This window comes from Alicyclobacillus sp. CIJ1, from assembly GCF_057538885.1.
This window is the reverse complement of sequence record NZ_BAAJPH010000102.1, coordinates 114,346-159,417: the sequence shown is the minus strand read 5'-3', so window position 1 is coordinate 159,417 and position 45,072 is coordinate 114,346. Positions and strand designations below refer to the sequence as shown.

Here is a 45,072-nt window from a genome sequence, read left to right as displayed (position 1 = left end):
GAGCATGGAGCGAAGCAGGTCTGGTGACCATAGCGGAGGGGCAACACCCGTACCCATCCCGAACACGGACGTGAAGACCTCCAGCGCCGAGAATACTGGGAGGGAAGCCTCCTGGGAAGGTAGGTCGTTGCCAGGCGAGAGATGTATGCGGGTGTGGCGGAATTGGCAGACGCACCAGATTTAGGTTCTGGCGGGCGACCGTGGGGGTTCGAGTCCCTCCACCCGCATTGAAGATATGTGTGGGTTCGGAGTGGTCCGAGCCCTTTGTTTATGTCCAGTTGCAGTGATTCTACGACAGACTGATGTCGAGTTGAGCATACGGAAGCCACTTGGTAGCTCCGCCTTCGGCGGGCTTTTTTCATATGTGGACTTGGTGAGCTAAGAACTGGACAGAGACCGGCCAAACTTGATTATAATAAGGACACGACTCCGAATACCATGGATTGCCGATGACGTACGAAAGGTGGGGTTGTCCATGCCTGTTACAATATACGACGTTGCAAGAGAAGCAAAAGTGTCCATGGCTACCGTGTCTCGCGTGATCAACGGGACGGCCGTGGTCAAAGAGGATACGAAAAAGCGGGTATTGGAGGCAATTGCAAAACTGGGCTACCGGCCGAACGCGGTGGCGCGGGGTCTTGCGAGCAAGCGGACGCGCACGATTGGCGTGATCGTGCCGGACGTTTCGGCGGCTTTTGTCGCAGAGATGGTTCGCGGGATCGAGGACATCGCGAACATGTATGATTACAACATTCTGTTGGTGAACTCGGACGCTCAGGTCGATCGCGAGGTTAGTTTGATTGGGACAATGTGGGAAAAACAGGTGGATGGAATCTTGTACATGACGAATGTTCTTACGTCACGTGAGATCGACGCGTTTGAGGAGGCGCAGATTCCTGTCGTGCTGTGCGCGACAGAGGATCCAGAGCGCCGGATTCCGTCGGTGAATATCGACAACTATCGTTCGGGGCGGGATGCGGTGAACTTCTTGCTCCAAAAGGGTTGTCGGCGAATCGGCTTTATCACCATGGACGAAGGATATTCGGTCGTGGCGGATCGGCGGTTGCAGGGTGCCCAGAATCGGATGCGCGGACAGGAGCTTCACGTCATTCGGACGGGGCGCGGCCGCTACGAGACGTCTCTTCCCGTGATCCGCGCGTACTTCGAGGAGCACGATTTGGATGGTGTCGTTGCGGCTTCGGACGAGTTGGGGCTGGCCGCGATTCATGCTGTGCAAGACATGGGGAAATCGGTGCCTGAGGACGTGAAGGTGATCGCGTTTGATAACACACGTCTCGCTGTGATGGTGCGCCCTGAGATGACCGTGATTGCGCAGCCGATGTATGATTTCGGCGCAGTCTCCATGCGATTGCTCACCAAGCTCTTACAGGATGAGCCGGTGGACAACTACACCGTGATTCTGCAGCACAACATCGTGGAGCGAGCGTCCACGTGATGGCTGTTTGAGTGGGAGACGTGGGGTGTTCCAGCAACTGCGCGGGGACACATTCGGAATGATGGCGCACGCCATGACATGGGGAACAAATGAGGTATAATATAATTTATCACACGCCCTTTCACTCGGCCTTTGGCGATAAGGAGGGAACGCCGATGCGAGTCGAGCGAATTGCCCGAGACAAGGTGCGGATTTTCATCAGCTATGACGATCTCGAGGAACGCGGGATCGATCGCGATGAAATTTGGCACAATGGGAAAAAGGTGCAGGATCTTTTTTGGGATATGATGGAGACCGCTTATATGGAAGTCGGATTTGATATCGCGGGTCCGATTTCCGTGGAGGCGTTCACGATGCCGACAGAGGGCGTGGTGGTCATTGTCACGCGTATCCCGTCCATGCCTGGGGCTGGCCATGACGACGGGGATTATGGAGACGAAGAGGAAACGTACTTCGAGCGAGATCACGGATTTTCGCCGCGGTCAACGCCGACCCACATGGTGATGGCGTTCCGCGATTTGGATAACCTCTTGGACGCGTGCAAGACGTTGCGCCAGTATCCCATCCATACATCGCTCTATCATCACGAAGGCGCTTATCAGTTGGTGATCCATGGCGACCTCAGACCTGATCAGTGGGAAGAAGTATTTTCCATTCTGGTGGAGTATGGTGAGATGAGTCGGGTGACGCCATGGGTGCTCGGAGAGTACGGCAAGGTGATTTTTGCGGATCACGCCGTGGAACAGCTCCTCCGGAACTTTCCGACGTGAGGGTTCCGCCTATCCGAGAGTAACTAGATCATTCTAGTTACTCTGTTTTTTGTGCCCAACTACGATCTCGGCTGCTTTTCGGAACGCGGGTGGGCGTGTATACTAGGGCTGTCTTCATTCGATTCCATGTTGTCGACAACCGGGAAAAGGTGGTACACACTGTGGCAGATTCTGTGGCGTCTGCGGACAAGCGTCACCAGGGTGCGTCCATGCTTCAGGATACGCAGGACATCGTCCGGCAGGCACTCGACGTCCTAGGATATGGGCCGGAGGCCTTTGATCTCCTGAAACTGCCCATGCGCGTGTTGACGGTGAGATTCCCTGTGCGCATGGACGACGGGACCGTACGGGTGTTTACCGGCTACCGCGTTCAGCACAATGACGCTATCGGGCCCACGAAGGGCGGCATACGGCTGCATCCAGACATTACACTTGAGGAGATGGAAGCGCTCGCCATCTGGATGTCGATTCGGTGTGGCATCGCAGAACTGCCCTTCGGGGGCGCAAAGGGCGGCATTGTGTGCGATCCGCGCGACATGTCCTTCTCGGAGATCGAACGCGTGAGCAGGAGTTATGTGCGCGCGGTGAGTCAGATTGTGGGGCCGGCGAAGGATGTCCCCACGCCTGATGCGTTCAGCAATTCGCAGAACATGGCGTGGATGTTGGACGAGTACTCCCACATTCGCGAGTCAGACAGTCCTGGCTTCATCACAGGGAAGCCCGTGATTTTGGGGGGGACGCGCGGCCGAGATGGCGCTGCGGCGCGCGGCGTCGCACTGACGCTGGAGGAAGCGGTGAGGCAGAGGCAACAGACCCTCGAAGGGCAGCGCGTCATCGTCCAGGGTTTTGGAGGTATCGGGAGCTACCTGGCGAAGTACTTGAGTGACCGGGGAGCTCGCATTGTCGGCGTGGGTGACGCGTATGGCGCCCTGTACCGCGAGGCGGGTCTGGACGTGGACGAGTTGCTGGAGCGAAGGGACTCGTTTGGAACGGTGACGCGGTTGTACCGCGATGTGCTGACCAACCGCGAGCTTCTAGAACATCCGTGCGACATCCTGGTGCTGGCCGCCTCAGGCGCTGTGATCACGGCGGAATTAGCTGCGAAAGTCAAGGCATCGCTGGTGGTTGAGGCGGCTAACGTGTCGACGCCGCAAGATGCCCTTGAGATCCTGACGGAGCGCGAGATTCTGGTGATTCCAGACGTGCTTTCGTTTGCCGGGGACGTGATCGTCTCGTACTTTGAATGGGTTCAGAACAACCAGGGATATTACTGGGGTGAGCCTGAAGTCCAAGCGAAGTTGGACGATCGCGTCCGGCAGTCGTTCGACCGCGTGTATCAAGTCGCAGTTCGGTATGGAGTGAATATGCGGCTGGCCGCCTATATCGTCGGCGTTCAGCGGTTGGCGGAGGCGAGCCGCTGGCGCGGATGGATATAAAGCGGGATGAAGTGGAGGAGGGATCGCTATGCGCGCAGAGTCGTCGTTGTCGGCTCAGGAATCGACACCTGCTGCCCATCGGATTAAGGTGATGATCCGCTGCAGGAAGTGTGGCGAGACGTTCATTCTGCGAGGCACGCGCGACTCAAAAGGCAATATTGAGACGGGATTCAAACGATGCCTGTGCGATAACGACAAAGACTTTGATATCGAGGTCATTGGCTGAGGACGTTGGACGGAATGCGATGTGCCCGGGGCGAACCCGGGCATATTTTTTTTGCGTGTCTACAGACTACGGGGTGTCGCCGGTGCGAGCTTCTGCGAAAGGAGGCTGACGAATGAGCAGGGCGAAACGCGCAATCTCGGCATGGGCACTCATCCTCTCCGCGTGGATGGCCGCCGAGCCGTTCCTTGCAACGCCCTCAATTCAAGCGTTCACGGCGCGCAATCTCATTTACGGCAGCACGGGATACGACGTCGACGAACTGCAAGGGCGTCTCCATCTGCTGGGCTACTACTGGGGGCGCATTGATGGCATCTTCGGTTGGAAGACCTATTGGGCTGTCCGTACCTTTCAGTACAATTTTGGACTTCCGGTGACCGGCGAGGTCGACATGCGAACCAAGATCATGCTGGTGAAGGCGACGCCCAATTGGAGCTACAAGATGGACTTTCCCAGTGCTTCTTCGGGTTCGACGTCCTCTGGCGCCGCACGGCCCGCGACCAGTTCCAGTGACGGCACGCTGATTTCTGGGGACGGTTTCACCCATGGGATGGACAACCTGAGTGCGAGCGACCTCAATCTCATGGCCCATGTGGTCTACGGCGAGGCTCGCGGGGAACCGTTTGAGGGCCAAGTGGCTGTTGCAGCGGTGATCTTGAACCGTTTACATGACCCGAAGTTTCCCAAGTCCATTCCGGCCATCGTGTATCAGCCAGGCGCATTTGACTGCGTGAATGATGGCCAGATCAACCTTCAGCCCAATCGAGAGGCGATGCAGGCGGTGATTGATGCGGTCAACGGATGGGATCCCACACATGGCGCTCTCTACTACTTCAATCCTGCCAAGACGTCGAACGCCTGGATGTGGGCGCAACCGGAGCTTGTCATGATAGGTCACCACATTTTCACAGCCTGATGAGGGGGTGAATCTCATGCGCAAATGGACGTGGTGGGCCGAGGCGGCGGCGGCCGTGATCGCGGTAGGCGGCGCGGCCTTTGCATGGGGCGATCACGAGCGAAGCCGGGCGCAGGCGATGTCAGCCGTGGTGGATGCTGGGTATTCGGGTGCTTTGCGAGCGGCGGTCGCAGACCTCGATGCGCTGCGCGCAGCGCTCGCCTCGGCTTCGATTGTGGCAGACCCTGAATCCTTCCGTCGTCATCTGGCAGACGTGGAGAAATACGCATACGGGGCGCAGTTGGACATGGCGCGAATTCCCGACGGCGGGCCCGATCACCGGGTGAATCAGGAGCTGCATCAGATCGACTACGACGCCGCACATTGGATGACAACAGATGCCGATCCGCACAACGTGTCCGTACAGAATGCTTTGCGGCATGCGTATCAAACGGTAGGGCGCTTGGAGACGCAGCTCGAGCCCATTGCGTGGCATGCAGGGCCTGTCCTTGACGGAAGAACAGGCACCGAACTTGCGCCTTCTGTGCGCAATGCGCTTGCCCGAGTCCAGGCGAGTGTCGTGCCACCGAGCGCTGCGCCGAAGCCCACCCCGGCCTCAGCGAGCAAGGATGCGGCGCCTTGGATTCGGAGGGCCGAGCAGGTGGCGGGCGGGCGCGTGGACCAGGCGAAGGTCAGTGATATTCGCGATCCGCGCAACGGTTCGTATATCCTGGTGACCGGCTCCGTCAAGGGACGGCCTGTGCGCATCGAGTTTGCAAAAACGGGAACGCTCGCCAGTTACCGCTTGACGCGCCCGATTGGTGAGCCTCGAGTGGATCTGGCAGATGCAGCTGGCGTCGCTTCTCGTTGGTTGAAGCGGGTTGGATTGTCGAACATGGTGCGGACTTACGCCAGTCAAGTGGACGGCATTGCCAGGTTTACCTATCAACCTGTCGTCCAAGGTGTCCCGGCACTGGATGCGAGTTGCAGGGTCGTTGTGGCGCTGGACGACGGCCAGGTGATTGGATTTTACGATCGCGGCAAGTGGCCTCCAAAGACTCTTCCGCCTGCTCCCCATCCGCTGTCTGAGAACGCTCTTCGCGCGCGCCTCGGTCCACAGTTTCACGTTCAGGACGAGCGCCGCGTTTTGGCAGAGGATCCGAACGGGCGATGGGTTCAAGCCGTCGCGTTTGACGGCACCCTCGGCGGCAGCGACGAGCCCTACCGCGTGGTTCTCGACGTCTCTACGGGGCACGAGTTGAGCATCGAACGCTTGACATAATTCGAGGCTTTTGGCGCAATCGAGCCTTTCTGCCGATGTTTCCCCGCAACCTCCCTTTCTGCGTGTATAATAAGGCAGGAGATTGGAAGGGATGGGGAACGGTATGCCGATAGTGCCACCGATAGGGGCCCCGTTGCGCGTCCGCGTCGTGGGAGACAGCTCTGAGAACAGTTATAAGTCGCGCGTTGCAGACCTCGATGACGAATTTCTGTATGCGGACGTTCCCGTCCACCAGGGAACTGGGCGAGAGATGGAGGTCCATGTCGATACGACGTGGATGATCGAATACGCCGCTTCGGAGAACGATGTCTACCAATATCGCTCTCGCGTCTTGGGGCTGTCGTACATTCCGACGCCGGCTGTACGCTTGGTCCACCCGCTCAGGGGCTCGGACTTAGTGCGCATTCAGCGCCGGGAATATTTTCGCGTTTCTTTGGACGCGCAGGTTAAACTCACCTGTTTGCGCACCGGAGAGAGTTATCTCGTTCAGGCTATTGACATTAGCGGCGGGGGACTGGCAGTTCGCGCGAAGGATGCCGTCGATATCGTCTACCGGGATCGGGTCCATGTCGATGTGACCCTGCCGTATACGGGATACCGGCTGCAGGCCCTTTGTCAGGTGGTGCGTATAGAAGCGGAAGGGACGGGCCGCACCCTATCGATGCAGTTCGTGGATATCCCAGAGCGCGTGCGCGATCAGGTGGTCCGCTACACCTTCATGCGACAGCGCGCGCTGAGGAGAAGATAGATTCATAGCGCGTCCCGCGGCGCATACGTTTAGCTGTGGAGGGATGTCCATGGCGATTCAACGGATGCGCCGCATGCTGGACGATATCTTGGTTCCTGTCGCGCTCGGGACCCTGACCACGCTCGTGCTGGCTCAGTTGGCCATGCAGATGCCGCGGGTGAGGGAGCGGGTAGAAGCCATGGCGCGATCTCGGCCGGTCATGGCCATGCAAACGGGGACACCGCCGGGGCTTCAGGGGGCGACCGGAAGCATCATCCTGACGGCGGACAGTGTGGAACGGGCGGCGAATGTGATTGTCTTCCGAAACGGCGTCTCGCTTGGGCCGTTTACGACGAACGAGATGCAGATTCTCGTTCACGCAGGTGATGTGATCTCGTTTCGCGACGCGACGCCCCAGGGCCCGCCGGTCACGCTGTATGTTCGAGACGGCTCGAATGACATGCTCTATCCGGTGACGGGAGAGACCATCACACTCGGCGGTGGCACGGCGACCGCTTCACTCGAGCCCGTGGCCTTTTTTTGAACGTTAACCGCATTGCCGAGCCTTTTCCGGTTGTGTTACCATCGAGAAAATGAGTGATCGAACCGGAAGGAGGTTTCGACGTGGCACCTGTGACCATCGCCATCGACGGACCTGCGGGCGCCGGGAAGAGCACGGTTGCGAAGCGGGTCGCGGAGCGGCTGAATCTGATGTATGTCGACACAGGCGCCATGTATCGTGCCGTCGCGTATCTCTGCGCACAAGAGGGGATTGATGTCCACTCTGAGCGCGCTGTCGAAGCCGTTCTCGACGCTCACCGCGTCTCGTTTGAAGAGGGGGAAGATCGCACGCTGCAGGTACTCATCGACGGGGTGAACGTCACGTCCAGACTCCGCGCCCCGGAGGTCAGTGCGTTGGTCTCCACGGTTGCCGCGCACCCTCGGGTGCGCCAATTGTTGACCGAATGGCAGCGCGCGTTCGCCGAGCGCCATTCCGTTGTGATGGACGGGCGAGACATCGGAACGGTGGTTCTGCCTCACGCCACGGTGAAGGTGTTTCTCACAGCCGCGCCGGAGGAACGAGCGCGCAGGCGCCAGGAAGAGTACCGGCGCATGGGCTATGAAGTGTCGCTTGACGAGATGGTCAAAAACGTAATCGAGCGGGATCGCAAGGATTCCGAACGGGCCGTCGCTCCGCTTCGCATGGCCGAGGACGCGGTGCGGATCGATTCCACGGACAAGAGCATTGAATCCGTAGTCGAGGAGATCGTGCAGTTGGTGGAGAATGCGCATGTCCGGTGAAGGCAGCGATTTGCCCCGTACGCCCTTTTACCGCTTCGCCCGGGCGGTCGTTACCGCGTTTTTTCGTACGTGCTTTCGCATTCGTGTGGAGGGTCTGGAGAGGCTCCCGCGTGAGGGAGGCGTCATCATTGCGTCGAATCATCTTTCGAATTTCGATCCTCCCCTTCTAGGGATTCTGGTCCCGCGATACATACGGTTCATGGGCAAGGCCGAACTGTTTCGCATCCCTGTGCTTCGGCGCATCTTCCTCTCGCTTGGAGGTTTTCCCATCGAGCGTGGCCGCGTGGATCGGCGCGCTATCCGCACGGCGATTGATGTACTGCAAAGCGGAACTTGCCTTGTGATGTTTCCTGAAGGGCACCGGTCGCGAACGGGCAAACTCGGACCGCTACAACCCGGAATCGCCTCTATCGCTAGAAAAGCGGGCGCGGTGATTCAGCCTGTGGGTATCCGAGGACGGTATCGCTTGTTCGGGCGCATCGAGGTGAAGTTTGGACATCCCATCGATGTGCGGGAAGAGCCGGACGAGCAGATCATGCGAAGTCTTCGAGACCAGTTGCTTTGGCTGACCGGCGGTCAGGAAGAATCGAGCTGAAGGGCGAGCGTTCTCCTCAGCGTTTTCCTTGTGGCGCAACTGTGTTACAGTAAGCGTATGAAAAGTTGGTGCCGCAATTCCAAAACAGCGTTTGCGGCTTGTCCAATTTGGTATGCTATAGGTACCCTTTGTGGAAGGTCAACGTGGGCTTGGCGTCGCGATGGCGCATGCGAAGAAACGCCGACTCCTGTCGCGCGTTGCCATCATAAAGTGACCAATGAAACGGGAGGCCATTGACATGTCAGAGGATTTGCGTGAAATGTTGACCGATGCGGCGGTTCGCGAGGGGGACGTGGTGACCGGCGAAGTGACGGCCGTGGATGATCACGGTGTGACCGTCGCGCTGCCTCACGGTTATGAGGGGCATATATCGCCGCAGGAGTTGTCGGCGGTGCCGGGAACGCATCCGAGTGATGTCGTGAGCGTGGGCAGCACGGTGACGGCGCAAGTGCTGAAGGTCGACATGGAATCCGGCCATGTGACGCTTTCAAAGCGGCGCGCTGAACAGGCGTCCGCGTGGGAGCGAATGCAGCAATTGCTGGAAAGTGGAGAGCCGATTGAGGTGGAGATTCGGGACGTCGTCAAGGGCGGCCTCGTGGCAGACGTCGGCGTCCGCGCGTTTATTCCGGCGTCGTTGGTGGATCGCCACTTCGTCGAAAACCTCGAGCAGTTTAAGGGGCAGAAGCTCCGCGCCAAAGTGATTGAGGTCGATCCGCAGAAGAACAAGCTGATCCTCTCGCGGCGCGCCGTGTTGGAGGAAGAAAGCGAGGCGCGGGCAAGGAAGCTGTTCGAAGAGTTGAAGCCGGGCGACGTCATTGAGGGAACGGTGCAGCGGTTGACCGACTTCGGCGCGTTTGTCGATGTGGGCGGCGCCGACGGGCTGGTCCACATCTCCGAACTGTCGTTTTCCCACGTCAACCATCCATCCGAAGTGGTGCGCGAGGGCGATCGCGTCAAGGTTCGCGTGCTGCGCGTAGATCCCGAGGCCGGTCGCATTTCGCTGTCCATTAAGGCGGCGCTGCCGGAGCCCTGGGAAACGTACGCTCACGAGTTTCAACCGGGAGACGTCGTCCAAGGCGTGGTGCGCCGAGTGGTGGATTTCGGTGCATTTGTCGAGCTCCGCCCCGGCTTGGAAGGGCTGGTTCACGTTTCTCAGATCTCGAACGAGCACGTCGATAAGCCCTCCGATGTCCTTCAGCCTGGCCAAGAGGTGACAGTCCGCGTGCTGAGCGTGGATCCGGAGCGCAAACGCATTTCGCTGTCCATGCGGGATTCGTCTCAGCCGCGAGGCGGCCAAGGGCGAGGGGGGCGGCGAGATCGCAGGCCGACTGAGCCTCGCAACGAAGGCGCCTCTGGCCCAACGCTCGGCGATCTGTTCGGCGATTTGTTTAAGTGACCATTGCTTCGTACAAGACCCCGCCTGGAAGGCGGGGTTTTCTCGCGCTGAGGCCTGTGGCCGCGTAGAATCTCCGTGTGAAGCGTAGGGGCGTTGTGGCGTGCAGGATGCGATGATGTGGCTGGTCCCGGCGGCGATTTGGCTCTCGCTTTGGCCGCCTTCTTCCATCGCGCCTCGCTGGGTGGTGAGGGCCGCCATCGCAGGATGTTTGGCGGCTTGGCTGTTGAGGTGGTTCATTCCAGAATGGGTGTCGCCGACCATCTGGCTGGCGGTGTCGATATATGAAATGGTGAGCCTATCCGGCATGAGATGGCGTCGCGCGACTGGCGCAGCGTTCGCCGCCATCGCTGCGATGGTGGCCTGGCCGAGGATGGCCCCGTTTGCAGATTGGGGCGGTATCCCGCCAGAGGTGTGGGCAGCGGCGATGGTGGGCGCTGCGGCTTCTATCGTCTCTCCGGCGCCGTCCACTCGGGCGCTGGCAAGCGTGGGACTCGTGTTAGCCGGATGGGTGCTTGGGCGAGACGCGTTGGAAATGGCCACCGTGTTTGTGTTTGCCGCGACGTTTGAGCTGTGTCGACTGCTGACATCCGCTCAGGCGTGGCGCGGATCGAGGGAAGAAGCGGGCCGTTGACGTTCGCCGCGAATTCCGGGATAATGGGCTGCTGACCTTGCGCGCATGGGATAGAGAGGATCGGAGGTGACGAGATCATGGCCTTGCCTGTAGTGGCCATTGTGGGGCGTGCGAATGTCGGGAAATCGACCCTGTTCAATCGGCTCGTCGGCCGGCGAGTTTCCATTGTCGAGGACACGCCCGGCGTGACAAGAGATCGGATCTATGGAAAAAGCGAGTGGAACGGCGTGCCGTTTCGCGTGATCGACACCGGCGGCATCGAGATGGATGAAGAAGACGAGATGGGAAACCTCATCCGCGTGCAGGCGCAGATCGCCATTGACGAAGCGGACGTCATCTTATTTGTCGTCGACGGGCGTCAGGGCGTCACACAGGCGGACGAACACGTAGCCCAGGTGTTGCGCCGAGCACGCAAACCTGTGGTGCTCGGCGTCAACAAGCTCGATCACGTCCAACAGCACGCGCTAAGCTACGAATTTTATCGGCTCGGCTTTGGAGAGCCGATTCCGTTTTCGGCCGAGCATGGCCGCGGCACAGGTGATTTGTTGGATGCCGTCGTCGCTGCGCTTCCGAAGGCGAGCGGCGAGGATGAGGACGAAGATGCCATTCGCATCGCGTTCATCGGGAGGCCCAACGTGGGCAAGTCGAGCTTGGTGAACCGGTTGCTGGGCGAGGAGCGCGTGATGGTCAGCCCGGTGGCGGGAACGACTCGCGACGCGGTGGACACGCCGCTCGAGCGCGATGGTCAGACGTATGTGCTGGTGGACACCGCGGGCATGCGGCGAAAAGGAAAAGTGTACGAGCGCATCGAAAAATACAGCGTGCTGAGGGCGCTTCGGGCTTTGGACAGGGCGGATGTCGCCTTCGTGGTGCTCGACGCAGAGACCGGGATTGTGGAGCAGGACAAGCGAGTCGCGGGCTACGCATTGGATGCCGGATGTGCCATCGCGTTTGTGGTGAACAAATGGGACGCCATTGAGAAGGACGACAAGACCGCGCATCGATTCGAGGAGAAGATTCGGGAGGAATTCCCGTTTCTTCGGTTTGCGCCTGTGATCTTTGTCTCCGCGCTGACGGGGCAGCGAGTGGGTAAACTGCTGGACGTGGCCAAGGAACTTGCCGAATATCACGCGATGCGCGTGCCAACCTCAACGTTGAACCGAGTGCTCGCGGACGCTCAGGTATCCGTTTCACCGCCTTCGAAGGGCGGGCGGAGGCTTCGGATCTATTACGGCACGCAGGTCAGCGTGAAGCCGCCCACGTTTGTGATTTTTGTCAATGACACGGAGTTGAGTCACTTCTCGTACGAGCGTTATCTCGAGAATCAACTTCGAGAAGCGTTCGGCTTTCGAGGCACGCCGATTCGCATTGTGTTGCGGGCGCGTGACGAAGCGCAGTCGGGCTCGTCTTGAGGCCTGCGAGGGAGCGTTGGTGAATGGCTTGGTCTGGGCTATTGTCGATGATCGTCGCGTATTTGATAGGCTCCATCTCGACGAGCACGCTGGTCGTCCGGTGGGTCAGCGGTCGCGACATCCGTTCTGAGGGAAGCGGAAACGCAGGCGCCACCAACACGATGCGCACCGTCGGGCTCAAATGGGGCGTTTTGGTGCTTCTGTTCGATGGGCTCAAAGGCGCCATCTCACTGTGGATCGCGAACGCGCTGGCGCCGCACGCCATGTGGGCGCTGGCTCTGTCTGCCGTGGCCGTCGTCGTGGGGCACAATTGGCCCGTGTTTTTTGGATTTCGCGGCGGGAAAGGCGTTGCCACGACCATCGGCGTGTTGTTGTGGCTCGCGCCGCTTCCCGCTGTGATCGCCGGGCTCGTCTGCCTCGCCGTGATCGCCCTCACGCGGTACGTATCGCTCGGCTCGCTCGTGTTCGTGTGCCTGGTTCCCATTCTGATTGCGGTGTTTCACTTCGAGGGATGGATCTTTGCGGCTAGCGTGGTGCTCGCTGCACTCGCTGTGTACCGCCATCGCTCGAATATCGATCGGTTGTTGCACGGCACGGAGCGGAGAATTTTTGAGCGGACGAGCGAGGGTGTGCGATGAAAGCGTGCATCTTGGGGGCGGGCAGTTGGGGGACTGCCCTGGGTTCGGTGTTGGCGTGGAATGGCTGGGACGTGTCGATCTGGGCGCGGCGATCGGAGGTCGTTGAAGACATCAACCTGCGCCGACGTAACGAGCGCTACCTTCCCGGCGCCGTCCTGCCTGAAGGCCTAAAGGCCGTTCTCGGCGCGAAAGAAGCGCTTTCAGGAGCCAGGCTCGTGGTGTTAGCCGTGCCATCTGCGTCCGTCGCGGAGGTTCTGCCGCTTCTTCGTGATCTGGACGATCACGCCCTTATTGTGCATGCGGTGAAGGGGTTTGTGCGCCCGGACAATCTGCGGGTGAGTGCCTGGCTCGAAAGAGAAATGCCGGGAATTGAACGCCGTCTCGCTGTGATTTCCGGCCCGTCCCACGCGGAAGAGGTGGTGCGGCAGATGCCGACGACGGTCGTCGTCGCGAGCGCAAGCAAGCGCGTAGCCGAATGCGCACAGGACGCGTTTATGACCGATCGATTTCGCGTGTACACGCAGGCGGATGTGATCGGCGTGGAGCTGGGTGGCGCCCTCAAAAATATCATTGCGCTCGGCGTGGGCATGGCCGAGGGCCTGGGGCTTGGAGATAACACGAGAGCGGCGCTGATGACGCGAGGACTCGCCGAGATCACGCGCTTGGGTGTCGCACTCGGCGCGTCTCCGCTGACGTTTTCGGGCCTCGCCGGGATCGGCGATCTCATTGTCACCTGCACGAGCGAGCACAGCCGCAACCATCGCGCAGGCCGCTTGTTGGCGAAGGGCCTTCCTCTGCCGGAGGTGCTTGACGCCATCGGCATGGCGGTGGAGGGTGTGAACGCGACGTTTGCCGCCAAGCAACTAGCGGAAACATACGGCGTGGAAATGCCCATCACTCACGCCATCGAGCGGGTGCTGATGGGTGACATTTCGCCGAGCGAGGGGATCGAGTTGCTCATGACGCGAGACAAAAATCACGAGATGGAAGTGGTCGGGGCTCAACCGCTGACGGCAGAGTTTCGACTGCCTTGACCGAGATGGCGGTGATGCAGGGGATCTGGTACACTACCTTCGGTGAACCGGGGAGGGAGGCCTGTTCGTGAACATTCCTGAGGGACTCAAGTATTCGCGCGAACACGAATGGGTGCGGGTCGACGGATCGCGCGCCTACATCGGGATCACGGATTATGCGCAGGACGAACTAGGCGACATTGTCTACGTCGAATTGCCGGAGAAGGGCGCCGAGCTCAAGGCCGGTGAGACCTTCGGCACGGTGGAGTCCGTGAAGACGGTCTCCGACTTATACGCGCCGGTCAGCGGGCGCGTCATCGAAGTCAATGAGGCACTCGCCAACGCGCCGGAGAAGGTCAACGAGTCGCCGTACGAGGAAGCTTGGATGATTGTCGTCGAAATGTCGGACCCCTCAGAACTCGAGGCGCTGTTGGACGCTGAAGCGTACCGTCAACACATTCAGCGCTGACGATGATGGGGATCCGCGCCTTCGAGTGCGTGGATCCCTTGTCTGCTCCGCTTCTCCTCTTGTCGTGGTTCTACCTCGATTCTCTCTCCCGTATACATAGTGGCGTCAGGGACGAGGCGCTCTGCTTCGCGAAGCATACCGGCCTTTGCGCCGCATATATTGGCTACTGTCCATCGATTGCGTGACGGTCTACGTGGATTGTCGGTGGGCCGGGGCGAGGCATGCGTTCATGCTGTCCACGCCGGTCATCTCGAGGAGGGAGAATCGTGGAAAAATTCGACGTCTTTCAAGACATTGCGGAGCGGACGGGGGGCGATATATACCTCGGCGTGGTCGGCCCCGTGCGCACTGGCAAATCGACGTTTATTAAAAAGTTTATGGAACTCATTGTCATCCCCAACATTCAGGACGAGGCCGACCGCGCCCGCGCCATCGACGAACTTCCCCAGAGCGCCGCGGGGCGCACCATCATGACGACAGAACCCAAATTCATCCCGAATCAAGCCGTCCAAGTGCACGTCGCGGAAGGGCTGGACGTCAACGTTCGCATCGTCGACTGCGTCGGCTATGCGGTCGAGGGCGCCCGCGGTTACGAGGACGAGAACGGGCCGCGGATGGTCACGACCCCGTGGTTTGACGATCCCGTTCCGTTTCAGGAAGCAGCTGAGATTGGCACGCGCAAGGTGATTGCAGACCATTCGACCATCGGCATCGTCGTCACAACGGACGGGTCCGTGGCCGAAATTCCGCGCGAAAACTACGTCGCGGCTGAGGAGCGCGTGGTCGCCGAACTGAAGGAACTGGGCAAGCCGTTTGTCATGATTGTCAATTCGGTCACGCCGGATCACCCGCGCGTGCTCCAGCTTCGGGAGGAGCTTGCTGCGAAGTACGACGTGCCGGTCCTGGCTCTCTCCTGTGCCACGTTGACGACGCACGAGATCTACTATGTGCTTCGCGAGGCGCTGTACGAGTTCCCGGTCAAAGAGGTCAACGTCAACCTGCCGAACTGGGTCATGGTGCTCGATCCCGATCACTGGCTGCGCCAGCAGTTTGAAGAGGCCGTCCGCGAGACCATCCGGGACATCCGCCGCGTGCGGGACATCGATCGCGTGGTTGCCCAGTTCGCGCAGTACTCGTTCGTCTCGTCCTGCGGTCTCGCCCACATGGACATGGGCCACGGGATTGCCGTCATTGAACTGGACGCGCCGGATGAACTGTACGACCAGGTGCTGACGGAGATCGTCGGCGTGCAAATCACCGGTCGCGACCAGCTGCTGAAGATGATGAAAGAGTTCACGTACGCGAAGCGCGAGTACGACAAGGTGGCGGACGCGCTGCGCATGGTGAAGCTCACAGGATACGGCATTGCGCCGCCTGCGCTCGAGGAGATGACGCTCGACGAACCGGAGCTTATCAAACAAGGATCTCGGTTCGGCGTCCGGCTCAAAGCGACAGCTCCTTCGATTCACATGATCCGGGTGGACGTGGAGAGCGAGTTCGCGCCGATTGTCGGTACGGAGAAGCAGTCGGAGGAGCTCGTGCGGTATCTGATGCAGGACTTCGAAAAGGACCCACTCAAGATCTGGGAGAGCGACATTTTCGGCAAGTCCCTTGCGGCCATCGTTCGAGAGGGCATCTCGGCAAAGCTGTCGCTCATGCCGGAAAGCGCGCAGTTCAAGCTAAAAGAGACCCTGCAGCGCATCATCAACGAGGGCAGCGGCGGTCTCATCGCTATCATCCTATGAACGCATTTCAAGTTCCCGCCCGTTCCGCGCGATCGGGCGGGCTTTGTCGCGTCTCCGGGCGCGCATGAAAGCGGACATGCGCTCATAGACATGGAGAGGACGCAGGTCCGACCAAACGAAAAGGGAGCGTGGACAAGCCGTGAAAGCAGCGAGAATGGTAGGCTTTCGCGAGCCACTCGTCATTGAACGCGTGCCGGATCCGACACCGGGGCCAGAGGACGCCGTCATCCGGGTGGAGGCGACCGGCATCTGTCGAAGCGACTGGCATGGATGGATGGGGGACTGGACGTGGCTCGGGCTGTCGCCGCAGTTGCCCATCACGCCCGGTCACGAGTTCGGCGGCGAGATCGTCGCGTTGGGGCGCGAGGTGCGCGATTTTCAAGTCGGCGACAAGGTGACGGTGCCGTTTCACTATGCGTGTGGGCACTGTGAATACTGTCACGCGGGCGTGCCAAACCGGTGCGATCACGTCGGTATCTACGGATTCAGTTGGGACGGCAGCTTCGCAGAGTATGTGGTCGTCCGAAACGCGAACTTGAATCTGATTCGCCTGCCGGAAGGCGTCGACGCCTTGACGGCGGCCGCGATCGGGTGTCGATTCATGACCGGATATCATGGCGTCATGCGGGGCGGTGTCAAGCCTGGACAGTGGGTGGCCGTGCACGGCGCAGGCGGCGTGGGCCTCTCGGCCATTCAGACGGCGTACGCGGTGGGCGCTCGTGTCATCGCGGTGGACGTGGACGACGAGAAGCTGGCTAAGGCGCGCGCGGAAGGCGCGTGTGAGGTCGTCAACGCCAAAACGCAGCCTGTAGTGGAGGCCATCCGGGAGATTACCAAGGGCGGGGCCCACGTGAGCATCGACGCGCTTGGGATCCGGGACACGGTCCTGAACTCCGTGTTGAGCCTTCGCAAAGGAGGAAGACACGTCCAAATCGGGCTCACCACGTCGCAAGAGGGCGGCTTTGTGCCCCTTCCCATGGATCTTATCACCAGTTGCGAGATTGAAGTGGTGGGGAGCCTCGGCATACCGCACCCGGACTACGCGGGGCTCCTCGCACTGGTGGCCGAAGGCCGCCTGAGGCCAAGAAACCTGGTGGAGCGAGAGGTCCGGCTCGAAGAGGTCAACGAAGTGTTTGACAAGATGACGAGATTTGAAACCAAAGGTTTCAACGTGATCACAACCTTCTGATTCGGCGCGGCGATGGCGTGGCTCAAGGACAGGCCGCGTCATCGCCGTGTGAATGACCGAGGCTTCGGGTCGACGCGCAAGCCAACTCCAACACACAGAGGCCTCATGCTCTTGCACAAACGGGAGGTGCGTGTTACAATCATCAACGGCTTCACGAAAAGAGCGAAGAACGTCGGGATGTGGCGCAGCCTGGTAGCGCGCTACCTTGGGGAGGTAGAGGTCACGGGTTCAAATCCCGTCATTCCGACCAGTGACCAGCGTGTTGAACGCTGGTCTTCGTATTTTAGGCGGATTCGAAGGAGGCTGCGGCCTTGGCTGACACGCCCTACAGCGGCGACTACGTGGTCATTCGGGCGCTCGAAAATGGAGTTCAAGTCAACGGCATGACGCGTGGCCCGCAGACGCGGTTTCACCACGCAGAGAAGTTGGACAAGAGTGAAGTCATGATCGCGCAGTTTACAGAGCACACCTCGGCCATCAAAGTCCGAGGAAAAGCGGTCATCTACACGAGGTACGGGATCGTGCGGACCGACGAGGACGCGTGAGCGTCCACCATTTATGATATACTATCCGCAGCATACGAGGGTCGGCCCGTTCGAAGGAGATGACACCGGCTTGACGGACGCTCGGGAGGCAATGTTTCAACGCGTCGCGCGTTGCGCCAAGGCGCATATGGATCACGACTACTTGGCCAAGCGGAAGGTCCGCCAGGCGGTGAGTCCATTTCATTTCCATCTCGGTTATGCCATCCTGCAGTCGGCTGCGGTGCCCGAGAGCGAGGCAGAACGGGTGCTCACCGCCGTGCTCCTGCTGGAGCAAGGGCTTTCCATTCACGACGAGATCGATGAGTGGGGCGCGGCGGAACAAGGACTCGTGGTGTTGGCCGGGGATTACGATAGCAGCAAATACTACTTGATCCTCGCTGAACTCGGAGATCGCCAGCTCATGCATGAGTTGTGCGAGGCGGTCGTGCGGATCAACGAAGCGAAGATGGATCTGCTGATGGCATCGCCGCTGTCGCTCGACGTGTATGTGGAACGCATGTCGACCATCGAGGCGGAGCTGTTGCGAGCCTTGGTACGCCATTATCACCCAGACCCGGGGCCGTGGATGGCGAAAGTGGAGGAGGCGGTGCGGCACCACGTCCTGGCCGGTGGGGCAAAGGTTCGCGTGTTTACGCGCGGCACCGTTTCCTCCCGGGCGCGCGAAGGTGTTGTGCTCTCGCCCAAAGACGCAGCACGGCTACGCGGGACATGGTCCGTACTGGACTACGCCCTTCCCGAAGAGCCACAAGGGCTTCAGGCCGCGGAAGGGAAGCGTTGAGATGCACGGAGACAAATCGGCTTACGTTCACGACGTCTTTTCGAAGATCGCGCGGCGCTACGACGCGATGAACTCGGTGTTGAGCTTCCAGCAGCATCGGCTGTGGCGCCACTATGCGATGCGCCAGTTGCCCCTGACGCCGAACTCTCAGGTGCTCGACGTAGCTGCAGGCACAGGCGCGTGGACGTTTGCCATCGCCAAGCGGCTTGGACCCGAGGGGCGGGTCATCGGGCTCGACTTCACGGAGGCCATGCTGGAGGTCGCGGAAGAGAGGCTGGAGCGGTTCGCGTTTCGCGATCGCGTCCAATTTGTACACGGCGACGCGATGAACCTCCCGTTCCCAGACAACACCTTTGACTTATGCACCATCGGCTTCGCCCTGCGCAACATGCCGAGTGCCGAAGGCTGTTTGCGCGAGATGGCCCGAGTGGTGAAGCCGGGCGGCGCGGTGGTCTCGCTCGAGCTGTCGAAGCCGGAGGCCGCGTGGTTTCGGCGGCTGTACTACTTTTATTTTTACCGCATTCTCCCCAAAATCGGGGAGCTTGTGGTGGGGGATCGAGCGCCGTACGCCTGGCTGCCGGAGTCGCTCATCGACTTTCCTGATCGGAAGGGACTCGAGGAGATGTTTCGACGCGTGGGCTTGCGCGACGTTTGGAGCCGCCCGCTGACGTTTGGCATCGCGGCCTTCCACATCGGATGGAAATGAGGAGCGGTCGGCGTGGAATTCCATGAAATCTATCTTCTGTACCGCCAAGAACTCGATCGCGTCGAACAGCTGTTGGACGAGCGTGCGCGCGCGGATCACGCGGATCTCGCAAAAGCGGGACGGACGCTGCTCGAGGCCGGAGGCAAGCGGATTCGTCCTCTGTTTGCGCTCATCTGCGGCCTCGGCGAGCGCGAATGGTCTGAAGATGTTGCCAAGGTCGCGGCGGCGCTTGAGATGATTCACATGGCGACGTTAGTGCATGACGACGTGATCGACCGTGCCGACCTCCGGCGAGGCAGGCCCACGGTCCGGAAGAGTTACGGCAATCTGGCTGCGATGTACACGGGCGACTACTTGTTCGCTCGCGCCATTCAGCTGCTCGCCGAAGTGGACAACCTGGAAGTTCACCGGCTGATGGCGAAGGGCATTGTGCTCTTGTGTGAGGGCGAGATCGAACAGATTGAGGACTTTTACAATTGGTCGCAAGGCGTGATGACGTATCTGCGCCGCATTCACCGCAAGACGGCGCTGCTCATCTCGCTGAGCTGTCAATTGGGTGCGATGGTGGGAGGCGTTCACCCGCGCGAGGTCGCGGCACTCGCGCGATTCGGACACGCGGTCGGGATGGCGTTTCAGATTGTGGACGACTTGCTCGACTTCACGGGAGCAGCGGAGATTGTGGGCAAACCTGTGGGCGGAGACCTGCGCCAGGGAAATTTGACGCTGCCGGCGTTGTTGGCGTCGTCTCGCCCGGGGATTGGTGAGCGCCTCAGGGCCTTGGTGCGCGAGGGGATGCGCGAGGAGGAGGCCGAGGAAGCCATTCAACTCGTTGTGGCGTCGGGAGCGCTTGCGGACGCGGAGCGCCTGGCAGAGCGATATCTCGAGAAATCGAGGGATCTGCTGCAAGGGGTAGGCCGTGAAACGGTCCGCGAGCAGTTGATGGGCCTCACCTCGTTCATCCTTCGCCGACAGTACTGACTTGCATTGAGCCTGGCGAATTTCTTACAATAGCGCCGTCTGTGGCCTGCCCGCGGACAACAAGCACAGAGCGAGGGATGGAAGACATGGCCCGTGAACAGACATTTGTCATGGTGAAGCCCGACGGCGTACAGCGTGGACTCGTCGGTGAAATTGTGGCGCGATTCGAGCGCAAGGGACTGAAGCTCGTCGCTGCCAAACTCGTACAGGTTTCGAAGGAGCTAGCGGAGTCGCATTATGCGGAGCACCGCGAGCGGCCCTTCTTTGGCGACTTGGTTCAGTTCATCACGTCGTCGCCTGTGTTCGCCATGATCTGGGAGGGCGAGAACGCCATCGCCGTGGTGCGTGCGATGATGGGCAAGACCAATCCGGCTGAGGCCGCTCCCGGCACGATTCGCGGCGATCTCGGCCTCACAATCGGCATGAACGTCGTGCACGGTTCCGATTCGCCCGAGAGCGCGAAGCGGGAGATCGAGCTATGGTTCCCGGAGGGTGCGCTGACGTACGAGCGAACCGTGGACGCCTGGTTGGCGTGAGATGTCCCGCGCTTATGCGCGGGTTTTTTCATGCGTCACGAATGCACAAAGTTGCGAATTGCCTCGGCTTGTTGTTCTACACACGCGCGCCCCGCGCGAATGTACCCCGGCAGGCGCTCAAACGGGTGTCCCTTGATTGCGCTCAGGTCGGGTTCCAGAAGGAGCACCGAAGGGGCGTCGAGATCGTTGTCAATCGATTCTCGCAGGAGAATGTCGAAGGCGCGGAGAAAGACGTCGATCATGGTTTTGGGGCGAAATTCGGCGGGGAGTCTGTACAGATTGACAGCGAGAATCCTGCGACACCCGAGTTGGCGCAGCACGGAGACCGGCACGTAGTGGCGCATGGCGCCGTCCACGAGCAGGTAGGGACCGTGCTGCACAGGAGGAAACACGCCAGGAAGCGCACAACTGCCAGCGACGGCGAGCGCTATGGCTTCGGTTCGTTCCACGGCATCCAGTCGGAGGTCATTCGGCGTGAAGACGATGGGGCGTCCAGAGACGAGGTCCGTCGCGAGCACAAACACCGGCATTTGAGGCCGGCGGTGTGCAAGGAGGCGCTCGACGTACTGGCGAAAACGCACGCCGCGTAACAGGGCCGGCGGAACAGGATCTCGAGTGGCACCCATGCCGAGGCGGCTGGCCGCGAGGGCCAAGGCGGACTGCACGGCGGGAAACCCATAGTCTACAAGGCGCCAACCGGGAAATGAGCGCGCCAGTCGCTCGAGATCTTCGGAGCGATAGCCGTATGCGTACAGGCATCCGACAAGTGATCCCGCGCTCGTGCCTGCGATGGCGTCCGGGCGGATGCCCAGCTGATCCAGTGCGGAAAGCACGCCCACGTGCGCCGCGGCTTTGAGCGTGCCTCCGGAGAGCGCGATGCCGAGATCCCACTTCGTGTCCCCCAAGGAAATCCCCGCCTTTATGGAGTGAGTCATCCTGGACCCGTATCTTGAGTTTGTGGAGCGCGTTCGACGATTGACCGGGATCGATCTGAGTCATTACAAGCGGCCCCAGATGGAGCGACGTCTAGCCCACCTTCGAGATAGGCGCGGTTTCTCGGACTTCGCGTCCTATGCGGCCGCGCTCTCGCGCGACGCCTCGCTTCTCCGGGAACTGGTGGATCGCATCACGATTCAAGTGTCAGAATTTTTTCGGAACCCCGAGCGATGGGCCGATCTCAAAGCGAAGCTTGAGGTTGTCGCGGCCTCGCCCTTTCTCGCATGGAGCGCGGGTTGCGCCCACGGTGAGGAGCCTTATAGCCTGGCCATGGTCTGTGCCGAACTTGGGCTTCACGCTGATATTTGGGCCACGGATGTGGACGAGCGGGCGCTCGAACAGGCTTTGCACGGCGTCTATTCGCCCCGCGCCTTGGCGAATGTATCTCCGGACCGCCTGCAACGCTTTTTTGAGCCAACGCCGGAAGGATGGCGTGTGTCGGTTGCGGTCCGGAAGTGCGTCCGCTTCGAGCGGCACAATCTTCTCGCCGATCCGTATCCTCGCGATCTCGATCTCATCGTATGCCGAAATCTCCTGATCTATTTGACCGATGCCTCCAAACAGCGGATCATCGCGGGGTTTTCTCAGGCGTTGAAGCCGGGAGGTCATCTGTTCGTGGGAAGCACCGAGCAGTTGGTCGGGATGGATGCGTGCGGGCTTCGCCTTGTCGCACCCTTCCTCTATCAAAAAGCCGACGGGCCTTGAACCCAAGGTGAGCGAGGCGCGTCCTTGGGGTCGAATAACGCCGTCCTTGCGTGGTCACGATAACAGATGGGAATCCATGCGAAGGAGGCGAGAGCCATGGCGGACGAACGCGGCCACACGCCTGTGTCGGATGGCAACCAGGCGCACGGGAGCGAGGTCTACCTGGATTCGGTGTACGACGGGATTGACCGGTTGCAGCAGGACGGAGGCGTCGCACCCGAGATCGCGCATGAACGGCTGGACCCGGCTGTCGTGCCGCCGCCCGACATGACGCACCGTCGCGTGGGACCCGTGTCGTGAGGGGAGGCGCGGCGTCGCCGTATCGGCGGCGACCGCGTTCTGGTAAAATACGAGGCGAACACCGACAGGCACAGTCTGTGCTTCAAGGAGACGTTCGTCTATGTCTATGGAGACTATGCAGTCTTTGACGTTGCAGGACGAGGACATTGCTCGCCTCATCATCGACGCGGACGATGTGGCTTGCGTACATCCGCAGCACAGCGCGGAGCATGCGCTGTTGGTTTTGATTAAATCCGGCTATTCGGCCATTCCTGTCGTGACGACGGACGGGCGGGTGGTGGGCATCATCAGCAAGACACTCATCCTGGACCGGATTCTGGGGCTCGAACGCATTGAGTTTGAGGCGCTTTCGACGTTCACCGTCCAGGATGTGATGCGCACGGACTTTCACCGCGTCGGGCGATGGGAGCCGTTTCTGCGCGCACTTCAACTCAGCATCGACGCGCCGTTTTTGTGCGTGGAAGACGAGAGCGGAAAGTTCGTCGGATTGCTCACGCGCCATGGCATTCTCGCTTATCTGAACGGGGTGATACGCAAGGGAATGAAACGGCCCTGAGGCGGTGAGCGATTGAGACGCGGTTTCAAGCGCGGGTGGATGCGGGCGCTTCTCGGCCTGGTGGCCTTCTGGGTCGGGCAGGACGTATACTTTCACACGTTGAATCCTATCGCCACGCGCGTGAGGCAGGCGGCGGCCGTGCGCATGCTCGACAAGCATGTGCATCCCATCCGGTACGGCCAAATCCCCGCCGTGTTTCGCCAGGCCGTGATCGCCACCGAGGACCGTCGATTCTGGTCCGATCCCGGCATCGATCCCATTGGGATTGTGCGAAGCGTCGTGGTGGATGTGGAGCGCGACGGCTACGTGGAAGGCGGGTCGACGTTAACGCAACAATTGGTCGACAACACGCTTCTGGGCAAGCAAAAAACGCTTCGGCGGAAGCTGCTGCAGGCGTGGTACGCCATCGGCCTGTACGACACCATGTCCAAGCAAGAGGTCTTCACGCTGTACACCAATGTCGTGTACTTTGGCCACGGCGCGTACGGGCTGTATAATGCCTGTGAGACGTATTTTGGCAAGCCGCCGTGGGATTGTAACGCGGGAGAGCTCACGCTCGTGGCCGGACTGCCGAACGCCCCCTCCGCATACGACCCGTTGACCCATTACGCCCTTGCGCGATCTCGTCAACAGGTGGTGCTGGAGAACATGGTGGACGACGGCCAGCTTTCGCCGTCTCAGGCGCAGGCCATATGGCGCGAGCCCATTGAACTTCGGGCGGATTGAAGGAGGGTTCACATGGTGGAGGTACGCCTGCCCCAACTGGGGGACAGCGTCACGAAGGCGGTCGTCACGTCCTGGCTGAAGGCGGAGGGCGACCGCGTCGAGAAGGACGAGCCGTTGCTTGAGGTGACGACGGACAAGGTGACCGTCGAAGTGCCCGCGGAAGTGAGCGGGGTGTTGAAGGAGATTGTCGCCAAAGAGGGCGATCACGTCCGCATGGACGATGTACTCTGCCGGATCGAGGAAGGTTGAATTCACTCGCGCCGGCGCGGTTTCGCAAAGTACACGATGAGAACGGCAGCGACGAATGCCACGATGAACCATGCAATGAATACCATGTCGTAGCCCCCAGCGCACCTCGGTTTCACGTTGCGCACTTAATCTTGCTCGCTGGGGCGCATTTCATGCGCTCGTCGCGCCACGGAAAACGGGCCGCCCGGCGGGGCGGCCTTTCCGCATGCTCAGCAGGTTGCGGGGGCGCCGTACGCGGGCACCAACAGGAAGAACAGCACGAAGATGATCAGAAACACGACGGCCCACTGCGTGTAGCTACCAAACACGCCGTACATATCAGCCACCTCCTCTTCGCGGTTCTGGCATATCGTACGCCACGTGAGATCCCCGCGCTAAGGACACGTGCCCGGATTCAGAAAGGAGTGAGGGACGCATGGACATCGACAGCGGCCGGGAGGCGCGGCTCACCAGCCGGGGTTCGCCGCGCTTTCTTGCGAATAGCCCCCACCTGGTGGACGACGCGGAAGCCGCGCTTCGGCTCGGCAAGCACCTGTTGCTGCGCGGTGCTACGGGGAGCGGCAAAACGCGCCTCGCCGAGGCGCTTGCGGAAAGGCTCGGCCTCGAGATGGAGTCTGTGAACTGCTCGGTCGATCTCGACTTAGAGGCCCTTCTTGGCTATCGGACGCTCGGGATTGCCGAAGGCAGAACCGTCGTTGAATACGTCGAAGGCCCCGTCATTCGGGCGATGCGGCTCGGCCGTATGCTGTACATCGACGAGCTCAACGTCGCTCGGCCCGAGGTCCTGCCCGTTTTGCACGGTGCACTCGACCACCGCCGTCAACTGACCAATCCGCTGACTGCCGAACTGGTGGAAGCCCACCCGAACTTCTGCGTGATTGCGGCCATCAACGAGGGGTACGCCGGCACCTCGCCCCTCAACGAAGCCCTGCTGAACCGTTTCGTCGTATTCGACGTGCCCTACGTCCAGGGCGACGTGCTGGCAGAATTGATTCGCGAGGCCACCGCGCTATCGAGCCGAGATCACGTCGAACGGTTCGTTCGCCTGTCGGCCGATCTGGTCCGGGCAAGCGAAGTCGGGGAACTCCCTGTCGAAGCCGCGTCCATTCGCGCTCTTTTGGACGCGTGCGACCTCTCGACACAGATGCCGCCCCTGCGGGCGATTCGCTATGCCATCGCCGGCAAACTCAGCGATCCGCGGGAACAGGATCTGGTCATGGAACTCGCGTCGAGCTATTTTGGCGGCGCATAGGGAGGCGGGCGGATGTTTCGTTTTACGAGTCCATACGAGGACGAGCCTTCGCTCTCGCTGTACACCGGCCTCGCTCGCGCTCTGTCGCGCGACGCCCGCCTTTGTTGCAGGTATGGCCGCCTCTCAAGCATCAACCTCGCGACAGGTGTCATTGAGTTGCCCGATGCGTACCGGACCGCAAGTGGGGCGGAACGGCGGGCGCTTGAGCGCGCCGAGGTGTACCTGCGCGCTGGAGGTAGCGCTCGGCTGACCGATGTGGCGGCCCTGTTCGGCGCGCGCCGCGAGTCGGAGAGATGCCAAGCCCCGAAGCTTGCTTGGCAATGGCTTATGACCGTCGAGGACGCGCGCCTGATGTTCTGGCTTTCTCGAGAGCGGCCACGCGTCGCAAGGCTCTTCGCCAAGCGAATGGCCTTTCATCGCAGCCGCGTCCGAAGGCAGGCCGCATGGAGATCTCGAGACGGTGGCCGGATCGACATCGCCGAGTGCGTCTACTTGGAACTGTTGGCGGAACTTCTCGGGCGCTCGAAGAGCGTGCGCAGTGCGCTCTCAGGCGACACCCTTCTCGCTGCCGCGTGGGCCGCGGATCGCCTAAGCGAGACGATGGCGCGGCGGAGCGTGGAAGATTTGGCCGAGATCTGGTTGGATCTCGCCCCGGGAGCCTCCCGCGACACGGCAGATCTGGAGGGCTTTCCTACGCCCTCGCGATCACGCCATGCGCTTCGCCACAGTGAGCCCGCCGAAGGCGCGTCGAATCCGCGCGTGGAGATCTGGACGCGACCCCGGGACGAGGAACGCGGAGCCTTGCTCCAGGGACCGGCGAAAACGGGCTCCCGCGCGGCGCCGACCGCTCGAGCGGGGCGGCTTGGTGACGATGACGTCGCGCAGGTGGGACGAACGGCATTCGCTCGCCTGTCAGGCCCGCCGCGGCGCAGCCACACTCGCGGGGAACACGAGGGACGACTGGAGGTCGACGAGGCGCCTCGCGCCGAACAGGGGCTGGATGCGGACTACGCCATCCGAGAACGCGGCTACGTTCCCCCGACGCCTGAGGCTCAAGACTGGCTTCGGTCCGTGCGCCGCGCGCAGGCGCGGGATCGACGTCGGCTTCACAGCCTCCTCGCGAAATATCTTGAGCGCCGCCGAGCTTGGGGAGGCGGGTTGTCGCGCCATGGGCGCACGCTGAAGCACGTGGAGCGCGTGGCGTTCGAGCCGTATCCGCGCGTGCTGGCGAGAAAAGAGCGGCCTCTGGCGCACGACGCAGCCGTGCAGATCCTCATCGACGTCTCGGGCTCCATGGAACTGTACCTGCCCGCGTGCAAAGAAGCCGTTGTGATGCTCGGGGATGTGTTGCGCGCACTGGGCGCGTCGTTTGGCGTCTCGGCCTATTGGGAAGACGATGCTCCGATGGGCGCTTCGCGCCTGGAGACGGTCATCTGGGACGTCGTTCCGTTTGAAAAGTCGCGCGATCCCGGCGCGCTCGCCGCGGTTTGGGCGCTTCGACCGGAACTGGACAATCGGGATGGCGCGGCGATACGGCACGTCGCAGCGCGCCTGGCGCGGTTTGCGGAGGCGTCGAAATGGTTGGTTTTGGTGAGCGATGCGAGGCCGGCTGCCGAGGGATACGAGGGAGGCTACGAGGACACGCGGCGCGCGGTGGCAGAGGTCCGCGCTCGGGGTATCAAGGTCGTGCACCTCGTCGTGGCGAGCGATGTGGATGCGGCCCTCGTCGACGCCGTGCGTTACCTGTACGGGCACGCGTTCGCCATCGCGAGAACGCCCAACGACGTGCCACTGGCGATGGAGCGCGCGCTCAAGCAGATTTTGCGCGGGGCCATCTCCGCCGTCAGGTGACTGCCAAGTGCAGGACGTCCTCGACGTAGCTCGCCGAGTGATTGTACGTCCAGATGGCGTAGTACGGATCTGAACTGAATCCTTCCCGGTGCAGCATGTTCGCGGCCGAGTAGATGGCGTCCTCGACGTTGTGGATGTTCGCAACTTTATGGCCTGGGGCAGGGACCCCGAAGATGGCAAAGGTCGATGGCATGAACTGCATAGGTCCGATGGCGCCGGCGTACGATTCGATGTCGCCGTCCGTGCTGAAATCCGTCTCGACTTTGTGGATGGCGGCGAGCACAGTCCAGGGAATGTCGTACTTGGCGCCGGCCGCCTTGTAGATAGGGATCAGCCAAGACGGTGCTTCGCGCAACAGCACGCTTTGTGCCTGCGATCCGCCGAAGGCGCTGGAAGGCTCGATGACGAGCCGTTGGCCGGGATAGATGGCCGTTTGGGTCAGGTGATTCGCGCTGCAGATGGCGGAAATCGAGACGCCAAAGATGTTCGAGATCTCCCAAAGCGAGTCCCCCGGTTGGACCGTGTAGGTCAGGCTCGGCACGAGAGGCGAGGAACTCGCTTTCGGCGACTTCGGCAACGCGAACGGGCGGTGAACGCCCGCGGGCAGACGCAATACCTGTCCCACTCGAAGAACTGTGGAGTGAAGGTGGTTATCGCGCATCAATTCCGCCACGGTCGTGTGATGGGTTTCGGCAATGCTCCACAGGCACTCCCCTGCGTGGACGCGCAGGAGCGTCGTTCGAACGGGCTTCTTCGCCACCGCGCTCGCACCGCGAAGGTGGACGGCGGATGCGTGGCGCATCTCCGCGTGCCGCATCTCCACCTGAACCATCGGGGCACTCATCGGACGGTGCACGAGGTGGACGTCGAGCGCGCCCGTGTGGGACGGCTCCGCCGAAGGCGCGCGGTTTGCCGTCCATTCCACTCGCGGCAAGAGCGAGAGGCTCGAGGAGCGCTCGGGCGCTGTGCGGGCGTCGACGACGGGGGCCACGGTTTCCGGCGCCCGGTTCGCTCGGTCGCCCGTCCAGAGTCCGACGGCAGCGACAAACGCGAGGGCTCCGGCCATGAGGGCTTGCCAACGGCGGCCAAACATTCGCATCTCCCCTTTGACACAGCCTCGCGGCCTGTTTTATGGAGAGATGTACGCGCTCGAGGGGACAAGTATGACAAGCTAGTCGGACCGATGACTCCATTCGACGGCTTCGAGCAACAGCCCGGCGAGTTGCTCCGCATCAAGCGGGCAGAATTCCATCTGTACATCGTGGTCCGGTCCAAGGATTTGAATGATATAATCGCACCCGTGAGCGCAGGGCGACGTATGCCAAACCGCGGCTTCGCGGCCAACCACTCGGTAGGTGTAAGGGACGTTGGACATGCTGAAAGCACCTCTTTTTCGGGCGAACGAGCCCATCTTTGTTATGGCCCGTTCGCATACGGCGCAAACGCCGCATAGGGCAAGGTCGCGCCGAGAAAGTTAAAATGAGGTGAGTTGGCATGCGCACCCTGGATAAGTTGCTGTATGCAGCGGTACTCGGCGGTCTCGTCGCCATCGGCGTGGCGTACCTGTACTTCTCTGTGCGCCACCTCGGCCTGTGACGTGTAGGGGGTGGGAACGGTTGTTGGAGGAATACGTGGTGCCAAGCGACCTCGCGGGTCGGCGCTTGTCGTCCGTGCTGAGCGGGCGGCTCGGCATGTCCCGCAGGATGCTCCGGCGCATCATTCAGGCGGGTGGATTTTATGTGAACGGAGAACCGGTCTACCTGTCGGTCATTGTGCAGGACGGCGATCGCGTCACCTGGGAACGGCCGGAGGAGGAGGTCGCGGTCGAGCCCGAGGATATCCCGCTCGAGATCTGTTACGAAGACGATGACGTGATCGTCGTCAACAAGCCTGCGGGTATGTTGACGCATCCGTCTCCGCACGAGCGCCGCGGATCGCTTCTAGCTGCTGCCGCACACTACCTTCGCGATAGCGGCGGCGTGCCACACGCCGTCCACCGGCTGGACAAGTACACGTCGGGTGCAGTTCTCATCGCCAAACACGCGCACGCGCACCATCAGTTGGATCGCGCCCTTCGCCAAGGGCTCGTCGACAGGCGCTACGTAGCCATCGTCTACGCACCCGAGGGCTGTGAAACCGGGCGGTGGATCACGTTTGTGGACGGCTTGGCGCCGAACCCGCACCGCCCGTCGCGGCGCATCGTCGTGCCCCCCGAACGGGGGGATCGCGCGGTCACCCACGTTCTCCCGCTGGTGCAGGCTGGGCCGCTCGCGCTGGTGGCACTCGTCCTCGAGACTGGCCGGACCCATCAGATCCGGGCCCAGATGGCCTATCACGGCATGCCCCTTGTGGGCGATCGCGACTACACGTACGCGCTCGCCAACCGGCGCGATCCGCTGGGGCAAGCTTCGTTTTACGAAAAGGCATTTGGCCGCCAGGCACTTCACGCCTACGCGCTGTCGTGGCCGCGCGTCGAAGACCGCGTGATGTGCAAGGTTCGCGCGCGTGTCGCCGACGATATGCGCGAACTCTGGCAAACCGTGGCCGGCCGAGATGACATCGAAGCGTGGTGCGACAAGGCACAGGATGTGGAGCCGCCGGGCGATCCCATCTACGGCCCCATGGACGCCTGAACGGAATGGCGTGCGGCATGAGGAGGTGTCACCTTTGTCCAAGTACATGAGCGTGTTCAAGCAGCTGCTCGAAGCGCACGGCGGGCCAGGCTTCGAGGAGGACGTGCGCAACCTCATTCTCCCTCATCTATCGGAATATGCGACGGAGATGTGGACCGACCCGCTCGGCAACCTCGTCGGCCTCATCCCGGGTGCGGGTGAAGGCAAGCGGCCGCGGGTGCTCGTGTCTGCGCACATCGATGAAATCGCGCTCGTCGTCACCCGCATCGAATCGGGCGGATTTCTCCGCGTCGCGCAGGCGGGGGGATTTGATCCGCGAGCGCTCGTCGGGCAAGAGGTCTTGGTTCACACCCAAAGCGGCCAGGTCTGGGGCGTCATTGGGGCCAAACCGCCGCACCTCACGCCGCCTTCCGAGCGGTCGAAAGCCGCGAAACTCGAAGATCTGTACATCGATCTCGCCCTCCCCGAGGAGGAAGTTCGCGCTCGCGTCCGCGTGGGCGATCGCGTCACACTTCGCCGCGCGCCCGTCGATCTCCTGAACGGCCGGATCGCGGGCAAATCGGTCGACAACCGGGCAAGCGCGGCGGTTCTGCTCGAGGCGCTCGCCTTGCTGAAAGGCATGGTGCACCACGCGGATCTCTACGCCGTGTTCACGGTGCAGGAGGAAGTCGGCTTGCGAGGGGCCAGAACAGCCGGATTTGGACTCGCGCCGGACATTGCCATCGCCGTCGACGTGACTTTCGGGGCGTTTCCTGGGCAGGCGCCCGATGAGTCATTTCCGCTCGAGGGCGGCGTCGCCATCTCCTTTGGCCCCAACCTCCATCGGCGCGTGTTTCGGCGGCTCGTGGACTGCGCCGAACGGCATCGGATCCCGTATCAAATCGAGCTGTCGCAGAGGCCAGTGGGCGCGGACGCCAACGCATTTCAAATCGCCGGCCCCGGCCTCGCGGCAGCGCTCATTGGTCCGCCGATACGGTACATGCACACGTCGGTCGAAACCGTCGCCTACGACGACATATGGCAGTGCGCGCGACTTCTTGCCCACTATGTGGCCGAGGTGGACGCTCTGCAGGTGGAGGAGTTGACATGTTACTGAAGGAACTCACGGAGGCCTTTGGCCCGACGGGGTTTGAAGACGAGGTGCGCGGCGTGGTGCGCCGCGAGCTCGACGCGATGGGGCTGTCGGTGCGCACGGACGTCCTGGGGAATGTCATCGCGTCCACGGGAGAACACCATCCCGGGCCGCGCGTGATGCTCGACGCGCACATGGACGAGGTGGGCCTCATGGTGACCCACATCGGCGAAGGCCGAGAAGACGGCGGGCTGCTTCGGTTTCGACCGCTTGGCGGCGTGGATCCCCGGGTGCTCGTGTCCAAGCCAGTGCTCGTTGGCGAGCGTCGTATTCCCGGCGTGATCGGCGCCAAACCGGTTCACTTGCAGCAGCCGAGCGAACGCGAGAAGCCCATCCCCATGGAGAAGCTGTACATCGACATCGGCGCCCGCGACGCGGACGACGCCAGGCGCCACGTGAAACCAGGCGATCCGGTCGTGTTCGCCACAACATACGAGGAGCTTCCGCACCGGATGGCGAAGGCGAAGTCGTTTGACGATCGCGTCGGCTGTTACATCCTGCTCGAAGCATTGCGCCGGTGGAAGGGCGCTCTGCCGGTGTTTGGCGCGTTCACCGTGCAGGAGGAGATTGGCCTGCGTGGCGCGCACGCGGCGGCGTATCAGATTCAGCCCGACATCGCCATCGCGCTCGAAGGCACCGTGGCCCACGACGTCGTCGGCACGCCCGCGCACGGTCAGTCGACGGTGGTGGGCAAGGGCCCGGCCATCACGGTGCAGGACGGGCAGACCGTGGCAAATCGGCGCTTCGCCGAATTCCTCTGGGAGACGGCGAAGGCGCGCAACATTCCGGTGCAGTGGCGCCGAGTCAAGGGCGGAACCAACGATTTTGGCGCCATTCACCGCGTCGGCAAAGGGGTGCTGGGCGGGGCCATCTCGGTGCCCGTGCGGTACATCCACGCTCCGACGCAGGTGGTGTCGCTCGACGATGTGATGCATGCCATCGATCTCGTGGTCGCGGTACTCGACGAGATCGCAAAGGGAGGATTTCGGCCATGAGGGACTGGGTGATGCGGTTGATGGACTTCGTTGCGCCGAGCGGGAGTGAGGCGGCCGTGGTCCAGGCGCTCTTGGATCACGTCCGAGACGCGGCGGACGAGACCTGGGTGGACGCGCTTGGCAACGGGATGGCGCGAAAGCGGGGCGAGGGGCCTCACCTCATGCTGGCCGCGCACGTCGACGAGCCAGGCATCATGGTCATGGACATCGACGACCGCGGTTATCTTCACGTGGTCTCCGTCGGAGACGTGCAGGCGCGCGAGTGCGTCGGACGGTTGGTCCGTTTCACCAATGGCACGGAGGGGCTCGTCCACGCAGATCCGTCGGCAAAGGGCGATCTCGACTTTGACGCTCTGGTCGTCGACGTCGGGGCGCAATCGCGCGAAGAGGCCGAGCGCATGGCGCCCATTGGAACAGCCGGTGCGGTACACGTTCCGCATGTGACGTGGGGAGATGACATGGTGACGGGGCGCGCCGTCGACAACCGCCTGGGGTGCGCTGTTGCCGCGGAGGTGTTTCGCAAGCTCGCCGCAAGAGGGTTGAACGTAAGTATCGCGTTCACGGCGCAGAACGCGGTTGGGGCCAGGGCCGCGCAGGCTGCGGCCTTTCAGCTCGAGCCCCAGTACGCACTCGTGATAGACGGCGTGACAGCAGACGACGTGTGGCAAGATGACCCGGCCGTATCGTTGGGCAAGGGACCCGTTCTGAAGGTAATGGATCGCGCGACCGTGGTGCCGCTCGAGGGCAAGCGCGCCGTGGAAAGAGCGGCGGATGGATTACACCTGGCGCTTCAACACGAGGTGTCGCGCGATGCATGGAGCGACACGGGCGCGATTCAACTGGCAAAGACGGGTTGTATGGCCATCGGGCTCGGGTATCCCGTGCGTCGCGCGGGCGCTTTCGCCGCGACGGCGGACGTGTCGGACGCGAAGCGTCTGGTGGATCTCGCCGTGGCGACGGCGGAGACTCTCTTGGGCTGATGCGAGGGGCGGGCGCGTGGCCCGCCTCGAGTATGTTATACTACCGGTAATTCGCAGAGACGAACGCTTATGGGAGAGAGCAGGAAGTGGAGGGGCAGCCTTTGTTGCGTTACTTGTCGGCAGGAGAATCGCATGGTCCGGCCTTGACCGTGGTGATTGACGGCTTTCCGAGCAACGTGACCATCCGCAAAGAGAAAATTGACGAACAATTGCGACGGAGGCAGCAGGGCTATGGCCGCGGCTACCGCCAGCAGATCGAGTCGGACGAGGTGCAAGTGACGAGCGGGATTCGCTTCGGGAAGACGCTCGGCACGCCTATCACGCTCGTCGTCCAGAATCGAGACTTCAAGAATTGGTCGGCGAAGATGGCGCCGTTTGGCGACAAGCCGGAAGATCTGAAGGAAGTGTACCGGCCGCGGCCAGGGCACGCCGATCTCGCCGGGGCCATCAAGTACGATCACGAGGACATCCGCAACGTCCTCGAGCGCGCGAGTGCGCGCAACACGGCAACGCTCGTGGCGGCTGGCGCGCTCGTGCGACAACTCTTGGAGCACTTTGGCATCCGTATCGCGGCGCACGTCGTCGAGTTGTGCGATGTCAAGGCGTCCCAATTTCCGGACACGCTCGAGGAGCTCGAGGCGCGCGCGAATGCCTCTCCCGTGCGGTGCGCGGACGAGGCGGCGGCCGAACGCATGATGGCGCGCATCGACGAGGCCAAGGCGGCCGGAGACACGGTGGGCGGCATCTTCGAGGTGATTGTGCGCGGCTGTCCCATTGGGCTCGGCAGCTACGCGCAGCCGGATCGCAAGCTGGATGGGAGGCTCGCCGGAGCCCTGATGAGCATCCAGGCCATCAAAGGTGTGGAAATTGGGCTCGGATTTGAAGCGGCCCGGCGCATGGGCTCGAAGGTCCACGATCCCATTTTGTACGACGGCACGCGTTACATCCGCTCGCACAATGGCGCGGGCGGACTCGAGGGCGGCGTCACCAACGGGGAAGACATCGTCATCCGGGCCGCCATGAAGCCCATCAGCACGCTGTACAATCCGCTTCCGAGCGTGAACATGAAGACCAAGGAGCCGGAACCCGCGGCTATTGAGCGCTCCGACATCTGCGCACTCCCGGCCGCCTCGGTCGTCGGGGAAAACGTGGTCGCCTGGGTCATCGCGGAGGCGTTCCTGGAGAAGTTCGGCGGAGACTCGCTCGAGCAGATTGAGGATGCCTTTCGTGCGTACCAGGCGCGGGTGAGCCAACGATGATCCGGCTGGAGGTGCAAAGTTCTCAGGGCGCCTACCCCGTTCTCGTCGACGCGGGCGCCAGGCGCTTCTTGCCCGGGCTGCTGGAGGAATTGGGGCTTGCCGGCCGGAAGTTGGCGCTCATCACGGACGAGATCGTGCAACGGACGCCGTTTGTCGACGAAGTCGCCGGCGCAGTGCGGGAGGTGGGGCGCGAGCTCTTTGTGCTCGCGTTTCCCGCTGGCGATGCGCACAAGAATCTCGCCACTGCGGTCGAACTGTACCGGGGCCTCATTCGGCGCGGCGTTCGCCGAGGGGACGTCATCCTGGCCGTGGGTGGCGGCGTGGTAGGCGATCTGGCCGGGTTCGTGGCGGCGACGTATTTGCGCGGCGTTCCCTATGTGCAAGTCCCCACCACATTGCTCGCGCACGACAGCGCCATCGGTGGCAAAGTGGGGGTCAATCTCGAGGAAGGCAAGAACCTCGTCGGCGCGTTTTATCCCCCACGGGCGGTGTTGTTTGACACCGAGGCGCTGTGCACCCTCGATGCGCGGCAGTGGAGCAACGGAATGGCGGAGGTCATCAAACACGCCATCATCGCAGACGCCGCCTTATTTGGCCAGCTTGAAGCGAATCCCTTGACGGGTCTTGGCGATCCGGCTGCGTTTGCGGATACCCTTGCGCGAGCCATGCGCGTCAAGGTGGACGTCGTGAACCGGGACGAGCGAGAGACTGGGCTCAGGCAGGTGCTCAACGTCGGTCACACCGTGGGGCACGCGGTCGAGCAGTATTCGGGGTATACCTTGGGCCACGGGGAGGCCGTGGCCATCGGACTCGTGGTCGAAGCCGTCATCGCTGTGCAGCGCGGACTTCTGTCTCTCGCCGATGCCGCGCGGATCAAGACGGTGCTCGAACGGCACCATTTGCCCGTTCGTCCGCCTTACGCGGACGTGGAGGCCGTGCTCCGCCTGATGGCGGTCGACAAAAAGCACACGCATGAGGGGTGGACGTTCGCGCTGCCTACCGCCATCGGCCGGGTGGAGATCTGTAAGGTTCAGCCCGACGAGGTGAGACAGGCCTACGAAGAGGTAAGGGAGGGACACCGTCCATGAAGGTGCGAGGACTGCGCGGAGCCACGACGGTGGCCCGCAACGATCGAGACGAGATCCTGAGGGCGACTCGCGAGCTGATGGAGGAAATTGTCCGCGCCAACGACATCGACGTGGACGACGTGGCGAGCGTGATTCTGACCATGACGCCCGATCTGAACGCGGCATTTCCGGCGTTTGCTGTTCGGCAACTTCCGGGCTGGCAATGGGTGCCCTTGATGTGCGCCACGGAGATCAACGTGCCGGGCTCGTTGCCTCGGAGCATTCGCGTGTTGGTGCATCTGAACACCGACAAGCGACAAGATGAACTGGTCCACGTGTACTTGGGCGAAGCTGTGCAACTGCGGCCCGACATCGCGACGCGATGAACGTCATCCCTCTCTGCCCAACTTTCGCGCCTTTGGTTGACGAATGCGACGGGGGCGGCTAACATAGTCATAACAGCTCTGTGGACGTCAGTCGAGCTGAGTTGAGGTAGAGGAGTGCGCCGTTCTGCGGCGCTGAGGTGAGAGGAGTCGAGTTATGAAGGATTTGGTTCGGGAAGTCGTTGCTGCTGTTGTGGCAGGTAAAATATTGGATGAAGCGACAGCAGAAGCTTTTCTTAGCGCATGGATGGATGGCGGCGTGTCGCCCGTCCAGGCGGCCGCGCTCATCAGCGTGATGGCGTACCGCGGGGAACAATCCCCGGAGATTGCCGGTTTCGCGCGGGCGATGCGGAGCCATGCGGTTCGCTTGGAAGCCCCTGAGGGTACCCTGGATACGTGTGGTACGGGGGGCGATGGCCAACATACCTTCAACATTTCCACAGCCGTCGCGTTCGTCGCCGCGGCGGCGGGCATTCCCGTGGCCAAGCACGGCAATCGAGCGGCTTCGAGCCGCAGCGGCAGTGCCGACGTGTTGCAGGCGCTTGGCGCCGTAATCGATCTGCCCGTGCCGGCCTCGGAGAGGCTGCTTCGAGAAACGGGCCTGTGTTTTCTGTTTGCCCAAGTGTATCACCCTGCGATGAAGGCCGCGGCCCAGGTGCGAAAGGAACTTGGGTTCAGGACCATCTTCAACATTCTCGGCCCCTTGACGAACCCCGCCGGCGCCAAGCGCCAAATCCTCGGCGTCTTCCACGAACGTCTCGTCCCGATTGTCGGCGAAGCGCTGGCGACCCTCGAATCCCAGCATGCGCTGGTGGTCCATGGCGCAGACGGACTGGACGAACTTTCTCTGGCCGGCCCGTCGCTGGTCGCGGAGGTCAAAGACGGCGTGGTTCGCTCGTATCGGCTTACCCCCGAAGACGTAGGACTTCAGTCGGCGCCCATCGATGCGGTGCGCGGCGGATCGCCTGAGGAGAACGCCGAGATCGTCCGCCGCGTTCTCGCGGGTGAAGAACGCGGGCCGAAGCGCGACATCGTCCTCTATAACGCGGGAGCGGCCCTGTACGTGGGCGGCAAGGCGGCGTCCGTGCGCGAAGGCGTGGCACTGGCTGCTGAGATGATCGACGCTGGGCGGGCACTTGCGACGCTGGATGCGTTCGTCGAGGGCTCGCGCAGGCTCGCGAGCATGGAGGAGGCGGTGAGCCCGTGAGCACCATCTTAGACCGGATTCTCGAGACCAAGCGCCGAGAAGTGGAAGCGTTGCACGATCGCGTCGTTCGTGAAGGGCCTTTTCCGGAACGAACGGACCCGTTTCGCTCGCTGGCTCAGGCGTTGCGCGAGGCTCGCCGTCTTTGTGTCATCGCGGAAATCAAGCGCAAGAGCCCGTCCAAAGGCGTGTTCCAGGCGAGCGTGGATCCCGCCGAGCGCGCCAAGGTGTACGAGCAGGGCGGCGCTTGCGCCATCTCCGTCTTGACGGACGAGACGTATTTTCATGGGGCGCTTGAAGATTTGCGAGCAGCCCGCTCGGCAGTCCAACTTCCCGTGCTGCGCAAGGACTTCGTGATTGACGAGGTCCAGATAGATGAGGCGGTTTCGGCAGGGGCGGATCTCCTGTTGCTGATCGCCGCGGCCATGCCCGAGCAACGTTTGGTTGAATTGTCCAGGTACGCGCGCAATCGGGGACTTGAGGTGCTGCTTGAAGTGCATGGCGAGGAGGAGGTGGAGGCCGCTTTGGCGGCCGAGCCGACCTTGATTGGCATCAACAATCGCGATCTGCGGACCTTCGAGGTGGATCTCGCCACGTCGGAGCGGGTCCTGCGGCGGCTGCCCGAAGGGACGCTCGCCATCGCCGAGAGCGGCATCATGGGCCGAGACGATGCCCTGCGCATGGCGTCTGCGGGCGCGAGGGGGATTTTGGTCGGTGAACTTCTGATGCGCCACGCGGATCTCGCATCCGTTCGAGCGCAGGTGGCGGATTTATGTGTCCCGCTTGAGGCGGTGGCGAAGTGAGGAATCTTCCGCTTTTGAAAATCTGCGGCCTTCGGCCGGGCGATGATCTGTCGTTTCTTCGCCATCCCGCCGTCACGCACGTGGGCGTCGTGTTGGTCCCGGCGTCCAGGCGCTACGTGACCCCAGACGAGGCGGGCGATCTCGTCCGGACGGCAAAGCGCATTCGCCCCGATGTGACGACTGTTGCCGTGGTCTCGGGCGGATTGCCTCAAGAAATCGGCGAGGCCGTGAAGCGGGCGGGTGTCGACGTGGTGCAACTGCATGGCGGGGAGCCTCGGGACGTAGCTGAGTGGCTTCGCGAAGCTGGGTTTCGGGTGTGGCGAGCGGTCGCGTTCGATCCCGGAGACGATGTGATTTCTTTTCTGGATACCCTGAGGGCGCATACGTCTTCCGCAGATGCCATCCTGTTCGATGCGAAACCGCCATTGGACGCGAAGCCCGGCGTCACGGGCGGGCACGGTCGAGCGTTCGACTGGGATCGTTTGGCCGAGATGGCGCAGGCGTTCACGTTCGAATGGTGGGTCGCAGGCGGAATCACGCCGGAAAACGTTCGGGACCTCCTGCGCCGGGCGCGGCCAGACGGCATTGACGTGTCTTCGGGCGTGGAAGTTGGCGGGCGGAAGGACGTCCGCCGCATTGAGCAGTTGATCCAGGCGATGGAGGCGTGGGGCCATGAGTCATTATCCATATCCTGATGAAACGGGGCGATATGGCGCGTTTGGCGGGCGTTACGTCCCGGAGACGCTCATGTCAGCTCTCCTCCAATTGGAACGCGATTACCTGCGCCTCTCGCGCGACGAATCGTTTCAAGCGGAACTGAAGTATTATCTTGAGCAATACGCGGGCAGGCCGACGCCGCTCTATTACGCGGAGCGCCTGACCAAGCACCTTGGTGGGCCGAAGATCTACCTCAAGCGGGAAGACCTGAATCACACCGGCGCGCACAAGATCAACAACGCCATCGGTCAAGCGCTGCTTGCGCTTCGGACAGGGAAGCGGCGCGTGATCGCCGAGACGGGCGCGGGCCAGCACGGGGTCGCGACGGCGACGGTGGCCGCGCGGTTTGGCCTGGAATGTACCGTGTTCATGGGCGAAGAGGACATGCGCCGGCAGGCACTGAACGTGTTTCGGATGCGGATGCTCGGCGCCGAAGTGGTGGCGGCCACCTCAGGGACGAGGACGCTGAAGGACGCCACGAATGAAGCCATTCGCCACTGGGTCGCTCACGTGGACGACACGCACTACATCATTGGGTCCGTGGTGGGCCCTCACCCGTATCCGATGATCGTTCGCGATTTTCAGCGGGTGATTGGGGATGAGGCGAAGGCGCAGATCCTTCAGCAGGAAGGTCGCTTGCCGACCAGCGTGGTGGCGTGCGTCGGTGGCGGATCGAATGCTATGGGGATCTTTTACCCCTTTATTGAAGACGAGGGCGTGGAGCTCATCGGCTGTGAAGCCGCGGGACGCGGGCTGGAGACGCCCTATCACGCGGCGAGCATCGCGCGAGGGCGCCCGGGCGTGTTGCACGGAGCAAAGACCATGCTATTGCAGGATGAATACGGCCAGGTCCAACCCGCCCATTCCATATCAGCGGGACTCGATTACCCCGGTATCGGCCCTGAGCACGCGCATCTGGCTGCCACGGGGCGCGCCACGTATGTGCCGGTGACGGACGAGGAAGCCCTCGAGGCGTTCTTTCTTTTGTCGAAGCTCGAAGGCATCATTCCGGCGCTCGAGAGCGCACACGCCATCGCGTATCTGATGCGGGAAGCGGATCGGTACAGTTCTGATGACGTCGTCGTCGTCTGCCTCTCCGGCCGCGGCGACAAAGACGTCGAACAGGTGGCCGCTCGGGAGGGAGATGAAACGCATGGATCGCATCCGTGAGGCGTTTCGAACCGGTCATAAACTGCTCATTCCCTTTATCGTAGCGGGCGATCCGGATTACGAGCGCTCTCTCCAGATTGCGAGCGCCATTTTGGATGCCGGGGCGGACATGCTCGAAATCGGTTTTCCGTATTCCGATCCGTTGGCCGACGGCCCAGTCATTCAGGCGGCCGCGGTACGTAGTCTGAAGCAAGGCACGCGCCTCGTAGACTGCCTTCGCTTGGTGCACGACGTTCGGGCGCAATCGCCGAAGCCTCTCGTCGCGTTCACGTACGTCAATCCCCTTATCCAGTATGGAGCGGAGCGCTTTTTCAGCGAACTCGCGGCTGCCGGCGGGGATGGTGTCATTGTTCCAGACGTGCCGCTTGAGGAGGCGGGAGAGGTGGCGGCCGCGGCCGAGGCGCATGGCATTCAGTTCATCCCGCTCGTCGCGCCGACGTCGGGAGAGGAGCGAGTTCGCGCGATTGTCCGAGCGGCGCGAGGCTTTGTGTACTGCGTCTCGTCGCTCGGCGTGACGGGCGAGCGCCAGCAGGTGTCACGGCAGGTGCGCGAACTCGTTCGTCTCGTCCGCAAGCACACTGATCTGCCTGCCTGCGTGGGATTTGGCGTGAGCCGCCCCGAGCACGTGCGCGAGATCGCGGAATTCGCGGACGGCGTGATTGTGGGCAGTGCCTACGTGCGGCGCATCGGCGACGCGCTCGAGGAGCAGCGCGATCCCGTCCAAGCGGTGCGCTCGTTCACCGAACAGCTCAAACAAGCGGCGATGGAGTCCACCCTTCCGCGCTGACGGGATTGTCCTCTTTCGCCGATTGTGATAGACTTTTCAAATCATTTGAAGGGTACAAAAAAGAATGCTTGGAGGAGAGAGAAACCATGATCGTGGTCATGAAGGAGGGCGCGTCGCAGTCGGACATCGATCGCGTGATGGAGTTGCTCAAGAGCAAAGGACTTGGGGCCCATCTGTCGGTCGGCGTGGAGACGACCGTCATCGGCGTGATCGGCGCGAAGGAGAAGGTGCATGAGCTCGGCATCGAGACGTTGCCGGGCGTGGAGAAGTTGGTGACGGTGAGCTATCCGTTCAAGCTCGCGAGCCGCCCCTTCCATCCCGACGACACCCGAATTGAGATCCGCGGACACGTCGTCGGCGGGCCGGAGCCGACGCTCATCGCGGGTCCGTGTTCCGTGGAGACGCGCGAAGGGCTGTTGGAGATTGCGCGCGCTATCAAGCGAAGTGGGGCCCACATGTTGCGAGGAGGCGCGTTCAAGCCGAGATCGTCCCCGTACTCGTTCCAAGGGCTCGGCGAAGAAGGCCTGAAGTACCTGGCGGACGCACGTGAAGAAACGGGGCTTGCCATCGTGTCGGAGGTCATGGAGCCGGGCCTAGTGCCGCTCGTGGCCGAGTACGTCGACGTTCTTCAGATCGGCGCACGCAACATGCAAAACTTTCCACTCCTCAAGGCCGTGGGCCGGACTGGCAAGCCGGTGTTGCTGAAGCGTGGCTTTTCCAACACCATCGAAGAGTGGCTCATGTCGGCCGAATACATCATGGCCGAGGGAAACCCGAATGTCATTCTCTGTGAGCGCGGGATCCGGACATTTGAGACGTACACGCGCAACACGCTGGACCTGAACGCCGTGCCCGTGGTGAAGCACTTGTCTCATCTTCCAGTTCTCGTGGACCCGTCACACGGCGTGGGTCACGCTCGCTACGTAACGGACATGGCGAGGGCGGGGATCGCGGCAGGCGCACACGGCGTGATTGTCGAGGTGCACAAGGATCCGACCCAGGCGTGGTCGGACGGCAACCAGACCATCACGCTCGAGGAATTCGATCAACTTGCGCACCAGGTGCGGGCCATCCATCAGCTAATGAAGACGTTTGAGCCCGCTGCCAGCTTGGTGTGAGAGGCCATGGCGTTGAAACGCGTGCTCATCGTGGGGGCGGGACTCATCGGCGGGTCGATGGGCCTCGCCCTTTCTCGTCGGTTGCCGCATCTTGAGATCGATGCGATGGAGGTCAACCCCATCTATCGCGAACAGGCTGCAGGACTCCGCGCGTTTCGCCACGTGTGGCACGCGCTCGAGAGCGCGCCCTCGGATTACGATCTCGCCGTGCTTGCCGTGCCGGTCGACGCCGCCATCCATCTGCTTCCGCGCGTGCGCGGCAAAGCCTCGTGGGTGATGGACGTCTGCAGCGTCAAGCGCCCGATGGTGGAGGCGATGGATCGGGTCCTCGCCGGATCGCGCGGCATCCCGTCCCATCCGATGGCGGGCAAGGCGCAGGCGGGACCGCTCGGTGCGGACGAGGCCTTGTTCGAAGGAAAGCCCTGGGTTTTTCTCGAGACACATCGTCCGCCCGGGGAGGTCGAGGAACTCGTTGGCCGCCTCGGCGCCCGCGTCGTTCGCGTTCCAGATGCCGAAGATCACGACCGGCTGATGGCTGACGCGAGTCACGGCATTCATCTCGCGAGCCAGTGCGCGGTACTTGCCGCGGAGACAGACCCGGCGGCCATCGCCGAAATCGCAGGTCCCGCCTTTTGGGATGTGACGCGATTAGCGTCCTCGCCTTCGGAGTTCTGGATTCAGACGCTCGGCGCCAATCGCCATCACGTCATCGCCTGGCTGCAACGTTTTGAAGCGGTGGCCCGTTCCTTCCGCACAGCGCTCGAGCGAGGGGATCCTTCGGAGGTCAAGATTCTGCTAGAAGAGGCGAAGCGGCGGCGCGAACGAGCGGACGAGGCGAGAAACACGGAGTAATCTGAAAAATCGGAGCAGATGTGGTATTGACAGCGTTTACAGAGCGGTGTATGATTCAAGTCGAAGGGTGTTATGTTCTGATTTCTCTCCACTCCTAGCAGAATCTCCTGTGTTGGGAATTCGCCGCGCGCGAGTTCCCTCTTTTTTTTATTTTGCCGGTTAGCCGAGCAGCAGGGTGTTCTAAAAAGATGTTGATAAGGATAAGATTTCATGTCTCTGGGCATGCTAGGCGAAAACGGTGCGGAGGGAAGCCGCATGCGCCTGAACGAATGCCTGAACCACGCGTCCGTCCCCACGCTCCAACGGATTGCAAGATCTCTTCAAGTCGCCTGTATCCCGTACTCGAAGCTCGACCTTCTACAATCGATCCTGGAGGCGTGGTTGGATCCCGCCATACGCCAAGCCATGGTTCACCGATGGTGTACGGAGTGGGATGCGGCCATGAGGCGGATCGTGCTGCAGCCTCGTCACGCTTTTGCGCGCGAGGAGATGTCGTCTCTCCTCGCTCCTTATGGCGACGAGGCCATCGAACGCGCGCTCGGAGCCGGGTGGTTGTACGTTCATCCGGATCCTGGAACGAAATTTCCGCTGGTTGTGCCTATCGATGTTCAAGAGGCGTGTCATGCCTATTACGTGGCGGAATGGCGCGCGCAGGTCGCGAAGCGCCTGGATGATCCGACTTATGTGCGCGACGAGGAGGACGCCATCCTGACCGATCTCGAGACGCTCGTCGCCTACGTGCGGGATCACGACGTCCGCCTCACCACCACCGGTGCCATGTACAAACGAAACATCGAGCAATTGATGCAGCTGTTCGAAGTGGAGGAAGCGCTCGAGCTGCCGCGATGGAGGTTCGGATACGGCAAGCGTACGTTCGCATACCCGGACCGTCTCGCGCTGATCTACGACTTCGCCTGTGACGAGGGCGTGATCGTCGAGCAGGATGGCCGTGTGGAAGTCGACGAGGCGCGCTGGATGGCGTGGAAGTCGCGCCTGACGATGGTGAAGTTGCGGCGTTTCCTTCGCCACTACGTCGCGAGCTATCGGGGGCCCATTCCTCGCTTGGCCGACGTATTGCGGCTCATCCGCCGCCTGGGTGGGGACTGGATCCATCTGGCTTCGCTGTACGAGTTATGCCTCCCCTTTCTGAACGCGTTTTATTACGATTCGACCGAGGACGTTTGGCGAACGCGGATCGTCAAAATGCTCGTTCACCTGGGTGTCGCCAGAATTGGTTCCGATGGGCCAGAATCTCCTCCGCAGTGGTTTCAAACGACCGAACTCGGTCAAGAATTATTATCACAAGGCGACGCGGAGTCGACCGCCGACCTGACCGAACGCCGGCCGGCGCTCGTCGTGCAGCCCAATTTCGAACTGGTCGTCGTGTCGCCCGATCCGCGCCTGGAGGAAACCATCGCTCCGTTTGTGGAACGGATTCCGTCCGACGGGGTCCGCGCCTACCGAGTCCTGGCGCACACCATCGCGCGTGGTTTACAGGAAGGTCACGACTTCGACGCGTGGCGCGCCTTCGTAATCCGGCATTCGCTGTACGGCATCCCGCAAAATGTCGAGCGGATGCTCGCTCGTTGGGTCGCTGCCGCGCGCGGAGAGACCCTGGCTGAGTCCGAACGTGCAAAGCCGGGTGAGTCGTGGGCGTAGAGTCCAGAACGGAAAAACACACCGGGTGCAGGAAAAGCGAGCTCGTTCACAGAATACAATGAACACACAATTCGAAACTTGCGGATGCTCGCTGGACGCTTCCGAGACCTCGGGAAGCAGGGAGGAGAATGGCTATGGGAACCACCGTGAGCGTCGCTGAGAAGAAGCATTTCCTGCGCTGGTTTCTAGCCAACTACCGATTGCAGAGCCGTGAAGCCGAGATGTTGCTGCGCTACATGATGTCGCGCGAAAACATCCTCGAGCGCGTTCACTTTGTAGACAATTTCCGCCAATTTTCGCGCGTCATCGTGGTGTCGACTACCTGCGTGCACGTCGCGCCTTTTCGGTACTATCGGCGCAACAAGCCGGTGACCACCGATGTCGAGCAAGCGTTTATGGACTTGTATCAGCACCCGGACGAGGACATCTACGTGGGGCTGTTCTTTAAGGACCGAAGCACCTGCCCCGAATTCGCGTCGGTCCTCGAAGAACCTGCGCGGCCGGATTTGGACCCTGCCATCCGGGAGATGCTGTCCGTCCAGGCGGACCTCGTCATCGAGCAGGCGCTGCGGGCGTACCGGCGTGAACAACTCATGCGGGCGGTCGACGCGGCGCTGGACGCCGGAGACAAGCGCGCCTTTCTCGCGGCGAGCGAACGGCTCATCCAGTTCGATCGCGGCGAATTCCTCGAGGACTCTCCCGCCTGACCTGCGTCGGTGTTGGCTGTGTGGCCGCGAGCCTCACAGCCATTTTTTGCGCCGCCTGCCCGACGAGCTCGCCTCGCCATCGAAGGTGAAGCCTTCCCCGAGGACTTCGTGGACCGGGTTGACCGTGACGAACGCGTGCGGGTCGATGCTCTCGATGATGCGCTGCACGCGCGACACCTCGTCTCTCGAGACTACGCAGTAAATCACTTCTCGGCTGGTCCCTGTGTAACCGCCGCGCGCCTGCAACAG

The 45,072-nt window shown here is 61.8% G+C and carries 50 protein-coding genes, 2 tRNA genes and 1 rRNA gene (1 of these 53 only partly in view); 49 read left to right on the top strand and 4 right to left on the bottom strand.

Annotated elements, in window-relative coordinates; translation table 11 throughout:
• The first annotated feature begins 19 nt into the window (after positions 1–19).
• From rrf to ndk, 26 genes are all read left to right on the top strand, one after another.
• Positions 20–136, top strand: a 5S ribosomal RNA gene (gene rrf / locus AC27E8_RS07580).
• Between the two features lie 11 nt (positions 137–147).
• Positions 148–227: transfer RNA gene (locus AC27E8_RS07575), tRNA-Leu, on the top strand.
• 248 nt (positions 228–475) lie between these two features.
• Positions 476–1,456: a substrate-binding domain-containing protein gene (locus AC27E8_RS07570; protein ID WP_487098657.1), complete on the top strand. Its 981-nt coding sequence runs from the start codon at positions 476–478 to the stop codon at positions 1,454–1,456.
• A 155-nt stretch (positions 1,457–1,611) separates the two neighbouring features.
• Positions 1,612–2,226: an adaptor protein MecA gene (locus AC27E8_RS07565; protein WP_014464407.1), complete on the top strand. Its 615-nt coding sequence runs from the start codon at positions 1,612–1,614 to the stop codon at positions 2,224–2,226.
• A gap of 161 nt (positions 2,227–2,387) precedes the next feature.
• Positions 2,388–3,662, top strand: a complete 1,275-nt coding sequence (locus AC27E8_RS07560) for a Glu/Leu/Phe/Val family dehydrogenase (protein ID WP_487098658.1) — start codon at positions 2,388–2,390, stop codon at positions 3,660–3,662.
• A 28-nt stretch (positions 3,663–3,690) separates the two neighbouring features.
• Complete coding sequence (locus AC27E8_RS07555; RefSeq protein ID WP_008341062.1) at positions 3,691–3,888, top strand: hypothetical protein; 198 nt, start codon at positions 3,691–3,693, stop codon at positions 3,886–3,888.
• Between the two features lie 112 nt (positions 3,889–4,000).
• Positions 4,001–4,801 carry a spore cortex-lytic enzyme gene (gene sleB, locus AC27E8_RS07550; protein ID WP_487098659.1) on the top strand — a complete coding sequence of 267 codons (801 nt, stop codon included), beginning with the start codon at positions 4,001–4,003 and terminating at the stop codon, positions 4,799–4,801.
• 16 nt (positions 4,802–4,817) lie between these two features.
• On the top strand, positions 4,818–6,062 hold the full coding sequence (locus tag AC27E8_RS07545; protein WP_487098660.1) for a PepSY1/2 domain-containing protein: 1,245 nt from the start codon (positions 4,818–4,820) through the stop codon (positions 6,060–6,062).
• 103 nt (positions 6,063–6,165) lie between these two features.
• Positions 6,166–6,810 (top strand): flagellar brake protein, encoded by a 645-nt coding sequence (locus AC27E8_RS07540; protein WP_487098661.1) that lies wholly within the window; start codon positions 6,166–6,168, stop codon positions 6,808–6,810.
• A gap of 49 nt (positions 6,811–6,859) precedes the next feature.
• Positions 6,860–7,333, top strand: a complete 474-nt coding sequence (locus AC27E8_RS07535) for a hypothetical protein (RefSeq protein WP_487098662.1) — start codon at positions 6,860–6,862, stop codon at positions 7,331–7,333.
• Positions 7,334–7,413: 80 nt separating this feature from the next.
• Complete coding sequence (gene cmk / locus AC27E8_RS07530; protein ID WP_487098663.1) at positions 7,414–8,091, top strand: (d)CMP kinase; 678 nt, start codon at positions 7,414–7,416, stop codon at positions 8,089–8,091.
• Positions 8,075–8,686, top strand: coding sequence for a lysophospholipid acyltransferase family protein (locus tag AC27E8_RS07525; RefSeq protein WP_487111417.1), 612 nt, complete (start codon positions 8,075–8,077; stop codon positions 8,684–8,686). The genes cmk and AC27E8_RS07525 overlap by 17 nt, the downstream gene beginning before the upstream one ends.
• Positions 8,687–8,924: 238 nt before the next feature.
• Positions 8,925–10,082: a 30S ribosomal protein S1 gene (gene rpsA / locus AC27E8_RS07520; protein ID WP_012811014.1), complete on the top strand. Its 1,158-nt coding sequence runs from the start codon at positions 8,925–8,927 to the stop codon at positions 10,080–10,082.
• Between the two features lie 100 nt (positions 10,083–10,182).
• Positions 10,183–10,713 carry a hypothetical protein gene (locus AC27E8_RS07515; protein WP_014464397.1) on the top strand — a complete coding sequence of 177 codons (531 nt, stop codon included), beginning with the start codon at positions 10,183–10,185 and terminating at the stop codon, positions 10,711–10,713.
• Positions 10,714–10,790: 77 nt separating this feature from the next.
• Positions 10,791–12,125 carry a ribosome biogenesis GTPase Der gene (gene der / locus AC27E8_RS07510; protein WP_487098665.1) on the top strand — a complete coding sequence of 445 codons (1,335 nt, stop codon included), beginning with the start codon at positions 10,791–10,793 and terminating at the stop codon, positions 12,123–12,125.
• A gap of 23 nt (positions 12,126–12,148) precedes the next feature.
• Positions 12,149–12,763 (top strand): glycerol-3-phosphate 1-O-acyltransferase PlsY, encoded by a 615-nt coding sequence (plsY, locus tag AC27E8_RS07505; RefSeq protein WP_487098666.1) that lies wholly within the window; start codon positions 12,149–12,151, stop codon positions 12,761–12,763.
• A complete protein-coding gene (locus tag AC27E8_RS07500) occupies positions 12,760–13,797 on the top strand; it encodes an NAD(P)H-dependent glycerol-3-phosphate dehydrogenase (protein WP_041695171.1) in 1,038 nt (345 codons plus the stop codon). The genes plsY and AC27E8_RS07500 overlap by 4 nt, the downstream gene beginning before the upstream one ends.
• Before the next feature lie 67 nt (positions 13,798–13,864).
• The gene (gene gcvH, locus AC27E8_RS07495; RefSeq protein ID WP_014464393.1) at positions 13,865–14,245 is read left to right on the top strand and encodes a glycine cleavage system protein GcvH; all 381 of its coding nucleotides are present in this window, start codon (positions 13,865–13,867) and stop codon (positions 14,243–14,245) included.
• Positions 14,246–14,511: 266 nt separating this feature from the next.
• Positions 14,512–15,990, top strand: coding sequence for a stage IV sporulation protein A (gene spoIVA / locus AC27E8_RS07490; protein WP_008341042.1), 1,479 nt, complete (start codon positions 14,512–14,514; stop codon positions 15,988–15,990).
• 139 nt (positions 15,991–16,129) lie between these two features.
• Positions 16,130–17,179 (top strand): zinc-dependent alcohol dehydrogenase family protein, encoded by a 1,050-nt coding sequence (locus AC27E8_RS07485; RefSeq protein ID WP_041695170.1) that lies wholly within the window; start codon positions 16,130–16,132, stop codon positions 17,177–17,179.
• A gap of 173 nt (positions 17,180–17,352) precedes the next feature.
• Positions 17,353–17,429: transfer RNA gene (locus tag AC27E8_RS07480), tRNA-Pro, on the top strand.
• A 61-nt stretch (positions 17,430–17,490) separates the two neighbouring features.
• Positions 17,491–17,724, top strand: coding sequence for a trp RNA-binding attenuation protein MtrB (gene mtrB / locus AC27E8_RS07475; protein ID WP_014464390.1), 234 nt, complete (start codon positions 17,491–17,493; stop codon positions 17,722–17,724).
• Between the two features lie 70 nt (positions 17,725–17,794).
• Entirely contained in the window at positions 17,795–18,502 is a 708-nt protein-coding gene (locus AC27E8_RS07470) for a heptaprenyl diphosphate synthase component 1 (protein ID WP_487111414.1), read from the top strand.
• A 1-nt stretch (position 18,503) separates the two neighbouring features.
• A complete protein-coding gene (locus AC27E8_RS07465) occupies positions 18,504–19,208 on the top strand; it encodes a demethylmenaquinone methyltransferase (RefSeq protein WP_014464388.1) in 705 nt (234 codons plus the stop codon).
• Positions 19,209–19,220: 12 nt separating this feature from the next.
• Complete coding sequence (locus AC27E8_RS07460) at positions 19,221–20,186, top strand: polyprenyl synthetase family protein (protein WP_487098668.1); 966 nt, start codon at positions 19,221–19,223, stop codon at positions 20,184–20,186.
• A gap of 77 nt (positions 20,187–20,263) precedes the next feature.
• On the top strand, positions 20,264–20,722 hold the full coding sequence (ndk, locus tag AC27E8_RS07455) for a nucleoside-diphosphate kinase (protein WP_014464386.1): 459 nt from the start codon (positions 20,264–20,266) through the stop codon (positions 20,720–20,722).
• Between the two features lie 35 nt (positions 20,723–20,757).
• Here ndk and AC27E8_RS07450 read toward each other — a convergent pair whose 3' ends face one another.
• Positions 20,758–21,627: a patatin-like phospholipase family protein gene (locus AC27E8_RS07450; protein WP_487098669.1), complete on the bottom strand. Its 870-nt coding sequence runs from the start codon at positions 21,625–21,627 to the stop codon at positions 20,758–20,760.
• Positions 21,628–21,679: 52 nt separating this feature from the next.
• Here AC27E8_RS07450 and AC27E8_RS07445 point away from each other — a divergent pair, with 52 nt between their 5' ends.
• The 7 genes from AC27E8_RS07445 to AC27E8_RS07415 all read left to right on the top strand — a co-directional run bounded on the left by AC27E8_RS07445 (position 21,680) and on the right by AC27E8_RS07415 (position 27,357).
• Entirely contained in the window at positions 21,680–22,423 is a 744-nt protein-coding gene (locus AC27E8_RS07445; protein WP_487098670.1) for a CheR family methyltransferase, read from the top strand.
• Positions 22,424–22,519: 96 nt separating this feature from the next.
• A complete protein-coding gene (locus AC27E8_RS07440) occupies positions 22,520–22,723 on the top strand; it encodes a hypothetical protein (protein WP_008341032.1) in 204 nt (67 codons plus the stop codon).
• A gap of 100 nt (positions 22,724–22,823) precedes the next feature.
• Positions 22,824–23,279 (top strand): cyclic-di-AMP-binding protein CbpB, encoded by a 456-nt coding sequence (gene cbpB, locus AC27E8_RS07435; protein ID WP_487098671.1) that lies wholly within the window; start codon positions 22,824–22,826, stop codon positions 23,277–23,279.
• A 12-nt stretch (positions 23,280–23,291) separates the two neighbouring features.
• Positions 23,292–24,005 carry a biosynthetic peptidoglycan transglycosylase gene (locus AC27E8_RS07430; RefSeq protein WP_237700063.1) on the top strand — a complete coding sequence of 238 codons (714 nt, stop codon included), beginning with the start codon at positions 23,292–23,294 and terminating at the stop codon, positions 24,003–24,005.
• A 12-nt stretch (positions 24,006–24,017) separates the two neighbouring features.
• Complete coding sequence (locus tag AC27E8_RS07425; protein WP_014464380.1) at positions 24,018–24,254, top strand: biotin/lipoyl-containing protein; 237 nt, start codon at positions 24,018–24,020, stop codon at positions 24,252–24,254.
• Positions 24,255–24,669: 415 nt separating this feature from the next.
• On the top strand, positions 24,670–25,506 hold the full coding sequence (locus tag AC27E8_RS07420; protein WP_487098672.1) for an AAA family ATPase: 837 nt from the start codon (positions 24,670–24,672) through the stop codon (positions 25,504–25,506).
• A 12-nt stretch (positions 25,507–25,518) separates the two neighbouring features.
• On the top strand, positions 25,519–27,357 hold the full coding sequence (locus AC27E8_RS07415) for a vWA domain-containing protein (RefSeq protein ID WP_487098673.1): 1,839 nt from the start codon (positions 25,519–25,521) through the stop codon (positions 27,355–27,357).
• Here the strand turns inward: AC27E8_RS07415 and AC27E8_RS07410 are convergent.
• Positions 27,350–28,450, bottom strand: coding sequence for a LysM peptidoglycan-binding domain-containing protein (locus AC27E8_RS07410; RefSeq protein ID WP_487098674.1), 1,101 nt, complete (start codon positions 28,448–28,450; stop codon positions 27,350–27,352). The genes AC27E8_RS07415 and AC27E8_RS07410 overlap by 8 nt on opposite strands.
• A gap of 78 nt (positions 28,451–28,528) precedes the next feature.
• A complete protein-coding gene (locus tag AC27E8_RS07405; RefSeq protein ID WP_041695167.1) occupies positions 28,529–28,732 on the bottom strand; it encodes a hypothetical protein in 204 nt (67 codons plus the stop codon).
• A gap of 241 nt (positions 28,733–28,973) precedes the next feature.
• Here AC27E8_RS07405 and AC27E8_RS07400 point away from each other — a divergent pair, with 241 nt between their 5' ends.
• The 16 genes from AC27E8_RS07400 (at position 28,974) to AC27E8_RS07325 (ending at position 44,823) form a co-directional block, all read left to right on the top strand.
• On the top strand, positions 28,974–29,990 hold the full coding sequence (locus AC27E8_RS07400; RefSeq protein WP_487098675.1) for an RluA family pseudouridine synthase: 1,017 nt from the start codon (positions 28,974–28,976) through the stop codon (positions 29,988–29,990).
• 34 nt (positions 29,991–30,024) lie between these two features.
• Entirely contained in the window at positions 30,025–31,086 is a 1,062-nt protein-coding gene (locus AC27E8_RS07395; protein WP_487111412.1) for a M42 family metallopeptidase, read from the top strand.
• A complete protein-coding gene (locus tag AC27E8_RS07390) occupies positions 31,077–32,117 on the top strand; it encodes a M42 family metallopeptidase (RefSeq protein WP_487098677.1) in 1,041 nt (346 codons plus the stop codon). The genes AC27E8_RS07395 and AC27E8_RS07390 overlap by 10 nt, the downstream gene beginning before the upstream one ends.
• Positions 32,114–33,097, top strand: coding sequence for a zinc-binding metallopeptidase family protein (locus AC27E8_RS07385; RefSeq protein ID WP_487098678.1), 984 nt, complete (start codon positions 32,114–32,116; stop codon positions 33,095–33,097). Before AC27E8_RS07390 ends, AC27E8_RS07385 begins: the two co-directional genes overlap by 4 nt.
• A gap of 101 nt (positions 33,098–33,198) precedes the next feature.
• Complete coding sequence (gene aroC, locus AC27E8_RS07380; protein WP_487098679.1) at positions 33,199–34,356, top strand: chorismate synthase; 1,158 nt, start codon at positions 33,199–33,201, stop codon at positions 34,354–34,356.
• Positions 34,353–35,444: a 3-dehydroquinate synthase gene (aroB, locus tag AC27E8_RS07375; protein WP_487098680.1), complete on the top strand. Its 1,092-nt coding sequence runs from the start codon at positions 34,353–34,355 to the stop codon at positions 35,442–35,444. Before aroC ends, aroB begins: the two co-directional genes overlap by 4 nt.
• Positions 35,441–35,809 (top strand): chorismate mutase, encoded by a 369-nt coding sequence (gene aroH, locus AC27E8_RS07370; RefSeq protein ID WP_008341010.1) that lies wholly within the window; start codon positions 35,441–35,443, stop codon positions 35,807–35,809. Before aroB ends, aroH begins: the two co-directional genes overlap by 4 nt.
• Positions 35,810–35,963: 154 nt before the next feature.
• On the top strand, positions 35,964–37,013 hold the full coding sequence (gene trpD / locus AC27E8_RS07365) for an anthranilate phosphoribosyltransferase (RefSeq protein WP_487098681.1): 1,050 nt from the start codon (positions 35,964–35,966) through the stop codon (positions 37,011–37,013).
• Positions 37,010–37,813: an indole-3-glycerol phosphate synthase TrpC gene (gene trpC / locus AC27E8_RS07360; RefSeq protein ID WP_487098682.1), complete on the top strand. Its 804-nt coding sequence runs from the start codon at positions 37,010–37,012 to the stop codon at positions 37,811–37,813. The genes trpD and trpC overlap by 4 nt, the downstream gene beginning before the upstream one ends.
• Positions 37,810–38,508: a phosphoribosylanthranilate isomerase gene (locus AC27E8_RS07355; protein WP_487098683.1), complete on the top strand. Its 699-nt coding sequence runs from the start codon at positions 37,810–37,812 to the stop codon at positions 38,506–38,508. Before trpC ends, AC27E8_RS07355 begins: the two co-directional genes overlap by 4 nt.
• Entirely contained in the window at positions 38,486–39,700 is a 1,215-nt protein-coding gene (gene trpB / locus AC27E8_RS07350) for a tryptophan synthase subunit beta (protein WP_487098684.1), read from the top strand. Before AC27E8_RS07355 ends, trpB begins: the two co-directional genes overlap by 23 nt.
• On the top strand, positions 39,684–40,487 hold the full coding sequence (gene trpA / locus AC27E8_RS07345) for a tryptophan synthase subunit alpha (protein ID WP_487098685.1): 804 nt from the start codon (positions 39,684–39,686) through the stop codon (positions 40,485–40,487). Before trpB ends, trpA begins: the two co-directional genes overlap by 17 nt.
• A gap of 86 nt (positions 40,488–40,573) precedes the next feature.
• Entirely contained in the window at positions 40,574–41,605 is a 1,032-nt protein-coding gene (aroF, locus tag AC27E8_RS07340; protein ID WP_487098686.1) for a 3-deoxy-7-phosphoheptulonate synthase, read from the top strand.
• Between the two features lie 6 nt (positions 41,606–41,611).
• Entirely contained in the window at positions 41,612–42,457 is an 846-nt protein-coding gene (locus tag AC27E8_RS07335; protein WP_487098687.1) for a prephenate dehydrogenase, read from the top strand.
• 210 nt (positions 42,458–42,667) lie between these two features.
• Positions 42,668–44,116: a hypothetical protein gene (locus tag AC27E8_RS07330; protein WP_487098688.1), complete on the top strand. Its 1,449-nt coding sequence runs from the start codon at positions 42,668–42,670 to the stop codon at positions 44,114–44,116.
• A gap of 134 nt (positions 44,117–44,250) precedes the next feature.
• The gene (locus AC27E8_RS07325; RefSeq protein WP_014464359.1) at positions 44,251–44,823 is read left to right on the top strand and encodes a YpiB family protein; all 573 of its coding nucleotides are present in this window, start codon (positions 44,251–44,253) and stop codon (positions 44,821–44,823) included.
• A gap of 33 nt (positions 44,824–44,856) precedes the next feature.
• On the opposite strand, the gene AC27E8_RS07320 is transcribed toward AC27E8_RS07325, so the two are convergent.
• A protein-coding gene (locus tag AC27E8_RS07320; protein WP_014464358.1) for a YitT family protein crosses the window boundary here: on the bottom strand, positions 44,857–45,072 show its final stretch. Its footprint extends 663 nt past the window's final position; only the last 216 of its 879 coding nucleotides appear in the window; its start codon lies beyond the right edge, outside the window — the gene reads right to left on this strand; the stop codon is at positions 44,857–44,859.

Coding starts and splice junctions, on each gene's coding strand:
- AC27E8_RS07570 (WP_487098657.1), top strand. CDS start 476: ATGCCTGTTACAATATACGACGTTGCAAGAGAAGCAAAAGTGTCCATG.
- AC27E8_RS07565 (WP_014464407.1), top strand. CDS start 1,612: ATGCGAGTCGAGCGAATTGCCCGAGACAAGGTGCGGATTTTCATCAGC.
- AC27E8_RS07555 (WP_008341062.1), top strand. CDS start 3,691: ATGCGCGCAGAGTCGTCGTTGTCGGCTCAGGAATCGACACCTGCTGCC.
- sleB (WP_487098659.1), top strand. CDS start 4,001: ATGAGCAGGGCGAAACGCGCAATCTCGGCATGGGCACTCATCCTCTCC.
- AC27E8_RS07545 (WP_487098660.1), top strand. CDS start 4,818: ATGCGCAAATGGACGTGGTGGGCCGAGGCGGCGGCGGCCGTGATCGCG.
- AC27E8_RS07540 (WP_487098661.1), top strand. CDS start 6,166: ATGCCGATAGTGCCACCGATAGGGGCCCCGTTGCGCGTCCGCGTCGTG.
- AC27E8_RS07535 (WP_487098662.1), top strand. CDS start 6,860: ATGGCGATTCAACGGATGCGCCGCATGCTGGACGATATCTTGGTTCCT.
- AC27E8_RS07525 (WP_487111417.1), top strand. CDS start 8,075: ATGCGCATGTCCGGTGAAGGCAGCGATTTGCCCCGTACGCCCTTTTAC.
- rpsA (WP_012811014.1), top strand. CDS start 8,925: ATGTCAGAGGATTTGCGTGAAATGTTGACCGATGCGGCGGTTCGCGAG.
- der (WP_487098665.1), top strand. CDS start 10,791: ATGGCCTTGCCTGTAGTGGCCATTGTGGGGCGTGCGAATGTCGGGAAA.
- plsY (WP_487098666.1), top strand. CDS start 12,149: ATGGCTTGGTCTGGGCTATTGTCGATGATCGTCGCGTATTTGATAGGC.
- AC27E8_RS07500 (WP_041695171.1), top strand. CDS start 12,760: ATGAAAGCGTGCATCTTGGGGGCGGGCAGTTGGGGGACTGCCCTGGGT.
- AC27E8_RS07465 (WP_014464388.1), top strand. CDS start 18,504: ATGCACGGAGACAAATCGGCTTACGTTCACGACGTCTTTTCGAAGATC.
- ndk (WP_014464386.1), top strand. CDS start 20,264: ATGGAAGACATGGCCCGTGAACAGACATTTGTCATGGTGAAGCCCGAC.
- AC27E8_RS07440 (WP_008341032.1), top strand. CDS start 22,520: ATGGCGGACGAACGCGGCCACACGCCTGTGTCGGATGGCAACCAGGCG.
- cbpB (WP_487098671.1), top strand. CDS start 22,824: ATGTCTATGGAGACTATGCAGTCTTTGACGTTGCAGGACGAGGACATT.
- AC27E8_RS07425 (WP_014464380.1), top strand. CDS start 24,018: ATGGTGGAGGTACGCCTGCCCCAACTGGGGGACAGCGTCACGAAGGCG.
- AC27E8_RS07420 (WP_487098672.1), top strand. CDS start 24,670: ATGGACATCGACAGCGGCCGGGAGGCGCGGCTCACCAGCCGGGGTTCG.
- AC27E8_RS07415 (WP_487098673.1), top strand. CDS start 25,519: ATGTTTCGTTTTACGAGTCCATACGAGGACGAGCCTTCGCTCTCGCTG.
- AC27E8_RS07410 (WP_487098674.1), bottom strand. CDS start 28,450: ATGTTTGGCCGCCGTTGGCAAGCCCTCATGGCCGGAGCCCTCGCGTTT.
- AC27E8_RS07405 (WP_041695167.1), bottom strand. CDS start 28,732: ATGTCCAACGTCCCTTACACCTACCGAGTGGTTGGCCGCGAAGCCGCG.
- AC27E8_RS07390 (WP_487098677.1), top strand. CDS start 31,077: ATGTTACTGAAGGAACTCACGGAGGCCTTTGGCCCGACGGGGTTTGAA.
- AC27E8_RS07385 (WP_487098678.1), top strand. CDS start 32,114: ATGAGGGACTGGGTGATGCGGTTGATGGACTTCGTTGCGCCGAGCGGG.
- aroB (WP_487098680.1), top strand. CDS start 34,353: ATGATCCGGCTGGAGGTGCAAAGTTCTCAGGGCGCCTACCCCGTTCTC.
- aroH (WP_008341010.1), top strand. CDS start 35,441: ATGAAGGTGCGAGGACTGCGCGGAGCCACGACGGTGGCCCGCAACGAT.
- trpD (WP_487098681.1), top strand. CDS start 35,964: ATGAAGGATTTGGTTCGGGAAGTCGTTGCTGCTGTTGTGGCAGGTAAA.
- trpB (WP_487098684.1), top strand. CDS start 38,486: ATGAGTCATTATCCATATCCTGATGAAACGGGGCGATATGGCGCGTTT.
- trpA (WP_487098685.1), top strand. CDS start 39,684: ATGGATCGCATCCGTGAGGCGTTTCGAACCGGTCATAAACTGCTCATT.
- aroF (WP_487098686.1), top strand. CDS start 40,574: ATGATCGTGGTCATGAAGGAGGGCGCGTCGCAGTCGGACATCGATCGC.
- AC27E8_RS07335 (WP_487098687.1), top strand. CDS start 41,612: ATGGCGTTGAAACGCGTGCTCATCGTGGGGGCGGGACTCATCGGCGGG.
- AC27E8_RS07330 (WP_487098688.1), top strand. CDS start 42,668: ATGTCTCTGGGCATGCTAGGCGAAAACGGTGCGGAGGGAAGCCGCATG.
- AC27E8_RS07325 (WP_014464359.1), top strand. CDS start 44,251: ATGGGAACCACCGTGAGCGTCGCTGAGAAGAAGCATTTCCTGCGCTGG.